The following is a 41849-nucleotide window of genomic DNA, read 5'->3' as shown; positions in this document are numbered from 1 at the left end:
CTCATGATCGCCAGCCTGCTCGGCCTGACCTGGAACGCCCTCCGCGCCCGCATCATCCAACGCGGCGTCCCCGAACAGGCCATGGGCGCGGTCGAAAAGACCGTGCCGGTCGCGCAGAAGCTGCAGTCTCAGGGCGTCGCCGGGGTCACCGAGGAAATCAAGGAACAGGTCGGCGACCTCAAGGGCAACCTGTTCGGCAAGATCAGCGAATATTTGATCCCCACCATCCTCGTCGCCGGCATCACCTGGATCGTCTCCCTGCTCAACCCCGCCTCCGCGTTCATCCGCGCCTGCAAAATGATCATCGACTTCGTCATGTTCATCGTCAACCAGGGCGCCCAGATCATCGAATTCGTCAACTCCGTCCTCGACGCCATCATCGCCATCGCCGGCGGCGGAGCAGGCGGCGTCCCCGCCCTCATCGAAAAGGCCCTCGCCCGATCCGTCCCCGTCCTCATCGGCGCCCTCGCCGCCATCCTCGGCATCGGCGGCATCGCCAACAAAGTCAAGAGCTTCTTCCAAGCCCTCGCCAAACCCGTCAACAAGGCCATCAACTGGATCGTCGACAAGATCGTCAACCTCGGCAAGAAACTCTGGGCCAAACTCAAGGCCGGCGGCAAGAAACTCAAGGAAAAAGTGCGTGCCGGCGACGACAGTCCTGCTGGCAAGCAGCAGCGACTCAACAAGGCACTCAGCGCTGCCGTTTCCATGCTGGGACGCTTCGCTGGTCGCAAGGTCTCGGACAGACTAATCAAACCCATGCTGGCGCCGATTCGGATGCGTTACGGGTTGACCGTGCTGCGGCCAATACAACAAAACGACGTCTGGGCGGTCCACGGCGCGATCAATCCGGAGGAGACCCGACCCAGCAGGGCCCAGCCGGAAGAGCCCTTGACCGAGCCACTCCGCGCCGCGTGGGCGAGCCTCACGAGCGATGACGCCAAAGCACAATTCCAGCAGCTACGGGAGCGCGCCCGTAATATGGTGGGATTCGAAAGAGCCATCGCCGCGAAGATTGCCGCAGGTCAGCGGGCCAATCCCCCGAAGTCCCTGGACGAGGTCCTCTCCGGCGAGCGACAGGCCAAGCAGAAGCCGGCAGCCACACTACCGCCTGAGTTGATCGCCCGAATCGATGCCGCGATCCGGGAGGTGGCGCGAGTCGAGGGACGGGTCCGCACCTACAAGTCGGCTCACTCGTCTGTACGCGGAACGGATCGTTGGCTGAGCGGGCTGCAATCTGAGCGTGAGGCGCTGGAGAGGGAAAAGAGCACCGACAACGCCGCCAGCATGGAAGGCCGGCTGGCACAACATCTGAGAGCCATTCGAGGCATCGACTCTGAGGTGGAGTTGGCGGAGATCAGTCGCGAGGTCGTCGAGGTGGCCATGCCCGTGGCACGGGGCAAGGCGAAGTCTGACGTGGACGTGGTGACCGAGGGCGGCCGGGTCTGGAAGGACGCCAAGGACTACAACCTGTTCGGCTTGAACTCGTACAACTGGACCAGCCACCTCAGGCCGCAGGCGCTGCGGCAGTTGGACATCGCCGGCGATCCGGCCTACTCGAACGGCGGCCCCCCGCAACTCGTGTACTGGTTCCGCCGCGGTGTGACGCCAGAAGTGGCCAACGCCCTTGAGCAGATGGGAATCAGGGTCGAGGGCGAGCGTATCCCCTACGCTGCTGACCAGGGCCGGAACGACCAGGAGGAGAGCGGATGAGCGAACCCCGCCGGTTGGTCGCGGCCTTCTACCTACCTGTGGGTGTGCGACCCGTGAGTGCTGCCGCGCTGCGGCGACTTGCCCGCCGCGCCACAGTGAAAGAGCTGGAAGAGCCCCCCTGGGACACCCCTGAGCAACCAGCGCTATTGGGCAGTTGGGGTGGCCTCGACTGCGAAGTGCACCTACTGGACCTGGACTATTTCGACGGTCTGGTCTTGACCTTCCGCGAGGATGAGCTGCGTACTGCCCGAACCATGGCACGACCCGGCGCCGACCCGCTGGTCGACGCTTTCGGCAACGCCTGTGGATCACTGGATCCGGTCTCGGCCTACCTCACGGCATATGCTTGGCCGGACCCCTTCTGGTACGTCCGAAGCCAGCAGGAACGGGTGCTCGACGGCCATGTCGCCCAGCTCGCGCGCGAGAATCTCGGCCTGCTCTACGTCAGCGCAACCGATGCGCCGGATCTGGCCGCCGTGGAATCGCCTGCGGGATGCAACCTGCTTGCCGTAGGAGACGGTGTGCTCCTGCTATGTCCGCAAGCCTTGGGCAGGTAGGGCAAACCAACCCGCTGTCGACGGTGGTCAGCAAGGCTGGCGCCGATCCACGCCCTTCGCTACGATCCGCTACTGGTGCCTCACTCGCCGCCAATGATCGCCGACCGAACGGCGGCGTGCCGCTGAGGATCATGCCGTTCCGACGGAGGGAATCCGTGATGACGGAGAGCGCGCAGATCACCGAGAGCCGAACCGTCCCGCCCGCCCGGCCGTACCCGTTCAGCACCGCCGACCGGCTCGTCGTCGACCCGACCTACGCCGAGCTGCGCGAGAACGAGCCGCTGACCAGGGTGAAGCTCCCCTACGGCGAGGAGGCCTGGCTCGCCACCCGGTACGAGGACGTCCGTACCGTCCTCGGCGACGCACGGTTCGGCCGCGCCCCCGCCGTACAGCGTGACGAGCCCCGGCTGACCCCACGCCAGCAGTACAGCGGCATGCTCACCATGGACCCGCCCGATCACAGCCGGCTGCGTCGGCTGGTGGCGAAGGCGTTCACGGCGCGCCGGGTCGAGGCGCTGCGGCCCCGGGCACAGGAAATCGCCGACGGGCTCGTCGACGAGATGCTCCGGCTCGGTCCCCCGGTCGACCTGGTGGAGCACTTCGCCACCCCGCTGCCGATCCAGGTGATCTGCGAGCTGCTCGGCGTCCCGTACGCCGACCGCGACCGGTTCCACACCTGGTCCGAGGCGATCGTCTCGACCACCTCCCTGCCCCTGCAGACGATCCAGGAGTACCTGAACAACCTGTGGGGCTACATCGGGGAACTGGTCGCCGAGCGCCGCCGCGAGCCGCAGATCGACGACCTGCTCGGCGCGCTGGTGCGGGCCCGCGACGAGAACGAGGACCGGCTCAGCGAGACCGAGCTGGTGGAGCTGGCCGCCGGCCTGCTCGCCGCCGGCCACGAGACGACGGTGACCCAGATCCCCAACTTCGTCTACGTGCTGCTGCAGCACCCGGAGCAGCTGACCCGGCTGCGGGCCGACCCGTCGCTGGTGCCGGCCGCCGTCGAGGAGCTGCTGCGGTACGTGCCGCTCGGCGTCGGCTCGTCCTTCGCCCGGTACGCCAAGGAGGACGTCGAGGTCGGCGGCGTGCTCGTCCGCGCCGGTGAACCGGTTCTCGGCTCGCTCTCGTCGGCGAACCGGGACGGTACGGTCTTCGCCGACCCGGACCGGCTCGACCTCGGCCGCGAACAGAACCCGCACATGGGCTTCGGGCACGGCGTGCACCACTGCGTCGGCGCGCAGCTGGCCCGGATGGAGTTGCAGGTCGCCGTCACCACCCTGACCACCCGCCTGCCCGGGCTGCGGCTCGCCGTACCGGAACCGGAGCTGGAGTGGAAGCGGGGCATGCTGGTGCGGGGCCTGCTCGGCATGCCGGTGGCCTGGTGAGCGCCGCGTGGCGGGTCGGCGTCGACCCGCGCCGCTGCATCGGCACCGGCATCTGCGCCGGTACCGCGCCCGAGCACTTCCAACTGGTCGGTGGGCTCTCCACGCCGCTGGCCGACGTCGTCGAGCCGGCCGACCCGGTCATCGACGCCGCCGACTCGTGTCCGGTAGAGGCGATCACGGTACGGGACGCGGCCGACGACCGGCTGATCGCGCCGGAGGGCTGAGCGGAGATCGAGTGTCGCACCGGCTCCGTAGGGTGCTGGCGTGCCGATCGAACGGTGGAACACCGAACAGGTGCTCGCACTGGCTCCCGACGCCGGCTCCGCGAAGGGCGCCCGGGGCGTCAGCGCCGCCACGAGCTGGAGCGCCACCGGTATCGACGAAGACCTGCTCTGGGGCCTCTGCAAGGGCAGCGGGCAGCACCCGTACCGGGCCTGCGTCGACCTGACCGGGCCCGCGTACCACTGCTCCTGCCCGAGCCGGAAGTTTCCCTGTAAGCACGCGCTCGGCCTGCTGCTGCGCTGGTCGTCCGGGGAGGTCGAGGTCGCGACGGCCCCCGACTGGGCGGCCGAGTGGCGGCGGGCGCGAGCCGCGCGGGCGGCCAGGTCGGTCGCCCGGCGGGCCGGGAGCGCCCCGGTCGACGAGGCGGCGGCGCGGCGGCGGGCCGGGCAGCGCGCCGACCGGGTCGGCGCCGGCCTGGCCGAACTGGACCGGTGGCTGCTGGACCAGGTCGAGCAGGGGCTCGGGGAGGCCGAGCGCGCCGGGCGGGCACCGTTCGAGACGATGGCGGCCCGGATGGTCGACGCGCAGGCCCCGGGGGTCGCGGGCACGCTCCGGCGGCTCGGCGACCTCGCCGGGGTCGGAAGCAACTGGGCCGACCGGCTCCTCGGTGAGCTGGCCCTGCTGCGCCTGCTCGTGGCCGGGTATTCGCGCCTGGGCGAGCTGCCCGAACCGCTCGCGGCGACGGTACGGGCCCGGATCGGCCTGCCCGTGCCGACCGAGGAGGTGCTGGCCACTCCGCCGCTGCGGGACCGCTGGCAGGTGCTCGGCCGGTACGACGTGGTCGACGAGCGGCTCACCACGCGGCGTACCTGGCTGCGCGGGGCGACGACGGGCCGGGCGGCGCTGCTGCTCTCGTACGCGGTCCCGGGCCAGGCGTTCCCGGCCGACGCGCCGCCGGGCACCGTCCTCGACGCCGACCTGTGCTGGTACCCCGGATCGTACCCGCTGCGTGCGCTGGTCGCCCGCCGGCACGGACCGGCCGAGCCGCTGGTCGCACCGGCCGGCGCCGCGCCGGTACGCGACGCGCTCGCCGCCTGGAGCGCCGCGCTCGCCGCCGACCCCTGGTGCGACAGCCTCGCACTGCTGCTCGCCGACGCGCTGCCCACCATGGACGGTCACCTGGTGGACCGCGCCGGGGACGCGCTCCCGCTCGCGCCCGGACACGACGAGCCGTGGTGGCTGATCGCCGCCGCTGGCGGCAACCCGGTCACGGTGGCCGCCGAGTACGGACCGGCCGGCCTGCGCCCGCTCGCCGCCTGGCCGGACGGCCGGTACGTGCCGGCCCCGGCGGGGAGCACGGGCGCCCGGCGGCACCCCTCGGAGCTGCCGCCGGAGCTGCTCTCCGCCGCGCTCGTCGGCACCGGCCGCCGCCCCTTCGCCGCCGCAACGATCGGGGTGGGTGGTCGCGGCCTGCACCTGCCGGCCGGTGATGGCGCGGCGGCGCTGCTCACCGCCGTCGCCGTGGCGGTGACCTACCACCGGGCCGGGGTGTTGCCGGTGACCGGCCGGGAGCCCGTCGGGCCCGCGCCGGAGGAGAGCGCGCCCCCGGTGCCGGAGCCGGCCGCCCGCCGGCTGCGCCTGCTGCTGCGCGACGGTGGCGTACCGGGCGGCGCGGAGACGGCCCAGCTGCTGCTCGGCGAGTGGCTGCGCCTGGTCGCCGACCGGGGCCACCGGGTGCCGGCGGAGGCGCTGCCCGCGCTGCTGGAGGCGGGCCGGCGGCGCACTGCCCTGCGACCCGCGCTCGCCTCGGCGGCGGGCCGGCGCGGCGGCTGGTTGGCCGGCCTGCATCCGGACTGGCGTTACCTGCTCGGCGAGGAGACCGCCGACCCGCGACCGGACGACTGGACCACCGGTACGCCCGGCGCGCGGCTGGCCCACCTGCTCGCGGTACGGCGCGCCGACCCGGCCGCCGGCCGCGAACTGCTCGCCGCCAGCTACGACGACGAGGCACCCGCCGAGCGGGCCCGCTTCGTCGAGGCGCTCGGCACCGGCCTCTCCCTGGCCGATGAACCGCTGCTGGAACGGGCGCTGGACGACCGCCGCAAGGAGGTCCGCCTGGCCGCCGCCCGGCAGCTCGCCGCGCTGCCCGGCTCGGCGCTCGGGGCGCGGATGGCCGAGCGGGCCCGCCGCTGCGTACGGCTGGAGCGGCCGGCCCCGACCGAATCCGGGCCGGCGACGACCGGGGACGGCCCGGCCGGGCCCGGCGGTGGGGACGCCCCCGCCGACCGGGAGCTGATCGTGGTCACCCCGCCGGCCGAGTACGACCCGTTCCTGCTGCGCGACGGCGTGCCGCCCACCCCACCCCGGGGCGTCGGCGCGGGCGCCTGGCTGCTGGAGGAGATCGTCGCCCGTACCCCGCTCGACACCTGGTCCCGGCTGCTGGGCCGGCCGGCGGCGGCGGTACTGGCGCTCGACGTGGCCGACGACTGGGCGACGGTGCTGCACCGGGGCATGGCGCGGGCGGCGGTGGCGCAGCGCGACCCGGAGTGGGTGACCGCCCTCGCCGACCTCTGGTCGCGGCCGGTCAACCGGGACCTGGACCCGGCCGACGAACGGCTCGCCGCGCAGCTGCACGAGGCGCTCTCCCCGGTCGAGTTGGCCCGCTACACCGCACGCTCGCTGCGTCGCGACCCGGCCCGCGCGGTCCGGTTGCTCGAACTGAATCCGGGCCCCTGGCCGGCCGAGCTGGGCGCGGCCGTACTGGCGGCGATCTCGGCGCTCGCCGAGGACCGGTACGCCTGGCAGTTCAACGAGGTGTGCCGGCTCGCCGCGGCGGCGTTGCCCGTCGGGGCCGCCGAGGAGGTCGCCGAGCTGGCCCGGCGGCTGGAGACGAGGAACAGCACCAACCGGCAGACCGCCACCGTGGCGCGGCTGGCCGCCACCCTGACCTTCCGCCACCAGATGCACGAGGAGCTTAGATGACGGTCATCCGCCCGCACGCCGAGCAGTCGTACGCCGACGAGCTGGCCGCCCTCGCCGCGGCGGACGACCGGCCCCGCCCGCCGGGCTGGCGGCTCTCACCGCAGGCCGTGGTGACGTACCTGCTCGGCGACGGCGGCGGCATCACCCCCAAGTACGTAGGCCCGCGCCGGTTGGTGGAGGTGGCGGTGGCGACCCTGGCAACCGACCGGGCGCTGCTGCTGCTCGGCGTCCCCGGCACCGCCAAGACCTGGGTCTCCGAGCACCTCGCCGCCGCGATCTCGGGGAACTCGACGCTGCTGGTCCAGGGCACCGCCGGTACCCCGGAGGAGGCGATCCGGTACGGCTGGAACTACGCCCGGCTGCTCGCCGAGGGGCCGTCGGCGGCGGCGCTGGTGCCGAGCCCGGTACTGCGGGCGATGGAGACCGGGGCCATCGCCCGGGTGGAGGAGCTGACCCGGGTCCCGTCGGACGTGCAGGACACGCTGATCACCATCCTGTCGGAGAAGACCCTGCCGGTGCCGGAGCTGGGCACCGAGGTGCAGGCGGCGAAGGGCTTCAACGTCATCGCCACCGCCAACGACCGGGACCGGGGCGTCAACGAGCTCTCCAGCGCGCTGCGCCGCCGCTTCAACACAGTGGTGCTGCCGGTGCCGGCCAGCGTGGACGAGGAGGTGGAGATCGTGGCCCGCCGGGTCGCCCAGCTCGGCCGCGCGCTGGAGCTGCCCGAGCTGCCGCCGGCGCTGGAGGAGATCCGGCGGGTGGTCACCGTCTTCCGGGAACTGCGCGCCGGGCTGACCGAGGACGGCCGGACGAGGCTGAAGTCGCCGACCGGCACCCTCTCCACCGCGGAGGCGATCTCGGTGGTCACCAACGGCTGGGCGCTGGCCGCGCACTTCGGCGACGGCGTACTGCGCCCCGGCGACGTGGCCGCCGGCATCGTGGGCGCGGTGGTGAAGGACCCGACGACCGACCCGGTGGTGTGGCGCGAGTACCTGGAGACCGTGGTACGCGAGCGCGACGGCTGGACCGCCTTCTACCGTGCGGCCCGCGATGCCTGAGCGCGTCTACGGCATCCGCCACCACGGGCCGGGTTCGGCCCGGGCGGTGCTGCGCGCGCTGGCCGAACAGCCGCCCGACGTGCTGCTGGTGGAGGGGCCGCCCGAGGCCGACGAGCTGCTGCGGTGGATCGGCGACGCGCGGCTGGTGCCGCCGGTCGCGCTGCTCGGGTACGCCACCGACGACCCCCGGCAGGCCGGCTACTGGCCGTTCGCCGCCTTCTCACCCGAGTGGCAGGCGATCCGCTGGGCGACCGGGCACGGGGTACCGGTGCGCTTCTTCGACCTGCCCTACGCGTACCGCGTCGAGGCGGGACCAACCGGCGGCGCGGGGTCGGGCGGGGCAGGGCTGGACGAGGAGGGGCCGGGCGGCGCGGGCGAGGCGGAGGGGGCCGGCGGCGCGGCGGTGCGGCCGGTCGACCCGATCGGGGAACTCGCCGCCGCGGCCGGCTACGACGACCCGGAGCGCTGGTGGGAGGACGTGGTCGAGCACCGCGACACCCCGGTCTTCGAGGCGGTCGCCGAGGCGATGGCCGCCATCCGGGCCGTCTCCCCGGAGGACCCGCGGGACCTGCTCCGCGAGGCGTACATGCGCGGGGTGCTGCGGGAGGCACGCCGGAGGTACGACAACGTGGCCGTGGTCTGCGGGGCGTGGCACGTACCGGCGCTGACCGCCCCGGTCCCGGCGAAGGCCGACGCCGCGCTGCTCAAGGGCCGCCGGAAGGGCAAGGTCACCTTCACCTGGGTGCCCTGGACGTACGGGCGGCTCGCCTCCTGGCAGGGCTACGGCGCCGGGGTCCGCTCCCCCGGCTGGTACCACCACCTCTTCACGAGCCCGGACCAGGTGGTGACCCGCTGGCTGGTCGCCGCGGCCGGGGTGCTCCGCGACGAGGGCGTACCGGCCTCGTCGGCGCACGTCATCGAGGCGGTACGGCTCGCCGAGGCGCTCGCCACCCTGCGCGGGCGGCCGCTGGCCGGGCTGAGCGAGCTGACCGAGGCGACCCGCGCGGTCCTCTGCGACGGTGACGAGCTGCGACTGGAGCTGGTCGCCCGCCGGCTCGTCGTGGGCGAACGCCTCGGCGAGGTACCGGACGAGGTGCCGGCGGTACCGCTGGCCCGCGACCTCGACGCCCAGCAGCGGGCGGTGCGGCTCAGGCCGGAGGCCACCGAGCGGACTCTCGACCTCGACCTGCGCCGCGAGACGGACCTGGGGCGCAGCCGGCTGCTGCACCGGCTCCGGCTGCTCGGCGTCGACTGGGGCGAGCCGGCCGCGGACGCGCGACGCGGCAAGGGAACCTTCCGCGAGACGTGGCGGCTGTGCTGGCGACCCGAACTCTCCATCGCGCTGGTCGAGGCCGGCGCGTACGGCAGCACCGTGGCCAGCGCGGCCAGCGCCCGCGTCGGCGAGGCCGCCCGGGACGCCGGCCGCCTCGCCGACGTCACCCCGCTGGTCGAAGCGTGCCTGCTGGGCGACCTGACCGACGCGTACCCGGCGGTGCTGGACGCGCTGCGTACCCGGGCCGCGCTGGACGCGGACGTCGCCGACCTGATGGCCGCGCTGCCGCCGCTGGCGCGGACCCTGCGCTACGGCGACGTGCGCGGTACGGACCTTCCGGCGCTGCGTACCGTCACCGCCGGCCTGCTGGTCCGGATCTGCGTCGGGCTGCCCGCGGCGGTCGGTTCGCTCTCCGACGACGCCGCCCGCGCCCTGCGGGACCGGATCGACGCGGTGCACGCCGCCACCGCGCTCCTCGGCGACGAGCTGCGGGAACGCTGGCTGGAGACGGTGTCCGCGCTCGCCGCGCGGGGCGTGCACGGCGGCTCGGGCGGCGGCGTGCACGACGGCTCGGGCGGCGCGCGGCCGATCCACGGGCTGCTCGCCGGCCGGCTGACCCGGCTGGTCCAGGACGCCGGCCGGGTGCCGTCCCCGGAGGTCCGTCGGCGGATGGGGCTGGCGCTCAGCGTGGGCACCCCGCCCGCGCAGGGGGCGCAGTGGATCGAGGGCTTCCTGGCCGGCCGAGGGCTCCTGCTGGTCCACGACGCCGCCCTGCTCGCCCTGGTCGACGAGTGGTTGACCGGCGTCGACGGCGACACGTTCACCGAGGTGTTGCCGCTGCTGCGGCGTGCCTTCGGCACCTTCGCGGCGCCCGAGCGGCGGGCGATCGGCGAGCGGGTACGCCAGGGCACGCCCGGTGCCGGCCCCGGCGCCACGGCCGGGGCCCCGCTCGACCACGAGCGCGCGGCCCGGGTGCTGCCCACCCTCTCCGCCCTGACCGGGAGGCAGATCCAGTGACGAGCGAGGGTACCGAGCGGGAGCGCCGGTGGCGGCTGGTGCTCGGTGCGGCGGCCGACGAGTCCTGCGGCCGGCCCACCGGCGCGGACGCCACGATGGACGGCGCGCTGGCCGCCCTCTACGACGGTGCGGCCGGCGACGACGGGGACGACGGCGGCCGGCGCGGCGCCGGTCTGGGCGCCTCCGCGCCGCGGGTGGCGCGCTGGCTCGGCGACATCAGGGAGTACTTCCCGAGCACCGTGGTCCAGGTGCTGCAGGCCGACGCGATCGAGCGGCTGAACCTGACCCGGCTGCTGCTCGAACCGGAGATGCTCGCCGCGGTCGAGCCGGACGTGCACCTGGTCGGCACGCTGCTCTCCCTGAACCGGGTGATGCCGGACCGGACGAAGGAGATCGCCCGCCAGGTGGTCCGGCGGGTCGTCGACGAGCTGGAACGCCGGGTCGCGCAGCAGACCCGCGCGGCGGTGGCGGGCGCGCTGCACCGGGCTGCCCGGATCGAGCGTCCCCGGCACGCCGACGTCGACTGGGACCGGACGATCCGCGCCAACCTGCGGCACTACCAGCCGGGACTCCGTACCGTGATTCCCGAGCGGCTGGTCGGGTACGGCCGGCGTACCAGCGCGCTGCGGCGGGAGGTGATCCTCTGCGTCGACCAGTCCGGCTCGATGGCCGCCTCGGTGGTCTACTCCGGGGTCTTCGCCGCCGTGCTCGCGTCGATGCGGTCGTTGCGCACGTCGCTGGTGGTCTTCGACACCGCCGTGGTCGACCTGACGGAGCGGCTGAGCGACCCGGTCGAGGTGCTCTTCGGCACCCAGCTGGGCGGGGGCACCGACATCAACCGGGCCGTCGCCTACTGCCAGGGCCTGGTCACCCGTCCCCGGGACAGCATCCTCGTGCTGGTCAGCGACCTGTACGAGGGCGGCGTCCGGGCCGAGCTGCTGCGCCGGGTCGCCGCGCTGGTGGAGGCGGGGGTGCAGGTGGTGGTGCTGCTCGCGCTCAGCGACGAGGGGGCGCCCGCGTACGACCACGACAACGCCGCCGCGCTCGCCGCGCTCGGCGTACCGGCCTTCGCCTGTACGCCCGACGCGTTCCCGGAGCTGATGGCCGCGGCCATCGAGCGGCGGGACCTGCGTACCTTCGCGGAACGGCTGGCGCAGGGCTGAGGGGGCGCGGCGGGTCAGCGCCAGGCGCGGGCGATCCGGGCCGGGCCGAGCGGCGTCGCGTCCGTCTTGCGGGCGATGGTCCAGATCGGCGTGCCCCGGTCCGGGTCGCCGTAGAGGTAGCTGTCGTCCACGCAGGAGTAGTTGAGCCGCATGCCGTCCAGCTCGTCCGTGGCGCCGTCGGCCAGTGCGCAGAGGGTTCCGTCCTCCAGCTGGAGGTACCAGGGGTCCGCGTTGGCGATGGCCGAGGGCTGCGGGCGCTGGCTGGGGATGACCCGTACGGCGCTGTGGGCCTGCGGGTCGGTGAGGCAGAGCAGCGATCCGTCACCGGCGTCGGAGGGCGGGGCGAAGCACGGGTCCTCGATGTTGCCGCCGCTCGGGTCGGTCTGGTCGATGAAGCAGCGGAAGGCGTTGCGGTTGCTGGCGTCGCTGTTCGAGGACTGGCAGTTGCCGGTCGCTTCGAGGACCACCTTGATGCCGGCCGCCGCGCCCGCGGCGTCGTACGGGTTCACCTGGAGCAGCTCGGTGCCCGGCCCGCCGGCGGCCCCGGCCAGCACCCTGAGCCGACCGGCCGGGGTGGAGCAGCCGCCGAGCAGCAGCACGGCGACGGCCAGCAGTCCGCCCGCCCGTACCGGCCAAGAGGTCACCATGCCGCACATCCTTCCGAAGCCGGGCGATCACCGCGCGAGGGATTGTACGGGTGGAAGTTACCCGGGCAGCGAGGCGCCGACGGGTTCGCTGGGCGTGAAGGTGGCGGGCAGGTCGACGAAGCCGTTGACGATCCCGATCGACTCGTACCGTCGCGCCGCCGCGCGGTCGACCGTGTAGTCCGGCATCCGCTCCAGCACCCGGCCGAGCATCAGCCGGAACCAGGATCGGGCCAGGTTGGAGCCGATGCAGCGGTGCAGGCCGAGCCCGAAGCTGGTGTGCGGGTTGGGGGCCCGGTCCAGCTTGACCTCGCCGGGGTCCGGAAAGACGTCCGGGTCGCGGTTCGCCGCGGCGAAGGACATCAGCACCCGGTCCCCGGCCCGCAGCTGCTGCCCGGCGAGCCGGACGTCGGCGGTGGCGGTACGCGCCAGCGCCGGTACCGGGGTGAAGGCGCGCAGGAACTCCTCGGTGGCGTGCTCCAGCAGCGGCGGCCGGTCGATCAGGCGCTGCCGCTGGTCCGGGTGCTCCGCGAGCCAGGCGAGCGCGTTGCCGAGCAGGGCGGTGGTGGGGTCCACCCCGCCCTGGAGCACGAGCAGCGCGACCTGCGCCACCTCGTCGTCGGTCAGCCGGCGGTCCTCGACGGTGGCCCGGGCCAGCGCGCCGAGCAGTCCCTCGCCGGGTTGCTCGCGCCGCGCCGGTACGAGCGCCCGCAGCTCGACACCGAGTTGCTCGACCGCCGCCACGCAGCGCCGGTGCTCGGCCCCGCCGGTCGGGAACGCGAGCAGCCCGTGCAGCGGCTCGGCGTACCGCTGCCAGTGTTCCAGCGGCAGGCCGACCAGCTTCATGACGGCGAGCATCGGGACCGGGTTGCCCAGGTCGCGGACGAAGTCGATCCGGCCGCTGGCGCAGACCCGGTCCAGCAGCGCGTCGACGGTCTGGCGTACGAAGGGTTCGAGCTCGTCGGCGGCGGTCGGCGCGAAGTACGGGTTGAGCAGCCGCCGGTACCGGCTGTGCAGCGGCGGGTCGAACTCGGTGGCGACCCGGGCCACGGGCCACCGCGGCGTACCGTCGTCCGGCCGTTCCGTGTCGGGGTCCTCCGCGTGGTGGATCGAGGCGAAGGCGGTGTCGTCGCGCATGACACGGGTGACGCTGACGTAGTCGGAGACCACCCAGAAGCCCCCGTGGTGCGGGGAGTGGGCGACCGGGCACTTCGCCAGGTTCTCGTCGCAGATGGCCGGCCAGTTGTCCCGGTACTCCGGGCTGTAGTGATCGAAGTCGATGACCAGGCGATCGGTGACCGGGATCGGGGTGGACGGATCGGCGGACATGGGGCAAACAGTAGTACCGCCTCGGATCTTGCGGGAGGGCACCGGCGGCGGAGGTTCCGCTACCCCTGGTTCATCCGGCGCACCACTTCCTCGACCAGCGCGATCAGCACCTCCTTTGTGGATTCTCGATGCCGCACGTCGCAGAGGAGTACCGGCACGTCGGCGTCGAGGTCGAGCGCGGCGCGGATGTCCTGCGGCTCGTACCGGCGGGCACCGTCGAAACAGTTCGCGCCCACCACGAAGGGGATGCCGCGCTTCTCGAAGTAGTCCACGGACGGGAAGCTGCTCTCCAGCCGCCGGGTGTCGACCAGCACCACGGCGCCGAGCGCCCCGACCGACAGTTCGTCCCAGACGAACCAAAAGCGGTCCTGGCCGGGCGTACCGAAGAGATAGAGGATCAGCCGCTGGTCGATGGTGATGCGGCCGAAGTCCAGCGCGACGGTGGTGGTGTCCTTGCTCTCCACTCCGGACAGATCGTCGACGCCGACGCTCTCGGCCGTGATCAGTTCTTCGGTGCGCAGCGGCTCGACCTCGCTGATCGACGTCACCAGCGTGGTCTTGCCGACGCCGAAGCCGCCCGCGATCAGGATCTTGAACGCCATCGGGATTTCGGGCATGACCGGGTCGTCGCCCGGCGGGCCCTCAGAGTGCGCGTAGGCCATCGGCCACCGCCTTCAGGGTCGTGAGGTTTGGTGTCGAGGTCTCCGTGGCCCGGGTACGCACGATCAGCGCGCCCCGGGTCCGCAGGTCGTCCAGGAGTACGCGCACCACACCGGCCGGAATCCGGGCGCGCGCGGCGATCTCCGCCACCGAGATCGGGTGCTGGGCCAGCGCCAGGATCGTCCGGTGTTCCGGCTCCCAGGGCTCGTCCCGGGCCAGTTCCCGGATCGCCACGACGAGGCTGATCAGGTCGAAGTCGGCCGACGCGCGGGTCCGCCCGTGCGTCAGGGCGTACGGCCGGACCAGCCGCTCGTTCGGCTCGGGCCGCCTGGGTCGTCTCATCCGTGCTCCACGGTCAGCGCCCCGCCGCCGTCGGGCTCGGCCACCCGGCGCGACCCGTGGCGGCGCGACCCATGGCGGCGTGGCCCGTGGCGGCGCGACCCGTGGCGGCGTGGCCCGTGGCGGCGCGACCCATGGCGGCGTGGCCCGGCATCAGGCGCTCTCCGAACGGAACATCCGGTCCACCGCGGCATCGGGCATCCGCTGCAGCGGCGAGCGGGCCGGGGTCGCCAGGTACTGCCCGACGCGCTGGATGAGCAGGTTCATCTCGAACGCCACCTGCCCCACGTCGCAGGCCGCGGCGGCGACCACCGCGAGGTTCGACCCGTACCCGGCGGCGGTGACGAAGAGGAAGCCGGTGTCCAACTCCACCACGGTCTGGCGTACGGTGCCGCCGTCGAAGTGCCGCCCCGCGCCCCGGGCGAGACTGTGGAATCCCGAGGCCACGGCGGAGAGGTTCTCGGCGTCGTCCCGCCCGATCCCGGCCGACGACGCCACCAGCAGCCCGTCCGCGGAGAGCAGCACGGCGTGCCGGACGTCCGTCACCCGCCGCACCAGATCCTCCAGCAACCAGTTCAGGTCGCCGGCAGTATTCGTATGCTGGCTCATCTGGTCTCCTCACCGCCGCCATGATCGGCAGCCGCCGCGTTAGCGTTGTCTATTGTGGACGACGCCTCGGCGGCCTCCGCGCTCGCCTGTCGGCCACGGAGGGTGCCGTGCTGGTAGGCGCTCATCATCCGGCGTACCTCCTCGGGCGGTCGGGGCGGGAGCGACCGGGTGAACTCCCCCGGATCCGGCCGGGGTCCGCGCAGCCCCGGCGCCAGCCCGGCCTGCCGGACCCGTACCGGTAGTCCCTGCTCGGTCCGGCGCGGCTGGTCGCCGCCCGCCGAAGCCCCCGCGGCGCCCCCGGCAGCCGGGCCGCCCGACGGGGCCGCCACGCCGTCCCGGGCTGCCGGGCCGCCCGACAGCACGGGCGCGCCGGCCGGTACCGGCTGGTACACCGGCAGGGTCACGGTCTCGTCGCCAGCCTCCGCCCGTCCGTCCGTCGCCTCGGCACGCCTCCCGGCCGATGCCTCCCGGCCCCGTCCGGCCGCCGTGTCGACGGCCCGTCCGGCCGTCGCCTCCCGGCCCCGCGTGGGCGGCACCTGGGCAGGCGGGCCGGGAGGCGTGGCGTCACCGGCGGGCGTCTCCTCCACGTCGGTGACCAGCCGCGGCGGGAGCAGCACGATGGCCGTGAGCCCCCCGTACGCGGAGTGGCGCAGCGTCACGCGGATGTCGTGCCGGGCGGCGATGCGGGCCACCACGAACATGCCGATCCGTGGGCTCTCGCTCAGCGCCAGGACGTTGAACTCGGGCGACGCGGAAAGCCACCGGTTGGCGGCCTCCAGGCTCGGTTCCGACATGCCGAGGCCGCGGTCCTCGACCTCGATGACGAAGCCGTGCGCCACCTGCTGGCCGATCACCTGCACGGTGGTGTGCGGCGGCGAGTAGGTGGCGGCGTTGTCGATCAGCTCGGCGAGCAGGTGGATCACGTCGGAGACGGCCACGCCGGCGAGCGCCACGGACGGCACGGGCAGCACCCGGACCCGCTCGTACTGTTCCGCCTCGGAGGCGGCGCCGCGCAGTACGTCCTGCATCGGCACCGAGTCGCCCCAGCTGCGGCCCGCCCGCTCGCCGCCGAGGATCAGCAGGTTTTCGGCGTACCGGCGCATCCGGGTGGCCAGGTGGTCCACCTTGAACAGGTCGGCCAGCTCGTCCGGGTTGACCGTCTTGTGCTCCATCACGTCCAGGAGGCTGAGCTGCTTCTTCACCAGCGTCTGGCTGCGGCGGGCGATGTTGGAGAAGGCGTTCTGGATCCCGGCCCGCAGCTCCGCCTGCTCGACCGCGCTGCTGATCGCGGTACGGCGTACCGAGTTGAAGGCGTCGCCGACCTCGCCGATCTCGTCGCGCCCCTCGTGCAGCACCGGGGCCTCGGCGTCGACGTCCACCCGCTCGCCCCGGCGCAGCCGCGCCACGACGGCCGGGAGCTGCGTGTCGGCCAGGGCGTGGGCCGACGAGCTGAGCTCGCTCAGGCGGTCGGCCAGCCGCCGGCCGATCCGCAGCGAGATGACGACCGAGACGACCACCGCGATCAGGCCGAGCAGGCCGATGCCGAGGGCCCGGGCGAAGAGGAGGTACGCCGGGGACTTGGCGTGTCGCTCGACCAGGCCCCCCAGCCGCGCGTGGAAGCCGGCGAGCTCGGCGAGCGCCGCGCTGTTCGCGTCGCGCCACTGCTCGGCGTCCACGGGGATCCGCCCGCTGCCGCCGGTCGCCACGGCCGCGTCCTCCATCCGGGCCAGCGAGACGTACGGCTCCCTGGCGAGGAGGGCGTCCAGTTCCCGCCGGTACGGGTCGGCGAGCTGCACGTACGCCTCGTGGTACTCGGCCCGCATCACCGCGAGGGCCTGTACGAACTGCCGGTAGCTCTCCCGGGTGAAGCTGTCGCCGGCGGCCAGCACCCCGGCGAGGATCGCGTCCACCCGGGCCCGCAGTTCGCGGGCGTGCGCGAGCCGCTGCAACGCGCGCCCCTCGGCGGAGACCTCGGCGTCCGGGAAGCTGGAGACCGCCGAGTAGAGCGGTGTGGCCGGATCGGCCAGGTCACGGAAGCGGTCCAGCACCGCGGCGGTAGCGATCCGCCGGCCGTCCACATCGGAGCGGAGCGTGGGCAGCCGGTCCAGCGCCGCCAACTGCCCGCGCGCCAGGGCCATCACGTGGTCGGGCGTGATGCGCCGGACGTCGGCGCGCGCCAGGACGGTCCGGTACGTTGTGATCTTCTGGTCGACCAGCGCCCGGTCGGCGATGAGGGTGGCCCGGTTCGGCCCGGTCGGCGCGACCAGGAAGACCACCGAGGCCCGCCGCTCCCCCTGGAGCGCGCCGAGGATCTCCTCGGCCGGCGTGGCCACCGCGGTGACCAGACTGCCCTGGTTGAGCAGGCGGAGACCGTCGCCGACGGTCACGTAGGTGGCGAAGCCCCAGACGGCGACGAGGGAGACGAGCGGGATGACGACCAGCGTGAGCAACTGCCGTCGGATGGTACGAACACGCGTGCGAGGGGCCATCTAGTCTTACTCGTCTCAAGGGCGGTGGAGGGACACTGCCTGGCAAAAGGCGCATTTACTGCGATCGGCCGACGTCATGGTACAGAACCGGCGGATTGCCGACCGGGCCACCCACCCTCGGTCGGCCGGAGGATCTCATTGACTTGAATCGATAGCTGTCGATAAGCTGTCCGCGCCGTGGGGATCAGGAGAAGTTTCTGTCTGCTGACCACGAGGAGCGTGTCATGAACAGCGCCCGACTGTCCCCACTCGTCACCACTGGCTTCCGAGTCGTACTCGGACTGTTGTTCGCCACGCACGGCGCGGCATCCCTCTTCGGAATACTGGGCGGCAATCGCGGTACCGGCGAGGCGATCCCGGTCGGCACCTGGCCCGGCTGGTGGGCCGCCTTGATCCAGCTGATCGGCGGGGCGCTGGTCCTGGTCGGGCTGAGCACCCGGGCCGCCGCCCTGGTCTGCTCCGGCTCGATGGCGTACGCGTACTTCGTCGTCCACCAGCCGGGCGGGCTGCTGCCCCTCACCAACGGCGGCGAGCCGGCGGCCCTCTTCTGCTGGTCGTTCCTGCTGATCGCGGTGCTGGGCCCCGGTCCGTGGTCGCTGGACGCACAGCTCTCCCGCCGCCGTACCCGGGTGGTGGTGGCCGAGCCGGCCCCGGCGCCGCAGGCCACGTCCTGACGCGACCTTCGAAACGACGGCCGGAGCGCGACGAGACGGCTCCGCCTCGTCGCGCTCCGGTGTTGAGTCCGTCCGGCGTTCAGTTCCTCCGGTTGGTCGGCGACGTCGGTAGTACCCCGCCGCCCACACCGCCGTCGCCCTCGCCGGGCAGCTGGTTCGGGTTTTGCTGGTCGGGGTTCTGCTGGTCGGGGTTCTGCCGGTCGGGGTTCTGTCGGCCGCGGCCCTGGTTCTGGTTCTGGTTCTGGCAGAAGATGTGGAACGGGTCGAAGCAACCGGAGTCCGACGGGGGCGCGGGCGGGGGGGTGCCGTTACCCGAGTTCGGGTCGCCGATCTTCTGCACCCCCTCGGGGAACTGGTCGACCTTCTTCCCCTTGAGCGCCGCGTCCATGTACCGCTCGAAGATGTCGCCCGGCAGGCCGGATCCGCTGATCTTGGTGCCGTCCGTCTCGCGCAACGCCTTGTTCCCATTGACGTTGCCCACCCAGACCGCCGTCGCGAGCTGTGGCGTGTAACCGACCATCCAGGCGTGCGCGTTGTCCTTGCTGGTCTCGTTGAGCTCCCAGGTACCGGTCTTCTCGGCCGCCGGGCGGTCGCTGGCCAACTCGTGGTCGACCACCTTCGGGTACTTCTTCAACACCAGGGTGACGTTGTCGGCGACCTCCCGGGGCACGGCCTGCTTCGGCGCGCGCTGCTCGCCGTTGACCTTCTCCCACTGGCCGGTCACCTTGTTCTTCTGCTCCACCAGCAGGACGAAGTGGGCCTTGTTGTAGACCCCCCGGGCGGCGAAGGTGGCCATGCCGTTGGCGTGGTCGAGCACGGTGATCGGGTACTGGCCGTAGCCGGTGATGCCGGTGAAGAAGGGGCTGGGCGTCAGCTCCGCCCCGGACTTGTCCGCCAGGTCGTACGGCTTGGCCGGGTTGGTGTTGGTCGTCCACATGGTGGTGATGCCGGCGGCCTTCGCCATGTCGATGACCTTGTCCGTGCCGATGTCCTTGGTCAGGTAGTAGAACGGCACGTTGTAGGACTGGAGGGTGGCGTCCTCCAGCGAGACGTTCTTGCCGGGGTTACGTCCCGCGTTCTGCACGTTGATCTCGGTACCCGGGATCTTGAACGGCGTGGCGTCCCAGTGCGAGTCCAGCGACTTCCCGGCCTTGAGCCCGGCCGCGAGGGTGTAGACCTTGAACGTCGAACCCGGCGGATGGCCGCCCGTCACCACGCCGTTCTCGATGTTCTTGCCGGCGTAGTCGGTACCCGTGCCGTTGTCGCCGCCGTAGTAGGCGAGCACCCGGCCGTTGTTCGGGTCCACCGACACCACGGCGGCCATCAGGTTCGGCGGCTGCTTGTTGAGCAGCGAGCCCTTGCTGGCGCGCTGGGCCGTCGCCACCGCGGCTTCCTGCATCTTCTTGTCGATGGTCGTGGTGATCTTGTACCCGCCGTCGCGCAGCGCCTGCGAGCAGGTCTGCTTCGTCGAGTTCGGATCCTCGGCGGCGGTGCAGATCCCCATCTGCGCCATCTCTTCCTTCACGTAGTTCACCACGTTGCCCTGGGGCGAGTTGACGCCGCAGTCGATCGCGCACTTGTCCGAGACCGGGACCGTCTTGGGGTACTCCGTCGGCCGCTCGGCCGGGGACAGCCACTTCTTGTCGATCATCCCTTGGATGACGTAGTCCCACCGCTCCTTCGCCGCGGTGGGGTTCTTGGCGGGGTCGAAGCCCAGGTGGCCAGTGCTCGCGTCCGGCAGCGGCTGCTTGATCACCCCGGCGAGCACCGCGCCCTCGGCCACGGTCAGCTTGTCGACGGACTTGCCGAAGTACGCCTGCGCCGCCGCTTGGATGCCGTACGCCCCGCGACCGAAGAAGATCGTGTTGAGGTAGTGCTCCATGATCTGGTCCTTGCTGAACTTGTCGTTCAGCTTGGAGGCGAGCACCGCCTCGCGCACCTTCCGGGCGTAGGTGTCGCCCTGGAGGTTCGCGTACGCGTTGCGCGCGTACTGCTGGGTGATCGTCGAGGCGCCCTGCTTGCTGCCGCCCGTGAAGTTGTTGAAGGCCGCGCGGACGATGCCGGCGTAGTCGACCCCGGAGTGCTCGTAGAACTTCCGGTCCTCGGCCGAGGCGACCTCGCGCTGCACGTAGAGCGGGATCTGCCTGATCGTGACCAGCTCGCGGTTCTGGTCGCCCAGCTTGGCCATCTGCTGGCCGTTGTTGTAGAGGATGGTGGTGGCCGACGCCAGGGTGATGTCCTGCGGCGTCGGGACCGTGGTCGTGTAGTAGGTGAAGCCCACCACGCCACCGCCGAGCACCATGACGAGGACCGCGAACGACGCGACGATCCAGTTGAGGCGCTTCCGCCGCTTGGCCTTGGCCCTCGCGTCCGGATCGTTTCCGTCCCCGCCACGCCGCCCACCGGGCCCGTGACCGCCCGGACCGCCGGGACCATTGCCGCCCGGACCGCCGGGCCCGTTTCCGCCGGGACCTCCGGGACCGCCCGGTGGGACCGGGGCGACCCCGGCCCGCCCGACGGTGGCCCGACCGGCGGCGCCCACCGCGCCGCCGCCGGCCACGCGACCGACCGAGGCCCGGCCGGCGCTTGCGCGGCCCGCGGGGCGGGCGGTACCCGCCGCGTCACCGCCCGGCCCGAAACTGCCGGACCCCGCCGGTGCGCCGACCCGCGCCCGCCCGGCCGAGGCCGAACCGACAGAGGCGGAGCCCACGGAGGCAGAGCCCACGGAGGCGGAGCCCACGGAGGCGGAGCCCACGGAGGACCGGCCGGCCCCCGCCGCGGCCGGGTTCACCGGGGACGCCTTGCCGACGGAGGCCCGCCCGCTGTGGCCCGCCGCCCGGGCAGCGCCCGAGCCGTCGCCGGGCCAGCCGGCGTCCGGGTCGGGACGCTGGAACGAGTCGCCGGCCGCGGGCCCGGGACCGCCGTACGGGTCCGGGAAGGGTGCCCGGCCGTGCGGAGAAGTCGGATCGCCGTACGAGTTCATTCCCCATACACTGCCGGTCGCGAAGAATCCGCGTATGCCGTCACCGTGTCGGGGTGAGATATCCCACGCCAATCATCGCGCCGGGTGTGCTTGTACGTACCACCTGTCTGTGTACGCGCGAGCGCGGTGACGGTGGGCAGCGGGTCCGTCACCGCGACGGTCCCGCCGCCGGGGCGGCCCGCCGGGGCTCCTCGGCCCGGCCGCCCGCGCGGCTCACCGCGCGGCGAAGCGGGCGGTGGCGGCGAGCAGCGCCTCGGCCTGGCCGGGATAGCCCGCGCCGTGGCCGGCCTCGTCGACCAGGATCAGCTCCGCCTCGGGCCACTCCTGGGCCAGCCGCCAGGCGCTGTCCGGCGGGCTGCTCACGTCGAGCCGGCCGTGCACCAGTACGCCCGGGATGCCGGCGAGCCGCGCGGCCTTGCGTACCAGGACGTCCTCCTCCAGCCAGGCGGCGTGCCGCCAGTAGTGGGTCACCAGCCGGGCGAAGGCCATCCGGAAGACGGGATCGTCGTATCTCGGGTCGGGGCGGTGGTCCGCCCGGATGGCGACGTGCGAGTCCTCCCAGGCGCACCAGTCCCGCGCCGCCCGGTCCCGTACCGCCGGGTCGGGATCGTGCAGCAGCCGGGCGTACGCGTCGACCAGGCTGCCGTCGCGCTCGCCGGCCGGTACGCCGTCGCGGAAGCGGGCCCACTGCGCGGGAAAGATCCGTCCGACGGCACGCGTGATCCACTCGACGTCGCGGCGGGTGGAGAGCGCGATGCTGAACAGGATGATCTCCGAGACCCGCTCCGGATGGCGCTCGGCGTACGCCAGGCCGAGCGTGCTCCCCCAGGACCCGCCGAAGACCAGCCACCGCTCGATGCCGAGCCGCTCGCGCAGCCGCTCGACGTCGGCGACGAGGTGGTGGGTGGTGTTGGTGGCCAGGTCGACGGCCGGGTCGCTGACGTGCGGGGTGCTCCGCCCGCAGCCGCGCTGGTCGAAGAGGACGACCCGGTACGCCGCGGGGTCGAAGTAGCGCCGCCAGCCCGGGGTGCAGCCGGAGCCCGGCCCGCCGTGCAGCACGACGGCGGGCTTGCCGTCCGGGTTGCCGCAGGTCTCCCAGTAGACGAGGTTCCCGTCACCGACGTCGAGCCGGCCGTGGTCGTACGGCTCGATCGGCGGATACAACTCCACCATGCGCGGACGCCCCTCCCGAATAGCAGAAACAACAGCGCTGTTATTTCTAGCAGAACCGCGTAAGCGCCACGGCTGGCCGGTTGGTGTCAGCGTCGCCCACGACAGCCCGGCCGGCGGGACGATGAGCGGCGATGCGAACCATCGGCAGCACGGTCGTGGTGGCGGCACTCGCGGCCGGCGCCGCCGTACTCATGCCCGCAGGCCCCGCGTCGGCCGCACCCCCGCGCGGGGCCTGCACCAACCCCGAACCCGCGCGCCCCCCGGTCACCGCGCAACCCTGGGCGCAGCAACTGCTCGACCCGAAGGCGGTCTGGCCGCACAGCACCGGTGCCGGCGTGCTCGTCGCGGTCGTCGACTCCGGTGTCGACGCCGACCACCCCCAACTGCGCGGCAGGGTGCTGCGCGGCGAGGACTTCCACCTCGTCGGCGACCTGCCCGGCGACTTCGACTGCGTGTCGCACGGGACCGCCGTGGCCAGCATCGTCGCGGCGGCCCCCACCGAGGGCGTCGGCTTCGCCGGGCTCGCCCCGGGCGCGAGGATCCTGCCGGTACGGGTCAGCGAGCGCGACCTCACCGACGGCGGCGGAGCGCAGGCGGTCGACCCCGCCGTGCTCGCCCGGGGCATCCGCTACGCCGCGGACCGGGGCGCGAAGGTGATCAACCTGTCGCTCGCCGGCCCGCTCGACAATCGGGACGTACGCGCCGCCGTGGCGCACGCCCGCGCCAAGGACGCGCTGGTGGTAGCCGCCGTCGGCAACCGCCAACAGGGCCTGGCCGTCCAGCCGTCCTACCCGGCGAGCTACGAGGGGGTGCTGGGGGTCGGCGCCGTCGACCAGACCGGTACCCGGCTCGCCGGCTCGCAGATCGGCCCGTACGTCGACCTGGTCGCGCCGGGCGCCGGCGTGCTCGGCGCCAGCCGCGCCGGCGGGCACCAGTACTGGCAGGGCACCAGCTTCGCCGCGCCGTTCGTCTCCGCCACCGCCGCCCTGGTGCGCGCGGCCTGGCCGCGGCTCTCGGCCGACGCGGTGGCCGAGCGGATCCTCGCCACCGCCACCCCGATGCCCGGCGGGCGGGGCAGCACCGCCTACGGCGCCGGCCTGGTCGACCCGTACCGGGCGGTGACCGACGGGCTGGTGGACGCGACCCCCTCCCCGCCGCCCGCGCTGGCCCCGGCCCGGGTGGACCCCGAGCGGGCCAGGCTGGCCGCGTGGCGGGACCGGACCGGCGACACCGCCCGGCCGATGCTGGCCGGCGCCGCGGGAGCCGCGGCGTTCGCCCTGGTCGCCGCGCTGGTGCTGGGTCGCGGCCGGCGCTCACGCTGGCGGGTACGCCGGGCGGCGCCGCTGCCGGAACAGCCCGCGGTGGCCGCACCGCCGGATCAGGTCTTCCTCCTGCCGCCGCCCGCCTCGGAGCGATAGCTGCTGCTCTCGCACGCACCCGGCGCGTTGCGGACAACGGGAGATGTCGGGCATCGAGGGCGGCTTCGCCACGCTCGACACGAAGCAGAACCCCGAGATGCCAGGAGGAGCGCTGGGACCGAGGCATCCGCCAAATCGTGCGCTATCAGGAGCTTGTCGTCGCTATACAACCAGCGGTCGTCCCTTGAAAACCCACTGGCGATGCCACTTCAGATGCCGGCCGGCGGGCATCGCGGTACCGGGACGCGCCCGCAACGTAGCGCCGTGCAGGTCATAGAGGGCACGCCCCGCGCTCGTCCGCGCACTGTAGATGGCCGAGACATGGACACGCAGGTCGAGGTCCACGCCAAGGACTCCTCGGTCGAACAACTTGTGGTGCAGGGCGCACAGGGCCAGCCCGTTGTCCGGGTCATCGGGGCCGTCGAGGGCGAACCAGCGCACGTGGGCGGCGTCGATACCCACCGTGGCCCCGAGGATCTGGCCGTCGAACCCGCAGAAGGCGCACTGCCGATCCCACGCCTGAATGATCATCTCCCGCCATTGCGGATCACGGCGTCGCTTGGTCGCGGCGGACGGATCCGGCACGACGTCTGCGGCACGCCGGATCGTGTCGGGATCCAGCCCGACCGCGCTCAGCACGTCCGGGGCGATCGTGTCGGGAAAGTGGCTGTCGACTAGTGCGCGAGCAGCCGAGGCGAGCAGTTCTGGGTCATCCGCCAAGGCCGTCTCGATTTCGCGGGTGAGCCGGCCGGTGACCGCCCGTGTGGTGAGCGGGCCGACGGTGTCCATCGGTACGTCACGGTCGAGGACCCAGATCCCATCGGACCGTAGCCGGGTGAACGGGTATGCGGCGCTCTGGACCCGACTGGTCCTCGATGCCGGGCCGAACTCGGCGACCAAGTCGCCCAGCACGACCTGTGCCTCGCTCCACGGCAACGCGCTGGAACCCGTCGTCGTGAGCCGGCCCAACGACAGCAGCACCAGCAAGGGTTTGTGTGGGGAGCGGCGCCCGTCGCGCTGGTGCAGCCGCAAGCGGGCAAGGCGGGCAAGCACGTCATCACGTGATCCCGCAGTGGGCGCACCGCTGTTGGCCATCGACGCTGATTCTTGCATCTCCACCCGCCGGCCAGAGAAGTGCAGACCGCCGCTGACACCGCTGCCGGCTGGCTCCACCGCATCAAGCACACCCACGTGCGACGGGGCGACGGGGATAACCAGTTGGCTCAGGCAACCACGCGGACGGGGCGGGAACCGCCGATGGCGGTTCCCGCCCCGTTGGTGGGTCGCGTCGGTCAGATCGAGGTGCTACCGACCCGGGCGATCGCCGAGGCGAGCGCCTGCTGCAGCTCGCTGTTGGCCGTCTGTACGCCGCCGCGCAGCGCCTCCAGCATCGCCTGCTGCGCGCTCGACACCTGCTGCCACGCGCGGCTGATCTCCTCGAACTCGCCGCCCGCGCCGTCGAGCCAGTCCGCCGAGGTGGCACCGGACGTGCTCTGCCAGGTGTCCATCTCCTGCTGCACCCGCGCGACCGTGTTCACGATCTGGTCGGCCAGGCCGTCGAGCTGGCTGAAGTTGCCTCTGATCAGCATGTTTCGTACCTCTCCTTCGGTCGACTCCGATCGGCCCGGGCGCTCAGCCCAGCAGGGCGCCGCCGAACGGGCTGTGGCCCTGTGCCGCGTTCAGGCCGGACGCGGCGTTCTCGTCGGCCGCCAGGTACGCGTTGGACGAGAACCGGGTGTTCTCCCCCAGGCTGTTCAGGGCCGTGACGAGCCGGGTCATCCCGAGTTCCCACTGCTCGTGGGCCTGGTCGAAGGCGGGTCGCGCGGTGCCCTCCCACTGGCCCTTCAGGGCGTCCACCGTGGGTCGCAGGGCGGCCCGGTGCCCCTCGATGTTGCCCGAGACCGTGCCCGCCATGGCGGCGGCCCGTTCGAGCGTCTCCGTTACGCCGTGCAGCTGGTCTCCGGTCGCCATGGACCCTCTCCTTCCCGCGCGGTTCGCGCCGTTGGTCGTCGGCTGTCCCCCCGACGGGCGAGGGACGGACCGAAGGTAACCAGGCGGGCGCGGCCGTGACCGGCGTCGTCACCTTCCTGCCAGCCCGCCCCGCCCGGGTGCCCGGCGGCACGAGGATCGGCGGCATCCAGGGCGTGTCGCGGCGGGCCCGCCCGGAGCAGCGAGGAGGAACGGCGTGGCGACTGTGGTGGTACGGCGGCCGGCGCGCAGACCGGCGCCGGAGATGCCCTCCGGCGAGCTGGTGCTGGAGGCGCCGCCGGAGATACCGGTACCGGCGGGTCGGCAGTGGACCCAGGCGCTCACCGTGCTGCCGATGATCGCCATCATGGCGGCGATGCTGCTGACCTTCTCGGGGTCGATGGCGTCGACGGTACGGCTGGTGGTCTTCGGTCTCTTCGGAGTCGCGGTACTGGCCATGGTGCTGGTCGCCGTCCTGCGCGGCGGCGGCGCGGGCCGGCAGGAGATGGCGCACGCGCGCCGCCTCTACCTGCGCGGACTCGCCCAGCACCGGGTACGGCTGCTGCGCGCCGTGGGCCGGCAGCGGGAGGCGCTGCTGTACCTGCACCCCGAGCCGGCCTCGCTCTGGTCCCTGGCGGCCAGCCACCGGCTGTGGGAGCGCCGGGTCGACGACGCCGACTTCGGGGTGACCAGGATCGGGCTGGGGCCGCAGAGCCCGGCGATCGGTCTGGTGGCGCCGGAGACCAGGCCGCTGGAGCAGTTGGAGCCGCTCTCCGCGCTGGCGCTACGCCGGTTCCTCCGGACCTACCGCGAGGTGCCCGGCCTGCCGCTGGCCGTGGCGCTGACCGGTTTCTGCCGGCTGTACCTGCGGGGCGAACGCGAGGCGACGGTCGGGCTGGTACGGGCGATGCTGGCGCAGTTGGCCGCCCTGCACGCCCCGGAGGACGTACGCGTCGCCGTCTGCGCCGGTCCGGCGGAGCTGGCCGCCTGGGACTGGGTCAAGTGGCTGCCGCACGCGCTGCACCCGGAGAAGAGCGACGCGGCCGGACCGCTGCGGCTGGTCGCGCCGAGCCTGCCCGGCGTCGAAGCGATGCTGGAGGACCTGCTCGCGACGCGCCCCCGGTTCGACCCGGACGGCCGGCGGGGCGCCGGACCGCAGCTGGTGGTGGTGCTCGACGGCGGCCGGGTGGCCGGGTCCGACCACCTGATGACCGGCGGCGGCGTGGAGGGCGTCACCGTGCTCGACCTGAGCACCCCGCCGCCGCGCGCGCCGGAGCGGTCCGCGCTGGTGCTCGACGTCGGCGCCGACGGCGCGCTCGCGGCCACCACGGTCGACGGGAGCACGGAACTCGGCCGGGCCGACGCGCTCGACGCCACCGCCGCGGAGGCGCTCGCCCGGCAGCTGGCGCCGCTGCGGCTGGCCACCGCCGCGCGCGGGGACCAGGCGTTCAGCCACGACCTGGGCCTGGCCGAGCTGCTGGACCTCGGCGACCCGTACGCCTTCGACCCGGTCCGGACGTGGGCGCCGCGACCGGGTCGGGACCGGCTGCGGGTCATGTTCGGCGTGCAACCGGACGGGGCCTGCGTCGAGGTGGACCTCAAGGAGTCGGCGCAGGACGGCATGGGTCCGCACGGTCTGCTGATCGGCGCGACCGGGTCCGGCAAGAGCGAACTGCTGCGTACGCTGGTGCTGGCCCTCGCGGTGACGCACCCGCCGAACTCGCTGAACTTCGCGCTGATCGACTTCAAGGGCGGCGCGACCTTCACCCGGCTCGACGCCCTGCCGCACACCAGCGCGGTGATCACCAACCTCGCCGACGAGCTGCCCCTGGTCGACCGGATGACCGACGCGCTCGACGGCGAGTTGATCCGGCGCCAGGAGCTGCTGCGGGCGGCGGGGAACTTCTCGTCGCTGCGGGACTACGAACGGGCCCGCGCGGCCGGCGCGCCGCTGCCCGAGATACCGACGCTGCTCGTGGTCTGCGACGAGTTCAGCGAACTGCTCTCGGCGAAGCCCGACTTCATCGACACGTTCGTCAAGATCGGACGGGTCGGCCGGTCGCTCGGCGTACACCTGCTCCTGGCCAGCCAGCGGCTGGAGGAGGGGCGGTTGCGCGGCCTGGACGGGCACCTCTCGTACCGGATCGGGCTGCGTACCTTCTCGGCGATCGAGAGTCGCACCGTGCTCGGGGCCACCGACGCGTTCGAGCTGCCCCGCGCGCCCGGGCACGGCTTCCTCCGGTACGGCACCGAGCCGCTGGTGCGGTTCCGTTCCGCGTACGTCTCCGGCGCGCACCGCCGCCCCCGGGCGGAGGGCGCGTCCGCCGGTCCGGACGCGGTCGAGCTGATGGAGTACACCACCGAATACGTCCCGCCGGCCGTCACCGCCGCGCCCGCGAGCGCACCCGCCGAGGGCGACGACGAGGCCGGTACGGAGAGCCTGCTGGACATCCTGGTGGACCGGCTGGCCGGTCGCGGCACCCCGGCGCACCAGGTGTGGCTGCCGCCGCTCGCCGAGCCGTCCACGCTGGACGGTCTGCTCGGTCCGCTGGAGCCGGACCCGCGGCGCGGCCTGCGCAGCGCGCGGGAGGAGTTGACCGGACGGCTGCGGGCGGTGGTCGGCGTCGTCGACCGGCCGTTCGAGCAGCGGCGCGACCGGCTGGAGTTCGACCTGTCCGCCGCGGCCGGTCACCTGCTCGTGATGGGCGGCCCACGCAGCGGCCGGAGCACGGCGCTGCGCACCGTCGTGACCAGCCTCGCGCTCACCCACACCCCGCGCGAGGCGCAGTTCTACTGTCTCGACTTCGGCGGCGGCGCGCTCGCCGCGCTGCGCGGGCTGCCGCACGTGGGCGGGGTGGCCGGGCGGCAGAACGCGGGCGCCGTCCGACGCACGGTGGCGCAGGTCGCCGGCGTACTGGCCGAGCGGGAGCGGTGGTTCGCCGAACACGACGTGGACGGGATCGCCGCGTACCGGGCCGCCCGGGCCCGGGGCGAGTTCCCCGACGACCCGTACGGCGACGTCTTCCTGGTCGTGGACGGGTGGCAGACGCTGCGCAAGGACTTCGAGAGCGTCGAGGAGACGGTCTGCGACCTCGCCGTACGGGGTCTCGCGTACGGCGTGCACGTGATCGCGGCCTGTGCCCGCTGGTTCGACCTGCGACCGGCCGTACGGGACCTGTTCGGCAGCAAGGTGGAGCTGCGGCTCGGCGACCCGATCGACTCGACCGTCGACCGCGCGGCGGCGCTGACGGTGCCGGCCGGCTCGCCGGGGCGCGGCATCACCGCCACGCGGCACCAGATGCTGATGGCGCTGCCCCGCATCGACGGGGTGGAGTCCGACCGCGAGCTGCGCAGCGCCAGCGCCGAGCTGGTACGCCAGGTCGCCGCCGCCTGGCCGGGCGAACCCGCCCCACAGGTGCGGCTGCTCCCGGCGACCGTGCCGTACGCGGAACTGCCGGCGACGGACGGGCCCGCCGCCGGGGAGCCGGCCGCCGGGGAGCCGGCCGCCGGGAATGCGGCCGGGCGCGGGTTGCGGCTCTGCGTCGGCATCGCGGAGCAGGACCTGGCACCGGTACGGCTCGACTTCGCGGCCGACCCGCACTTCCTGCTGCTGGGCGACGCCCAGTCCGGCAAGACCGGGTTCCTCCGGGTGCTGGCCCGCCGGATCACCGACGGCTACGCCCCGCGGCAGGCGCGGATCCTGCTGGTCGACCACCGCCGGGGGCTGCTCGGCGACGTGGCGGCCTCGCACCTGCTGGGCCACGGTACCGACTCGGTCAGCACCCGGCGGCTGATCTCGGAGGCGGCCCGGGGGATGGCCGAGCGGCTGCCCGGCCCCGACGTCACCCCGGAGCAGCTGCGCCGGCGCGACTGGTGGCGCGGGCCCGAACTCTTCGTGCTGGTGGACGACTACGACCTGGTGGTGAGCCCGCTGGACAACCCGCTGCAACCGCTGCTCGACTACCTGCCGCAGGGCCGCGAACTCGGGCTGCACGTGGTGCTGACCCGGCGTACCGGCGGGGCGGGTCGCGGGCTCTTCGAGCCGTTCCTGGCCCGGCTGCGCGACGTCGGCTCGCCCGGTCTGCTGCTGTCCGGGGACCGGAACGAGGGCCCGCTGCTCGGCGGCCTCAAGCCCGAGGCGCTGCCCGCCGGCCGAGGGCACCTGGTGGCCCGGGGGCGGGCGCCCCAGCTGCTGCAACTCGCCTGGCTCCCGCCCGCCGACTGAGCGGGCCCCCACCGACCGCCCCGTCGATCTAGGGCAAATCGCGGTGATTGGAGATCCACTAACGCGGATTTGCCCTAGATCGACGGGGACGGGGCGGGGTGGGTGGTGGCCGGTTCCGGTCGCGTGGCCCCGGGGCGGGTCGGCCCGGTGGTTGGCTCGCGGTGACCGCACCGAGTCGTGGGAGGGACATGATGGCGCCAACTGGCTTGATTTACGGCGAGACCGGTTTTCTCCACCGGTTCGCCGACCAGCTCGACCCGTCCGCCGTCGAGGCGGCGAAGGCCGGGGCCGCCGAGGTACGGGCCGGCGCGCGCGACTGCGGTGATCCGCTGCCGGGCTGCCAGCGGCTCAACGCCGCCGTGACCGAGGCGGCCGACCGGTTCACCGCGTTCTGTACCGAGATCGAGCAGGGCATCGGGGCCTACGCCTCGATCGCCCGGGGCAGCGCCACGGACTACGTCGGCGCGGACGGCACGGGACGGGCGGCGGTGCGAGCCGCGCTGGCCGCGGCGCCGCCGGCCGGCCACTAGGACGAGCAGCCGGCACCGGCGGAGAGGAGCGAGGCGATGGTGGACATCGGTCCCCTGGTCCAGGAGATGGACGAGCTGTACCGCAGGTCCGAGGCGCAGCTGACGCACCGGGACCAGCTGGTGGGCAGCCAGGCCGGGTGGGAGGCGATCCAGGCCGGCCTGCGGGGCGCGGCCGAGCTGCTCGCCGCGAAGGCCGGCGAGGTCGCGCCGCAGTGGCAGGACGAGGCCGGCGACCAGTACGCCCAGCGCCTGCGCCGCAGCGCGGCGTCGGTGCAGACCTGGGAGCAGGCGCTGGCCGCGGCCCGGATCGGTCCGGCGCTGACCACGCTGGCCGGTCAGGTCGACACGACGGTCGACGAGGTCCGGCGGGTGAAGGCGGACTTCGACGCGCTGGTGGCGCAGCTCGCCGCCCTCTCCGGCACGCCGGCCACCGCGGCCGTCGCCGAGCAGGTCGCGCAGCTCGTGGCGCGGCTGCAGGCCCTGGTCGCCCAGGCACGCCAACTGCTCCAGCAGCTCGACCAGGCTTTCGCGCAGACCGCGCAGCAGGTCGCCGGCGCTCCGGCCGGTACCGCGTGGGACGGTCCGGCCGGAGCCGGCGCCGGGGGCGCGGCCGCCGCCACCACGGCCGCCGCCGACGGTACCGCCGGGGCGGCGGGCGCCGGCGGTGCTCCGAGCGCGGCCACCGGGGCGGCCACCGGGGCGAGCACCGGGGCGAGCGGCGGTGCGGGCGGATCGGCGGCGGCGGCCGGTACGGGTGGCGGCGGCGCACCGTCCCTGGCCGGCGGCGCGGCCCCCGCCCCGGTCGTACCGCCGGTCGGGCTGTCGCCGATCCCGCCGCCCGCCCCGGTGCCGCCGCCGGTCGTACCGGGGGTGGCGCCGCTCGTACCGGCGCTCGGCGGTGCGGGCGCCCGGACCGGCGGGGCGGGACGGCCGGTTCCCGGCGCGGTCGTCGGCGCGACGGCGGCCGGCGGGGCCGCCCGGATCCCCCAGGCCGGGCGCCCCGTCGTGGCGGCCACCCCGCTCGCCGCCGCCACGGCACCACCCGAGCCGCCGGCCGTGCCCGGCGGCACCGCCGGCACGACGGGCGGCGGGATCGGCCGGGGCGCCGTACCGCCGATGATGGTGCCGCCGCTCGGGGCCGGCACCGGTGGCGCCCTGAGGGCCGGCGCTCGCGGCGACCGCGAGGGCGGGCAGCGGTCCCGCCCGCTGCGCGCGGTGCCCGGCGTACCACCGAAGCTGCGCGGCCGGGCCGGCACGGCACCGGGCGCACCGGGCCTGTTCGGCGCGCCGAACCCGTTCGGCGCGGCCCGGGGACAGGGTGGCGAGCGGCGCGACCGCGACGCGGAGCCGGACGGGACCGGTCCGCAGCCGCTCGACGAGGAACTGTGGCAGGTACCGCCGGCGGCGACGCCACTGGCGCCCGAACGGCGCCGGTAAGAGATCGGCGGATGACGGTGGGCGGGTATCTGCACATGGACGTCGAGCTGGTGGAGCCGGTGTTGCACGGCCTCTCCGGCACGGGCGCCGAACTCGACGCCGCGTGGCAGGCGGGTCGGGCGGCGGTGGCCGCCGGCGAGGCGGGGATCGGCGGCGACGCCCTGGGCCAGGCGTTCCGGGGCATCTACCTCGCGGACAGCGCGGCGGTACGCGACAACGCCGGCCGGTTCCCGGGCGTGCTACGCGAGGACGGGCAGGTCGGGACGGACTGCGTGGCCGACTACGTCGCCGCCGACGCGCGGTCGGCCGCCGCCTTCGCGGGCGTCGGGGGGCGGTAGCCGTGCCGGTACCCGAACCTCCCGCCGACCTCGGCTTCTGGCCCCGGGTCAGGGCGATCAGCGGCTGGCCGGAGCCGGACGAGGACGCGGTCCGCGCCCTCGCCGAGGGCTGGCGCGGCGCCGGGGACCGGTTCATCCGGGCCGGCGGGTACGACGTACGGGGTCTCGCCGACGGCTGGCCGGACGCCGCGGGTACGGCGTTCCAGCGCCGGGCCGGGCAGCACCTGCGCATGGTGGCGGTGACCGGGTCAGAGATGATGGAGCTGGCCCGGCGCGCCGACGTCTTCGCCGCCGAGGTGGCCGCGGTGAAGTCCGCCATCGTGTCGCTGATCGAGGCGAACCTCCCGCGCTACGCCGAGATCTCGACCGGGCCGTTCGCGCCGCTGCTGCAGAACCAGTTCGTCGACCAGGTCGCCGCCATGGTCACCGGGCTGGTCAACGACGGCGCCGGCCGGATCGCCGGCGCGGGCGGGGCGGCGCTGGGCCGGCCGCCCGGACCGCCCGAGGGCGCGCCGCCCGGCGAGGTACGCCAGTGGTGGGACAACCTGCTGCCGGAGCAGCGGGCCGCGATCGAGCGTGACTCGCCGGACCTGGTCCGCAACCTCGACGGGATTCCGGCCGAGGTGCGGGACCGGGCGAACCGGTCGGTGCTCGACCGGGAAATCGCCGCGCTGGAGGCGCGCCGGGACGAGATCGCCGCGTACGAGGACGCCCGGAGCAGGAGCGCGGCCTCGTGGCATACGACCGCCAGCAGGCAGGCGGAACTGACCGAGGCGCAGCAGGCCGTCGACGCGTTGCGATCGCTGCGGAACCGGCTGGCCGCACCGGTACCCGAGGGCGCGCCGCGACCGTACCTGCTCGGGCTCGACACCGCCGACGACGGCCGGGCCGTCGTCTCCCTGGGCAACCCGGACACGGCCCACAACGTCGCCACCGTCGTCCCGGGCACCAGCGCGGACCTGGGCAGCGTCGGCGGCGAGCTGGACCGCGCCGAACGGCTCCGGCGGGCGGCCGGCGGTACCGACACCGCCGTGGTGGCCTGGATCGGGTACGACGCCCCGGACACCCTGTACAACGCCGGGAGCGAGAGCTACGCCGACAACGGCAAGGCGGCGTTGGACCGCTTCCAGGACGGGCTGCGCGCGACGCACGTGGGTGCCCCGTCGCACAACACGGTGGTCGGGCACAGCTACGGGACCACGCTGGTCGGCCACGCCGCCCGGGACGAGAGCCTGGCCGTGGACGACCTCGTCCTCGTCTCCAGCCCCGGGGTCGGCGCGGAGCACGTCAGCGAGCTGCGATTGGACGGTGTACCGGTCGAGCAGCTCGGCTCCCGCGTGCACGCGACCGTACCGCCGAACGACCCGATCAAGTACACCAACTGGATCGGGATCGCGCCGCTGTGGTGGGATCCCGCGCTCGGGCCCGACCCCGCCGACCCGGCGTTCGGCGCGGACGTCTTCGAGTCGGCCCCGAGCGAGGCGGACCCGCACGGCGCCACGTTCGAGGCGGGGAACCCGGGTCTCGCCACCACCGGCGAGATCATCGCCGACCGCCGGTGAGCGCTCCTTCCCGACCACGGCGGGAAGCTCCGGGACCGGTGCGAGCGCGGGCGCCTGAGCCGGCCGGTTCGGCCCCGGTCTGGTTGACCGGGGCCGAACCGGCAGCGAAAGGCATTTGATTTTCAGCAGTTGCGGATACGCCAGACCGGGTCCCAGTTCTGCGTACCGAAACCGGTGGCGGTGAAGGTCTTCAGTACGTTTCCGCTCTGACCGTAGAACGTCACACGGACGCCGCCGGTCTGGGCATTGTTGTAGTAACCCGTGTTCTGCCAGTAGGAGAGGTAGTACAGGGCGCAGGTGTAGAGATCGAACACCTTGTAGTAGCCCGGCCTCGTGGGATCCCGCACGAAAGCGCAGAGGTTCCCGCTGGGACACGGAGTCGCCGCGGGGTTCGTCACGTACCGGATGCGGGCGGCCGCCGGAGTGATGGTCGGCGTGATCGCGGCCGCGACCGCACCCGGGGCGACGTCACGGGCCGCGACCGGCATGGCCGCGACACGCACGCCGCTGACCTGCTCGTTCGGTCGGGCGGACGCGGGAGCGGCGAGCGCGAGCACACCCGCCAGGGCCACGCCACCCACCAGCGCGAGGCCACGAACCAGGTTTCTGGTGAGCGACCGGATTTCGATCTCGTGCGATGGTCTGGTGAACACGTGAGACTCCTTTCGCGAGGCGATCGCCGCACTGCCTGGCCGTCGATCAATGTGATCGCCGAAGCCAGATATTGGCAGCATAGAACGCGCGCATCACGACGACCAGGGGCGTTTCCGGCACCTTTCGACAATTTGGCGACAAGCACGCAGGAGTCGAGAGACCCGAATTCCGCTCACTTTCCGTGGCCCTGATACGTCCCGACGGAATGATGTTTGGCGCATCCGTGGACGTGACCAACCTCCACCGCACCCGTCCTCACGTCGAGCGACCCAAGAATGTCCACACAGGAGAGCGGCCGGCCAGCGACGGCTCAGGCAAGCAGAAATTAGCTCGCATTGATGATGAGATAGATGTTGCCGCCGTTGCCGCCACTGGCACTCCCGGAAGAGATGCCGTTGACGGCGTCGATGGAAGTGTCGCTGTTCCCGTCGGTCCCGCCGCAGGCAACCCCGGACCGAACCGCACCTGACGAAGCGTCGGCGGCTTCCCCTTCCCGGTCCTCGTCGCCCGAGGAAGCGTCCGCGCTTTCGTCACCGGTCGAGGTCTGAATCTGGTTGTTACTGTTCCGCGGGTTCGTCTGACCGGCGTACTCCCCCAAATCCTCTGCCTGGTCAGCGCCCTGCCCCGCACCACTCTCGCCGCCGTCGCCACCATCACCGGCCCGCAGGTTCAGGCTGACCGGGGCGCGATCCGGAGCCGTCAACGTGACGCTCACGTCGCCGCCATGACCGCCGTCGGCGCTCCCGGAGAAGATGTTGTTGACGGCGTCGATGGAGGTATCGCTGTTCGCGCCGGTCCCGTCACAGGTAGCCCCTGACCCAGCCGCGCCTGACGGAGCGTCGGCGGCTTCCCCTTCCCGGACGTCGTCTCCCGCTGGAGCGCCCGCACCTGCTCCATCGGTCGAGGTCTGATTCTGGTTGTTACTGTTCCGCGGATTCGTCTGACCGGCGTACTCGCCCAGGTCCTCCGCCTGGTCAGCGCCCTGCCCCTCACCGCTCTCGCCGCCGTCGCCACCATCACCGGCCCGCAGGTCCAGGCTGACCGGGGCGCGATCCGGAGCCGTCAACGTGACGGCCACGTCGCCACCGTTGCCGCCGTCGACGTCACCAGATTCGATCTCGTTCTGCGCCCTGATCGTGGTGTTCGTGTTCCCACCACAGAACATGTCGCTCGGGGCGGCACCGCCGCCATTCCGGGTAACGCCTGGACCGATCTTCCGAATGACGTCCACGCCTTGCGAGGTGGAAGTCAGGGCGACACCGGGGCCCGCGACGAGCAGAAAGACCCCGGCGACCACCGTGCCGAGAAAGCCTCTGGACATATCCTGGCCGCTCCTCTCGTTCCATTCAGGCGAAGGTTGATTCCTACCCAATCTCTGCGCACTAAGGACGAGGTTCCGATGAGCTTCCCCCTGTATCGGGGAGCCTGGATCTCAGAGGGTATCTGATCGGTGGTAGTGGCCATTTCCTGTCGGACTGTGGTTCATGTCGGACCGTGGCAGCAACGGCGCGGCCCGGCTATCAGGTGAATCAGTCGATGGACCGCCGCGAGTCGAACCATCGCCTGCTGCTCGCCCGGTACTGCAGCACGATGGCCGGTACCGCGAGCAACGCCGGCCAGACGAACAGGCTCAGGAGCCCGCCGAGCACCGTCAGGACGACGCGGGTGTCCCTGCCCCTGCGCAGCGACACCCCGGAAGCCCAGAACGCCGCCCCGAGCCCGCCGACGAGGACGCCCGCGAGCACCATGGTCAGTTCACCGTTGCCCAGGGCCTGGAACGCGGTCAGCGCCCCCGCCACCGCCAGTAGCACGCCCAGCGTGATCCAGAGGCCGCCGGCCACGCCGACCGTACGCGGCCGGGCCGTCGGGCTTTCCATCGCACTCACTCTCTTCTCCCACCGTCGACGGACGAGGCAGGCCGCGACCCTGCCGGGGGACATCGCTCGAATTCCGCGAGCATTTCCAGGGGGCGTCAGCCGACCCGGGCCGCCAACGGGTCCAGGCCGCTGCCGAGCGGCACCCGGGCGACCAGCCCGGCGGGCAGCCGTACCGGGGTGACCCGGTCGTAGCCGAGGATCCGCAGCACCTCGCGACCGGCCAGCGGATACGCCCGGCCCAGCTCCGTCACGAGCAGGACGGTGCCCGAGCGGGCCGTGACGCTCGGCATCACCTCGACCAGCGCGGCCCGCCCGGGTGGTACGTACACCAGGTCCGCGAGCGGCAACCCCTCGGCGGTACGGCCGGCGGTGGCGGTCATCGCCTCGGGCGCCGGCAGGGCCGCGCCGACGCGGAGCCGGGGCACCCAGCGGCCGTCGTCGTACGTCGCGCAGACCGTCACCGGCCCGGGCCCGGGCTCGGCGAAGTCCGGGCGGCGCGGCGGGGCGGCGTCCGGCCCCGGCGTCGGCGGCACCTCCTGGCGCGCCTCGGTGGCGGCCACCAGCCCGAGCGGCAGGCCGATCGGCTCACCACCCCGGTACGCCGCCACGGTCTCCCGGTGGGCGAGCTGGATGTCGTACTGCAGCTCGGAAATCAAGCGCAGCCGATCGCGTTCCACCAGGTAGTGCTGCACGCCGCCGCCCGAGGTCTGCACTCGCAGCAGTTGCCCGGTACGCAGCTCCGGCCGGCGGGGCACGGCCGTGGAGGGCCGACCGGCCTGCGGTACCGGGATCGGCGCGATCGGCTCGCCCGCCGGCAGGACGTCCACCACGGCCAGCCCGACCCGGGTACGCGGCGCGGCCCGCAGCGCGAGCCCGACGGTGACCGTGTCCGGTTGCCGGATCCGGTGCCGGTACCCGCGCCAGATCAGGTACTGGTCACCGGTCTCCGGGACCTCGACCAGCAACGCCGCCTCGTCCAACGTCCGCCCACCGGTCGGCTCCGCCCCCGCCAGCAGCACCGACCGGTCGACGGTCCCGCCCGTCTCGTCCGGGGCCGGCCGGGAACAGAGCGTCCACCCGGCGGTGCTGACCCGGTCCGCCCTGGGCAGCGCGTCCGGCGCGTCCGGTATGCCGATCCGGGGGCCGCGCGGTACCCCCACCAGCGACTCGCGCGAGACGGTGCGGGTCGGCGCGTTGCGCCCCAGCACCAGCAGCGCCGAGGCGTAGTTGAGCACGGGGTGCAGCCGCCCGTCGACGTAGACGTACCGGGTGCCCGTCTCCTTCACCACGATCACCGCGGCGCCGTCCCGCCAGGCCCGGTTCCCGCCGGGAACGACGAGACCGTAGACGCCGACCGCCGTGAGGGTGACCGCGGCGATCGCGATGCTGCCCCACACCGCGCCCGACGGGCGGCGAAACGGCGGCTGCTCCGGGTCGGTCTCCCTCGTCACCAGCGCGGAGAGCACCCGCTGGGTGAGGAACCGGTGCGCCTGCAACAGGTCCCGTTTGGACGCCATGTCAGCCCCCCAGCCCGCGTACCAGGCCGTAGAGCCCGAGCACCGCGCAGACCGCCGGCACGCAGGCCAGCACCAGCACCAGCTCCAGCAGCTCTCCGGCCCGGCCGAGGAGGGCGCCCGGCGCCCGCCGGCTGTGCAGCAGGCCGGCGAGCACCGCGAGCGCCGTGACCGCCACCAGCACCGGTACCGCGACCGGGAGCAGGCGGCCCGGTTCGGCCATCAGCGGACCCGCCGCCAGGCAGGCGGCCCCCGTCAACCCGGCGGCGAGCATCGGCGCGCGGTGCCGCAGCGCCGGGTAGAGCCGCGCCCGCAGGCTCAGCCCGGCCGCGAGCACCACCAGCAGCACCACGGTCGCCGCGCCGGGCCGGGTGGCGAGCAGCGCCTGGGCCACCCCGGCCACCAGCGCGGACCCGGCCACCAGGCCGGTAAGCAGACCGTCGGCGCGCAGCACCGCCGCGTACACCGCCCGCCGCGGCGGCTGCGGCTCGTCCCGGACCAGGTCGGCCGGGGTACGCGGGAGCACCGGCATCGGTACCCGGCCCAACCTGATCGCCAGCGGCCCGAACAGCGGCGAGAAGAGCAGTACCGCGCCGGCCAGCACCGCCGCCGCGCCGGCACCGTCCGCCACCCCGGTGCTCGCCGCCCAGGCCGCCGCCCCGCCGAGCAGCCCCACCGTGGCGGCCCCGACGAAGACCGCCGTCCGGTCGACCACGGCCAGCCGGGCGAGCACGGCCGTGAGCAGCAGTGGTGCGCAGCCGCCGAGCAGCTGCGCGGCGCCGAACCCGGTCAGCGGCGACCCGCCGCCGAGCAGCAGCGCGCCGCCCGTGAACGCCGCGGGCAGCGCCAACGCGGCCAGCAGCGCACCGGCGGCGGCGTCGCCGGCCGCCCGGGCCAGCGCCGTACCGGCCGTGAGCAGTACCGCCGCCACGGCCAACGCCACCAGTCCCGGGCCGGGCCAGGGCGGACCGGCGCGCAGCAGGGCGACGAGCGCCAGCCCGACGGCGATCGCCGCACCGGTGAGCCCGGCCAGCCGGGTGTGCCGTGGTCCCCACAGCCGCCCGGTGCGCCCCGCCCCGGCGGCGATCGCGTCGACCAGGTCGTCGTACTCCAGCTCGGGCCAGTGCGTCCGGCGGGCGACCAGGTGCAGCACCTCGCCGTCGCGTACCCGGTGCGCGTCGAGCGTGCGGGCCTCGTCCACCAGCGTCCCGTCGGCGCGGCGCAGCACCCAGCCGCCGTCGCGCACCCCCTCGTCGGCGAGGTCCGGACCGGCGTGCCGCAGCAGCGCCGGCAGGATCTCGGCGACCGGTGAACGCTCCGGCAGCGCCAGGTCGATCCGCCGGTGCGGGGCGGCGATCGTCACTCGCACCAGACCCGTGGTCGTCATCGGTGCCACTCCCCGAACTCGAGTACGGCGACAGCGGCAGCAACCTGCCGCCGGCTCCCTGCGTACGGACTCGATCCCTACGATGGAGCAGCCGGTCGGGCGCCGGAACGGGCACGGCAGCTAGCGGACATCTCCGTCGGAGCGGGCGGCACCGCCCACCGACGAGCCACCCCGACCCGGCAGCCGGTAGGAGAGCGCACGGATGGACGCCACCATGACGACGGACCCGCGGTACCGCGAGCTGGTCCCGCTCGGCGCGGGCCCGGCCGCCACGGTGTTCGCGGCGGTGGACGCGGCGACCGGTGACGCCGTCGCGTTGAAGGTCCTGCCGGGCCGGCTCGACCGGCGCAGCCGGTCCACCGTGGAGGCCGAACTGCGCCGGCTCGCACCGCTGCGCGACCGGGCACCCGTGCTGGTCGCCGACCGGATCGAGGAGCTGGCCGACGGGCACAGCGCGCTGCGCATGGAGCTGTGCACCCAGTCGCTGCCGGAGCTGCTCGACTCGTTCGGCCCGCTCTCCGTACCGGACGCGTTGGCGTTGGGCAGCGCCCTCGCGGCGGCGCTGGCCGGCGCGCACGAGCTGGGCATCACGCACGGCGGGGTGACCCCGGGCAACGTGCTGTTCCGCCCCTCGGGCGAGCCGCTGCTGGCCGACTTCGGGGCCGCCCTGCGGCAGGCGTTCCCGCGGGATTCCGCCCGGGCCCTGGAGTTCCTGGCCCCGGAGACGGTACGGGACGGCACGGTCGACGAACGCGGTGACCTGTACGGCCTCGGCGCCGTCCTGTACCTGGCCCTGTCGGGCCGCTCCCCGCACCAGGGCCCGCCGGGCGAGCCGGAGGGCGAACGGGTCCTGCGGGTGCTCGGTACGCCGGTCCCGCCGCTCGACCGGGGTGACCTGCCGGCGGAGCTGACGCGCCTGGTCGCCGCGCTGCTCGCCAAGGACCCGGACGCCCGACCCGCCACCGCCCGGACGGTGGCCGAGCGGCTCGACGCGCTCCAGGAGCCGCCCGAACCACCCGCCCCGGGCCACCCGCAACCCGCCGCCACCCCGGACGGCAACGCCACCCCGAACCGCGACAGCAAGCCGGACGGCGATGCCCACCCGCACGCCGACCCGGACCGCGACGTGGCCGAACCCCCGTTCGACGACTTCGAGGCGACGCCCGGACCGCAGCCGGCACCCGATACGACGCCGGTCCAGCCGCCCCCACCCGACCCGACGGCGGTGCAGCCGCTCGCGCCCGGCACCACGTCGGCGGAGCCGACCGACGCCGCCCCGCCGGCGGTCGTGCCGCCAACGGATCCGCCCGGGCCGCGACCGCAGGGCGAGCCGATCCTGGTCTTCGGGGCGGGGGATTCGTCCCGGCGGCCCGGCCGCAGGACCGTACTGCTCGCCACGACCGCCGCGTTGGCGCTGCTCGCGGTCGTGGCCGTACCGATCCTGCGGAACCGGCCGGCCGAGCTGGCGGTGGCCCCGGCCGCTTCGCCGGCCGCCACCAGCACCGGCGCGCCCACGCCGACCCGTCCGGCCGTGCAGCTGGAGCTGGCCGACCCGGTCGACCGTGGCAACGAGGTGGAACTCTCCTGGCGCAGCAGCCAGCCGTTGGACTTCGGTGTGGTCGTCGCGGCCGAGGGCGAGCCCGCCAAGGTGCTCCTCGTGCGCAGCGGGAACAGCTACCGGGTGCCGGTCGACCCGGTGCGCAGGTACTGCTTCCAGATCCAGGGCAGCGACAGCATCGAGGTCTACGAGAGCCAGCCCAAGCCGATCCGGGGCGCCACCTGCGTCAAGTGACACCGCCGAGCGACGCGCGGCCCGGGGAGCTGACGGCGGACCCGGACGGCGACGGACGCGGGGCCCGCCGTGCCCGGCGAGGACATCAAGCCTGACGGGACTCGCCGGGTACGACGGGCCCCGCCCAAACCGCAACCACCAACCCACCGCAACCACCGACCCACCGCAAGCCCCGCCCAAACCGCAACCACCAACCCACCGCAGACCCCGCCCAAACCGCAACCACCGACGAGGTCAGCGCCAGAGCGACAACCCGCGCGGATCCAGCGCCGCCCGCACCCGCGCCCGCCACCCGCGCCGCGCCAACCCCCGGCGTACCGCGCGCAGCGCCGCCCACGCCTCCCGGCCGTCGCCGCCGACCGGCCCGGCGCCGGACCAGAGCGCCCGGTCCACCACCACGCCCAACCTCCGCAGACCGTCCACGGTCGACTCGTTGGCGACACCCGCCGCCGCGGCGGCGAGGTCGCGCACGGTCATGCCGGGTGTCACCGCCACCCCGTGCGCGCGCAGCCGGTCGCGCGCCTCGGCCCAGGCGCCCACCACCCCGGCCGGACCCGGTCGGCGGCGGCGCCACCCGGCCCGCACCTCCTGTGCCAGCGGCACGCCCGCGAGCCAGCCCAGCGCCAGCAGCAGCGCGACGCCGAGCGGCACCCGCCAGGGCAGGCCGCCGCCGGCCGCGCCGCTGTTCCCGCCGGGGGGCCGGTCCGGCGGCGCGACCGGTGGATCGCGCAGATCCTGTGGCGCCGGCAGCTGGGCCCGTACCTGCGCGGCGACCCCGGCCAGGCCGCGGTCGCCGGTGCCGGCCGCGACCGTCGCGCTGCCGCTGGGGTCGAGCGGCACCCAGCCGATGCCGCGTACCGCCACCTCGGGCCAG

At 73.9% G+C, this 41849-nt stretch carries 33 protein-coding genes (1 of these 33 only partly in view); 16 read left to right on the top strand and 17 right to left on the bottom strand.

The window, feature by feature from the left end:
* From AB0J86_RS19925 to AB0J86_RS19890, 8 genes are all read left to right on the top strand, one after another.
* Positions 1-1713: hypothetical protein (locus AB0J86_RS19925; protein WP_363859039.1), on the top strand; the 1713-nt coding region annotated here is incomplete at its 5' end.
* Positions 1710-2270 carry a hypothetical protein gene (locus AB0J86_RS19920; RefSeq protein ID WP_363859038.1) on the top strand — a complete coding sequence of 187 codons (561 nt, stop codon included), beginning with the start codon at positions 1710-1712 and terminating at the stop codon, positions 2268-2270. The genes AB0J86_RS19925 and AB0J86_RS19920, both read left to right, overlap by 4 nt.
* Before the next feature lie 158 nt (positions 2271-2428).
* Positions 2429-3658, top strand: a complete 1230-nt coding sequence (locus tag AB0J86_RS19915; protein WP_363859037.1) for a cytochrome P450 — start codon at positions 2429-2431, stop codon at positions 3656-3658.
* The gene (locus AB0J86_RS19910) at positions 3655-3882 is read left to right on the top strand and encodes a ferredoxin (protein WP_363859036.1); all 228 of its coding nucleotides are present in this window, start codon (positions 3655-3657) and stop codon (positions 3880-3882) included. The genes AB0J86_RS19915 and AB0J86_RS19910 overlap by 4 nt, the downstream gene beginning before the upstream one ends.
* A 40-nt stretch (positions 3883-3922) precedes the next feature.
* Complete coding sequence (locus AB0J86_RS19905; protein WP_363859035.1) at positions 3923-6862, top strand: DUF5691 domain-containing protein; 2940 nt, start codon at positions 3923-3925, stop codon at positions 6860-6862.
* Positions 6859-7920: an AAA family ATPase gene (locus tag AB0J86_RS19900; protein WP_363859034.1), complete on the top strand. Its 1062-nt coding sequence runs from the start codon at positions 6859-6861 to the stop codon at positions 7918-7920. The genes AB0J86_RS19905 and AB0J86_RS19900 overlap by 4 nt, the downstream gene beginning before the upstream one ends.
* On the top strand, positions 7913-10210 hold the full coding sequence (locus tag AB0J86_RS19895) for a DUF5682 family protein (protein WP_363859033.1): 2298 nt from the start codon (positions 7913-7915) through the stop codon (positions 10208-10210). The genes AB0J86_RS19900 and AB0J86_RS19895 overlap by 8 nt, the downstream gene beginning before the upstream one ends.
* A complete protein-coding gene (locus AB0J86_RS19890) occupies positions 10207-11373 on the top strand; it encodes a VWA domain-containing protein (protein WP_363859032.1) in 1167 nt (388 codons plus the stop codon). The genes AB0J86_RS19895 and AB0J86_RS19890 overlap by 4 nt, the downstream gene beginning before the upstream one ends.
* 14 nt (positions 11374-11387) lie before the next feature.
* Here AB0J86_RS19890 and AB0J86_RS19885 read toward each other — a convergent pair whose 3' ends face one another.
* The 6 genes from AB0J86_RS19885 to AB0J86_RS19860 all read right to left on the bottom strand — a co-directional run bounded on the left by AB0J86_RS19885 (position 11388) and on the right by AB0J86_RS19860 (position 17404).
* Positions 11388-12020, bottom strand: a complete 633-nt coding sequence (locus AB0J86_RS19885) for a hypothetical protein (RefSeq protein ID WP_363859031.1) — start codon at positions 12018-12020, stop codon at positions 11388-11390.
* A 57-nt stretch (positions 12021-12077) separates the two neighbouring features.
* On the bottom strand, positions 12078-13346 hold the full coding sequence (locus AB0J86_RS19880) for a cytochrome P450 (protein ID WP_363859030.1): 1269 nt from the start codon (positions 13344-13346) through the stop codon (positions 12078-12080).
* 59 nt (positions 13347-13405) lie between these two features.
* Positions 13406-13963 (bottom strand): ATP/GTP-binding protein, encoded by a 558-nt coding sequence (locus tag AB0J86_RS19875; protein ID WP_363859029.1) that lies wholly within the window; start codon positions 13961-13963, stop codon positions 13406-13408.
* A gap of 25 nt (positions 13964-13988) precedes the next feature.
* The gene (locus AB0J86_RS19870) at positions 13989-14348 is read right to left on the bottom strand and encodes a DUF742 domain-containing protein (RefSeq protein WP_363859028.1); all 360 of its coding nucleotides are present in this window, start codon (positions 14346-14348) and stop codon (positions 13989-13991) included.
* Between the two features lie 150 nt (positions 14349-14498).
* Entirely contained in the window at positions 14499-14954 is a 456-nt protein-coding gene (locus AB0J86_RS19865; RefSeq protein WP_363859027.1) for a roadblock/LC7 domain-containing protein, read from the bottom strand.
* A complete protein-coding gene (locus AB0J86_RS19860; protein ID WP_363859026.1) occupies positions 14951-17404 on the bottom strand; it encodes a nitrate- and nitrite sensing domain-containing protein in 2454 nt (817 codons plus the stop codon). Before AB0J86_RS19860 ends, AB0J86_RS19865 begins: the two co-directional genes overlap by 4 nt.
* Before the next feature lie 263 nt (positions 17405-17667).
* Here AB0J86_RS19860 and AB0J86_RS19855 point away from each other — a divergent pair, with 263 nt between their 5' ends.
* Positions 17668-18117 (top strand): DoxX family protein, encoded by a 450-nt coding sequence (locus AB0J86_RS19855; protein WP_363859025.1) that lies wholly within the window; start codon positions 17668-17670, stop codon positions 18115-18117.
* A gap of 79 nt (positions 18118-18196) precedes the next feature.
* Here the strand turns inward: AB0J86_RS19855 and AB0J86_RS19850 are convergent, their stop codons facing one another.
* Positions 18197-20419: a transglycosylase domain-containing protein gene (locus AB0J86_RS19850; RefSeq protein WP_363859024.1), complete on the bottom strand. Its 2223-nt coding sequence runs from the start codon at positions 20417-20419 to the stop codon at positions 18197-18199.
* Between the two features lie 894 nt (positions 20420-21313).
* A complete protein-coding gene (gene pip / locus AB0J86_RS19845; RefSeq protein ID WP_363859023.1) occupies positions 21314-22273 on the bottom strand; it encodes a prolyl aminopeptidase in 960 nt (319 codons plus the stop codon).
* Between the two features lie 131 nt (positions 22274-22404).
* Between pip and mycP the strand changes: the two genes are divergently transcribed.
* Entirely contained in the window at positions 22405-23691 is a 1287-nt protein-coding gene (gene mycP / locus AB0J86_RS19840) for a type VII secretion-associated serine protease mycosin (RefSeq protein WP_363859022.1), read from the top strand.
* A gap of 162 nt (positions 23692-23853) precedes the next feature.
* Here the strand turns inward: mycP and AB0J86_RS19835 are convergent, their stop codons facing one another.
* From AB0J86_RS19835 to AB0J86_RS19825, 3 genes are all read right to left on the bottom strand, one after another.
* The gene (locus tag AB0J86_RS19835; RefSeq protein ID WP_363859044.1) at positions 23854-24786 is read right to left on the bottom strand and encodes a phosphorothioated DNA-binding restriction endonuclease; all 933 of its coding nucleotides are present in this window, start codon (positions 24784-24786) and stop codon (positions 23854-23856) included.
* 197 nt (positions 24787-24983) lie between these two features.
* The gene (locus AB0J86_RS19830) at positions 24984-25280 is read right to left on the bottom strand and encodes a hypothetical protein (RefSeq protein WP_363859021.1); all 297 of its coding nucleotides are present in this window, start codon (positions 25278-25280) and stop codon (positions 24984-24986) included.
* 43 nt (positions 25281-25323) lie between these two features.
* Positions 25324-25662, bottom strand: coding sequence for a WXG100 family type VII secretion target (locus tag AB0J86_RS19825; RefSeq protein ID WP_363859020.1), 339 nt, complete (start codon positions 25660-25662; stop codon positions 25324-25326).
* A gap of 214 nt (positions 25663-25876) precedes the next feature.
* Here AB0J86_RS19825 and eccCa point away from each other — a divergent pair, with 214 nt between their 5' ends.
* The 5 genes from eccCa (at position 25877) to AB0J86_RS19800 (ending at position 33751) form a co-directional block, all read left to right on the top strand.
* Entirely contained in the window at positions 25877-29884 is a 4008-nt protein-coding gene (gene eccCa, locus AB0J86_RS19820) for a type VII secretion protein EccCa (RefSeq protein WP_363859019.1), read from the top strand.
* Between the two features lie 188 nt (positions 29885-30072).
* A complete protein-coding gene (locus AB0J86_RS19815) occupies positions 30073-30414 on the top strand; it encodes a hypothetical protein (protein WP_363859018.1) in 342 nt (113 codons plus the stop codon).
* 36 nt (positions 30415-30450) lie between these two features.
* A complete protein-coding gene (locus AB0J86_RS19810; RefSeq protein WP_363859017.1) occupies positions 30451-31851 on the top strand; it encodes a hypothetical protein in 1401 nt (466 codons plus the stop codon).
* A gap of 11 nt (positions 31852-31862) precedes the next feature.
* Positions 31863-32189, top strand: coding sequence for a hypothetical protein (locus tag AB0J86_RS19805; RefSeq protein WP_363859016.1), 327 nt, complete (start codon positions 31863-31865; stop codon positions 32187-32189).
* Positions 32190-32191: 2 nt separating this feature from the next.
* On the top strand, positions 32192-33751 hold the full coding sequence (locus AB0J86_RS19800) for an alpha/beta hydrolase (RefSeq protein WP_363859015.1): 1560 nt from the start codon (positions 32192-32194) through the stop codon (positions 33749-33751).
* A 122-nt stretch (positions 33752-33873) separates the two neighbouring features.
* Here AB0J86_RS19800 and AB0J86_RS19795 read toward each other — a convergent pair whose 3' ends face one another.
* The 5 genes from AB0J86_RS19795 to eccD form a co-directional block, all read right to left on the bottom strand.
* Positions 33874-34404 (bottom strand): hypothetical protein, encoded by a 531-nt coding sequence (locus AB0J86_RS19795; RefSeq protein WP_363859014.1) that lies wholly within the window; start codon positions 34402-34404, stop codon positions 33874-33876.
* Between the two features lie 326 nt (positions 34405-34730).
* Positions 34731-35726 (bottom strand): hypothetical protein, encoded by a 996-nt coding sequence (locus AB0J86_RS19790; RefSeq protein ID WP_363859013.1) that lies wholly within the window; start codon positions 35724-35726, stop codon positions 34731-34733.
* A gap of 208 nt (positions 35727-35934) precedes the next feature.
* Positions 35935-36282, bottom strand: a complete 348-nt coding sequence (locus AB0J86_RS19785; protein WP_363859012.1) for a hypothetical protein — start codon at positions 36280-36282, stop codon at positions 35935-35937.
* Positions 36283-36377: 95 nt separating this feature from the next.
* On the bottom strand, positions 36378-37799 hold the full coding sequence (eccB, locus tag AB0J86_RS19780; RefSeq protein WP_363859011.1) for a type VII secretion protein EccB: 1422 nt from the start codon (positions 37797-37799) through the stop codon (positions 36378-36380).
* Position 37800: 1 nt separating this feature from the next.
* Positions 37801-39183, bottom strand: a complete 1383-nt coding sequence (eccD, locus tag AB0J86_RS19775) for a type VII secretion integral membrane protein EccD (RefSeq protein ID WP_363859010.1) — start codon at positions 39181-39183, stop codon at positions 37801-37803.
* A gap of 214 nt (positions 39184-39397) precedes the next feature.
* Between eccD and AB0J86_RS19770 the strand changes: the two genes are divergently transcribed.
* Positions 39398-40975 carry a protein kinase gene (locus tag AB0J86_RS19770; RefSeq protein ID WP_363859009.1) on the top strand — a complete coding sequence of 526 codons (1578 nt, stop codon included), beginning with the start codon at positions 39398-39400 and terminating at the stop codon, positions 40973-40975.
* A gap of 234 nt (positions 40976-41209) precedes the next feature.
* Here the strand turns inward: AB0J86_RS19770 and AB0J86_RS19765 are convergent, their stop codons facing one another.
* A protein-coding gene (locus AB0J86_RS19765) for a transglutaminase domain-containing protein (protein ID WP_363859008.1) crosses the window boundary here: on the bottom strand, positions 41210-41849 show its 3' end. The gene runs 1637 nt beyond the window's last position; only the last 640 of its 2277 coding nucleotides appear in the window; its start codon lies beyond the right edge, outside the window; its stop codon occupies positions 41210-41212.

This window comes from Micromonospora sp. NPDC049559 (assembly GCF_040676675.1).
GTDB lineage: Bacteria > Actinomycetota > Actinomycetes > Mycobacteriales > Micromonosporaceae > JBFAPK01.
Note: the sequence above shows the minus strand (reverse complement) of the source record. Positions and strands in the feature narration are given on the sequence as shown.

What these genes read in the sequence shown, in the direction of transcription:
- AB0J86_RS19915 (WP_363859037.1), top strand. Translation starts at nt 2,429, where the DNA reads ATGACGGAGAGCGCGCAGATCACCGAGAGCCGAACCGTCCCGCCCGCC.
- AB0J86_RS19805 (WP_363859016.1), top strand. Translation starts at nt 31,863, where the DNA reads ATGACGGTGGGCGGGTATCTGCACATGGACGTCGAGCTGGTGGAGCCG.
- AB0J86_RS19855 (WP_363859025.1), top strand. Translation starts at nt 17,668, where the DNA reads ATGAACAGCGCCCGACTGTCCCCACTCGTCACCACTGGCTTCCGAGTC.
- AB0J86_RS19790 (WP_363859013.1), bottom strand. Translation starts at nt 35,726, where the DNA reads ATGTCCAGAGGCTTTCTCGGCACGGTGGTCGCCGGGGTCTTTCTGCTC.
- mycP (WP_363859022.1), top strand. Translation starts at nt 22,405, where the DNA reads ATGCGAACCATCGGCAGCACGGTCGTGGTGGCGGCACTCGCGGCCGGC.
- AB0J86_RS19830 (WP_363859021.1), bottom strand. Translation starts at nt 25,280, where the DNA reads ATGCTGATCAGAGGCAACTTCAGCCAGCTCGACGGCCTGGCCGACCAG.
- AB0J86_RS19770 (WP_363859009.1), top strand. Translation starts at nt 39,398, where the DNA reads ATGACGACGGACCCGCGGTACCGCGAGCTGGTCCCGCTCGGCGCGGGC.
- AB0J86_RS19920 (WP_363859038.1), top strand. Translation starts at nt 1,710, where the DNA reads ATGAGCGAACCCCGCCGGTTGGTCGCGGCCTTCTACCTACCTGTGGGT.
- AB0J86_RS19850 (WP_363859024.1), bottom strand. Translation starts at nt 20,419, where the DNA reads ATGGTGCTCGGCGGTGGCGTGGTGGGCTTCACCTACTACACGACCACG.
- eccB (WP_363859011.1), bottom strand. Translation starts at nt 37,799, where the DNA reads ATGGCGTCCAAACGGGACCTGTTGCAGGCGCACCGGTTCCTCACCCAG.
- AB0J86_RS19895 (WP_363859033.1), top strand. Translation starts at nt 7,913, where the DNA reads ATGCCTGAGCGCGTCTACGGCATCCGCCACCACGGGCCGGGTTCGGCC.
- AB0J86_RS19785 (WP_363859012.1), bottom strand. Translation starts at nt 36,282, where the DNA reads ATGGAAAGCCCGACGGCCCGGCCGCGTACGGTCGGCGTGGCCGGCGGC.
- AB0J86_RS19865 (WP_363859027.1), bottom strand. Translation starts at nt 14,954, where the DNA reads ATGAGCCAGCATACGAATACTGCCGGCGACCTGAACTGGTTGCTGGAG.
- AB0J86_RS19825 (WP_363859020.1), bottom strand. Translation starts at nt 25,662, where the DNA reads ATGGCGACCGGAGACCAGCTGCACGGCGTAACGGAGACGCTCGAACGG.
- AB0J86_RS19870 (WP_363859028.1), bottom strand. Translation starts at nt 14,348, where the DNA reads ATGAGACGACCCAGGCGGCCCGAGCCGAACGAGCGGCTGGTCCGGCCG.
- AB0J86_RS19815 (WP_363859018.1), top strand. Translation starts at nt 30,073, where the DNA reads ATGATGGCGCCAACTGGCTTGATTTACGGCGAGACCGGTTTTCTCCAC.
- AB0J86_RS19900 (WP_363859034.1), top strand. Translation starts at nt 6,859, where the DNA reads ATGACGGTCATCCGCCCGCACGCCGAGCAGTCGTACGCCGACGAGCTG.
- AB0J86_RS19835 (WP_363859044.1), bottom strand. Translation starts at nt 24,786, where the DNA reads ATGGCCAACAGCGGTGCGCCCACTGCGGGATCACGTGATGACGTGCTT.
- pip (WP_363859023.1), bottom strand. Translation starts at nt 22,273, where the DNA reads ATGGTGGAGTTGTATCCGCCGATCGAGCCGTACGACCACGGCCGGCTC.
- AB0J86_RS19810 (WP_363859017.1), top strand. Translation starts at nt 30,451, where the DNA reads ATGGTGGACATCGGTCCCCTGGTCCAGGAGATGGACGAGCTGTACCGC.
- AB0J86_RS19885 (WP_363859031.1), bottom strand. Translation starts at nt 12,020, where the DNA reads ATGGTGACCTCTTGGCCGGTACGGGCGGGCGGACTGCTGGCCGTCGCC.
- AB0J86_RS19875 (WP_363859029.1), bottom strand. Translation starts at nt 13,963, where the DNA reads ATGCCCGAAATCCCGATGGCGTTCAAGATCCTGATCGCGGGCGGCTTC.
- eccD (WP_363859010.1), bottom strand. Translation starts at nt 39,183, where the DNA reads ATGACGACCACGGGTCTGGTGCGAGTGACGATCGCCGCCCCGCACCGG.
- AB0J86_RS19880 (WP_363859030.1), bottom strand. Translation starts at nt 13,346, where the DNA reads ATGTCCGCCGATCCGTCCACCCCGATCCCGGTCACCGATCGCCTGGTC.